The organism is Xanthomonas sp. WHRI 10204, assembly GCF_040202875.1.
In the GTDB taxonomy this organism is placed as follows: Bacteria; Pseudomonadota; Gammaproteobacteria; order Xanthomonadales; family Xanthomonadaceae; genus Xanthomonas.
In genome coordinates, this window is record NZ_JBEGDW010000001.1 from 1,334,772 (window position 1) to 1,392,283 (window position 57,512).

Genomic DNA, 57,512 nt, shown 5'->3' on the forward strand with positions numbered 1-57,512 from the left:
GCGGCCGGGCGCGGGTCGATCCTGCCGGTGATCTTCTTTGCCGCATTGCTCGGCTTTGCGATGGTCAAGCTTGGCGAACGTGTGGCCGAGGCGCGCAAGCTCACCGGGCAACTGAGCGACATCATGATCCAGGTGACGCGCTTCGTGCTGGAGATGACTCCGCTCGGCACCTTCGGCCTGATTGCCGGGCTGGTCGGCAGCTATGGCTTCGCAAAGTTGCTGCCGTTCGGCAGTTTCGTGCTCGCGCTGTACGTGGCCTGCGCCATCCATATCCTGGTGGTCTACAGCAGCCTGTTGCTGGTGCACGGGCTCAACCCGTGGAAGTTCTTTCGTGGCGCGGCGCCTGGCATGCAGGTGGCCTTCGTCAGTTCGTCGAGCTTTGCCGCGATGCCGGTGGCGATGCGTTCGATCACCCACAACCTGGGCGTCAGCAAGGACTATGCCGCGTTTGCGGTACCGCTGGGCGCCAGCATCAAGATGGATGGCTGCGGCGCGATCTACCCGGCGCTGTGTGCGGTGTTTATCGCCCAATACACCGGCGTGCCGTTGACGGCCAATCAATACTTCGTGGTGCTGATCGCCTCGGTGCTGGGCAGCTTCGGCACTGCCGGTGTGCCGGGCACCGCAGTCATCATGGCCACCGTGGTGCTCAGCGCGGCCAACCTGCCGCTGGAAGTGATCGGGTATCTGTATGCCATCGACCGCATCCTCGACATGATGCGCACGATGACCAACGTTACCGGGCAGATGCTGGTGCCGGTGCTGGTGGCCAAGGAAACCGGTTTGTTGGACAAGACGGTCTATGAGTCGGCATCCACCAACGTGGGGCTGGAAGATCCGCCCGCCGACAGCGCCAAGCCGCTGCGCTGAGCGGCACGCATGACGGTTGCATTTCCCGTGTTGCGTGAGCGCCTAGCGCAACTGCCCGCGCTGGACAGCGTGGATGGCGTGTTCGTTCAACGCACGCTTGCCGATGATCCGTTCGAGGATCGCTATCTGGAGGTGCGGCGCAAGGAAGGCCGGCTATATACCGATGCGCAGGTTCGCAGCCTGCCGCGCCCCAGCGGCAAGCTTGGTGCCAGCCTGGAATGGCAGGTGCGCGCGCTGTCCAGCAGGTTGCTGGTGCAGCATCTGCAAGCACGCGCAAGCGAAGGTGCAGGCGAGGGCGCCATTCTCGAACTGGGGTGCGGCAATGGCTGGTTATCGCAGCTACTGGCGCAATCCCTGCAGCGCGACGTGTGCGGTATCGACGTCAATCGCACCGAGCTCACGCAGGCCGCGCGCGTGTTCGGCCACGACCAACGGCTGAGTTTTGTCGCTGCCGATATCCAGACCCTGGCGCTGCCACAGGATGTCTTCGATGTCATCGTGGTGCCGGCATGCATCCAGTATTTTGCCGATCCTGCGGCCTTGGTGCGTCACCTGCTTGCGCAACTGCGCGACGGCGGCGAGTTGCACATCCTCGATAGCCCCCTGTATCCAGATCGGCAGCGTGCCGACCAAAGCGCTGCACGCAGCCTGCGTTATTTCACCGGCCTTGGCGTTCCTGCATTGGCCGAGCAATACCACCAGCACACCTATGCCGCCTTCGACGCGTTCGCAGTGCAATGGCTGTTCGATCCGCGCCATCTGCGTGCGCGTGTGCGCCGCCTGCTCAAACTGCGGCAACCGCATTTTCCGTGGTTGTGTCTTCGCAAGCAGGACAACCAGGGGCGGTAGCTCGGTGGCGTCATTGCCCTTGTAGAGCCTCCATCAACGTCGTCGCTTGCGGCGCCTTGTGCTGCGCGACCGCGCCGACCACGATAAAAAACGTCAGCACGCCGATCAGAGGCCACAGCGTGTGGCGAACGCATAACCACCACCAGCCTTGCGCCTGCACGCCGCGCATGCGTCGATACAGCCCACCTGCGAGCGCCGCGTCCACCAGAAGCTCGGCCATCAACACCGGCGCCGACCACACCACCCAAGCGGCAGCAACGATTGCGACTGCGGCGGCGGCCAGCACAGCCACTATCGCCAAGATCGGCAGTCCGGCTTCGCCATCGACGAAGTCCGGCAGTGAGCCGTCCCCCGAAACATTCGAGTTGGATCGGGATGGCGCGCTCCATGTGCCGGACCTACCCGCGCCGCTGGAGTTGCCGCCGTGGCCGGCCCATCCCGAGGTGTCCTCCGTCTCGCTGCTGGCGAGGTCGACGCAGTCGCCCGCCAGTTCATCGTCTAGGTCGTTGCGCCAGCGTAGCCATGCCCACATCAGCAGCAGAAACAGGCCATAGGCGACCAGCGTCGCCATCGGGTAGCGCACCACCATCGCATCGACGCCGGCATTGCGCAGCAGGAACGAGGCCAGCAGCCCACCTGTTGCCGTGGTCAACACGATGGCGCTCATCTGCAAGCGTGGCCAACCGTCGCGTTCCAGGTGCCGCCTTGCATGCTCGATGGTGAATCGTCTTCGGTCCGACATGACGCGCTGCCTCCTGCTGCGGGCAGCCTTGCCCGGATGCCGAGAGTAAGTGACTTTCGATCAGGCTTGCACGCGCTTTGCTGCAGATGTGCGATTTGTCCAGTGACCGGTGGTCGGTGAGGATCTGGCCGCTCCGGAGCGCAGAAGCGAGCACGCGCCAAGTCCTGGGGGGACGCGCCTACGGTGTGTGTGAGTCGCGTCATCTCGTGCGGCGGGCGTGAGAGACCTGCAAGGCAGTCGCAGGGCCGCGCTTTCCGTCAGCGCATCCGCGTGCGCGGGGCGAATCCCTTCAACGCGCGCGCATGGCACACTTTCAGCCCATCCCCTGGTGAGAGCGTGCAGTGATTGGCCAACAGCGTGATCTGACATTTCGTTTTCTGGCCGAGCCCAGCGACGTCAACTTCGGCGGCAAGGTGCATGGCGGCGTGGTGATGAAGTGGATCGACCAGGTCGGTTTTGCTGCGGCCAGTGGCTGGAGCGGGCATTACTGCGTGACGGTGGCGGTGGGCGGCATCCGCTTTGTGGCGCCGGTACGGATCGGCGATCTGGTCGCGGTGTCGGCAAAGCTGGTCTACACCGGGCGCAGCAGCATGCATTTCGCCATCGATGTGCGTGCGCGCAGCCCGATGGGCGGCGACTCGCGCTTGTGCACCCATTGCATCATCGTGTTCGTGGCGATGGATCCGGACGGCGTCACGCCGGTGGAAGTCCCCTCCTGGCGGCCGGACACGCCCGAAGATCAGCGCCTGGCCGAGTACGCCCTCAAGGTGATGGAGCTGAGCAAGGGCATCGAGGACACCATGGCGCACTACAGGGCCGATACGTCGGGCTAAGCACAGGCGCTGTCCGGACCCATTCGCGCAGTGCCTCGGACAGAGTGAGCTTTCGTGCGAGCGCTTATCAGGCCCAGTTGCCGAAGCGTTAGCAGTAGCGGCTGCCACGGGGCAGTCACATGACCGTTTCGATGACGACGCACACAAAAAAGCCGCGGGTTCGCCGCGGCTTTCTTTTAATCGTTCGAAGCACTCAGGCTTACAGCACCCGGCGCGCCTGGATGAACTTCTCGCTCCAGTAGCCACTGGCCAGCGAGTCCACGCGCACGTCCTTACCGCGGCTGGGCGCGTGCAGGAACTTGCCGTCGCCGACCACCAGGCCGACATGATCGATGCGGCCACGCTTGCCGAAGAACACCAGATCGCCGGCCTTCAACGCGTTCGGGTCCTTGATCAGTTCGGCCGATTCATCGCGGGCGATGTCGCGCGAGACGCGCGGCAGGTCGATGCCGAGTGCGGTCTTGAAGACGTAGCCGACCAAGCCGCTGCAATCGAAGCCCTCGGTGGACTCGCCACCCCAGACGTACGGGGTGCCCAGCAGGGCCATGGCACGCTGCAGGATCACCTGCACACGGCTGTCGGCAACGGCGTTCTGCGCAGCATTGGCCGCGCTCTGCGAGACATCGTAATTGGCGAGCAGGCGGCTGAGGTCTCCGGCGAACATCGCCGAGCGGTCCATCAGCGGAATGGCGTCATTGGCGGCCAGATGCGGAAGCAGGGCGGCCAGCGTAGCGGTGGCAGCGGCGTCAGCTCGGCTGCGGGTTGCGGCTTTTTCGGCGGCGACGGCGCTGTCTGGCGTAGTCGTCTGTGCAGCGGATGGGGGGGTATTGGCGGTCTGCGCCAGAGCGGGCAGTGCGGCAATCCAGAGAGCGGTAGCGCATAGCAGGCGGAGCGGTTTCCGGAGCGGAAGCGGTGCGGCGCCAGTTTTGATCTGTTCGTCGTTCGTCACGCGGGAATCACAATTCTGCTGTCGATGCGGGATGATGCCTTGGTGAACGAATCGTTACGTTCAAAAAAAGTTAAATTTCCGTTTGATTACTTGTGATGCTCGTCACATTTTAGTGCAAAACCCGCTTTGAACCTGAATAATGGTCACGCCAGTACGCGCCATCGAGGAAATCCAAGCGGACGGTACCGCCGGTGGTCGGGGCATGCACAAAGCGGCCTTCACCGACATAAATGCCGACGTGGCTCACGCTCCCGCCGGCGCCGAAGAACACCAGATCCCCGGTCGCCAGTTTCTCTGGCGCGATCCGCGGGCCCTGAATTGCGGCCAGATCGCGCGAGGTGCGCGGCAACGACAGCGCCAGCACATCCTTGTAGACATAGGTGACCAGGCCGCTGCAGTCGAAACCGGTCTCCGGCGTGTTGCCGCCGAACCGGTACGGCGTGCCGACCAGGCCCAGGGCGCGCATCAGGATGTTGTTGGCAGCAGCCGGATCTGCCGGCGGTACCTGCGGCCACACGCGTGACGACAGGGGCGACGCGGCGGCCGGACGTTTGACCGGTGCCTGCGCGCAACCGCCCAGCAGGAGCAGGCCCAGCAACAAACAGGCCGCGGCGCGATGTGCGCGGGCGGCGAAAACTGGCGTGATATGCATGGAGCCGGGATAATGGGCGGTTCGAAAGGTCGCCATGATGGCGGCGCACCCGGCGGCCGACAAGCCGTCTTCCACCGTCTGCCACCGGGCAGCCCATTCAGAGCCAGGCATGAAGATCGAAAAAGACAGCGTCGTCCGCTTCCACTACACCGTTTCGGAGATTGGCCAGGAGCCGATCGAGAGCTCCAAGGAGCGTGACCCGTTGGCGATCATGATCGGCCACGGCAACATCATTCCGGGCCTGGAAGCGGCCATGATGGACAAGGAAGCCGGCGAGAGCTTCGGCGTGGACGTCAAGGCCACCGAGGCCTACGGCGAATACCGCGAAGGCCTGAGTCAGCGCGTGCCCAAGAAGCATTTCGGCGCGACCAAGCTGATTCCGGGCACCCAGGTGGTGCTGCAGACCAACTTCGGCCCGCGTGCGGTGACCGTGCAGAAGGTCGGCATGAGCGTGGTCGACGTCGACCTCAATCACCCGATGGCCGGCAAGGATCTGCATTTCGATGTGGAAATCATCGAAGTGCGCGAAGCCTCGCAGGAAGAGCGCGACCACGGGCACGTGCACGGCGACGGCGGTCATCACCACTAAGCGCGACGATCAACACCGCTGCGTGGCCACTGGCCGGGTACGCCCAGCCGTGGCAACCAGCGCACACCGCGCGTGCACGCTGAGGGCTGCATGCCACCTACAGCGGGTTGGCGATGATGCGCAACCTGGTGTTGGCCGCAGCCAGTGATGTCTGTCTTCCTGACGGCCCGCCCCTTCGGCGGGCCGTCTGCTTTCTGCGGCGCGCCACGCCGCATCCGGTTGCCTGAGCTGCGATGACACAACGCGATCTGCTGTTTCCCACTGCCGCGAGCGAGCGCATCGTCGTGCTGGACGTCCTGCGCGGCTTCGCGTTGCTCGGCATCTTGCTGATGAACATCGAAGCCTTCGTCGGCCCGCTGGATCTGGCGCTCAGCGGCGTGGAGCCGCATTGGCACGGCGCCGATCGCGTTGCCGATGCGCTGGTCTACATCTTTGTGCAGGGCAAGTTCTACACGCTATTTTCGATGCTGTTCGGCATGGGGTTTGCGGTGATGGCCCAACGCGCCGAACGCACCGGACGCGGGTTTCTTGGCATGTATCTGCGCCGCACGGCCGGCTTGCTGGTCATCGGTCTGGCGCACGCGCTGCTGCTGTGGTCCGGCGACATTCTGGTGACGTACGCAATGCTGGCAGTGTTGCTGCTGGGCGCCCGCAATGCGCCGACGGTGACGCTGCCGTGGCTTGCCGCGTTGGTCTACCTGTGCGCACCGGCCCTGGTGCTGTTGTACGGCGCTGCCGGTGCACTGATGCAGGCCGACCCGGCCTCGGCAGTGGAGTGGAAAACGGCCATGGCCGATGTTGCGCAGCAGGCTGTGGCCAACGTGCAGGCGCAGCGCGCCGCACTTGGGCACGGCACCTATCTGCAGGCCACCACGCAGCGCTGGCATGACCTGCGCGAAGCGATGAGTGGGCTGAGCATCAATGGCCCGGCCATGCTCGGCATGTTTTTGCTGGGCAGCTGGTTCGTGCGCAGCGGCGCGATTGCCGCGCCCGAACGCTTCCCGCAGCTGTTCCGTGTGCTGCGTTACGGCGCCTTGCCGCTTGGGTTGGGCGTGATGTTGCTGAGCTATGCCATGGAACCCTGGATGGACCCTGCGCGGTTGAGCATGCGCCTGTCCGGCGCTTTTGCGCTGGCGTTGGTGGCCGGTCCGCTGATGAGCCTGGGCTACGCCGCATGGGTGGTGCGCTTTGCTGCGCGTCTGGCCTGGCTTGCGCCGGCCGGTCGCATGGCGTTGAGCAACTACCTGCTGCAGTCGTTGCTGTGTACCTGGATGTTTTATGGCTACGGGCTGGGATATTTCGAGCAGCTGCCGCGGGTGTGGCAACTGCCATTTGCGGTAGGGCTGTTCGCCTTGCAAGTGGTGATGAGCCAGCTGTGGCTGCGCTGGTTCCGCTTCGGGCCGATTGAATGGCTGTGGCGTAGCGTGACCTATCTGCGGGTGCCGCCGATGTGGCGCGGCCACACGCGCGCGCAATAGCGCACACGCTGATGCGCGTATGTTGTGCGTATGCTGCGTTCGATGAAAGGAGAAAGCCGGATGGTGGAAATTCTATTCGAGGCCGATGAGCGCACGATGGAGAACCTGATGGAGGGCCCTTGGGTCATCATCCAGGAAAAATCCTATGGGCCGTCGCGCAGGATTGCGTTGTTCAACAAGAGCGGCTTCGAAAAATACAGCCAACTCATCGATACGTATGCGTGCGACGGGTTTTCGATCGCGCCTGAGGACGTCGTGCAGGGCGAGCTGAAAGCGCATTTTTCCCCGGATTTTGGCAAGGTGAAAAAACGCGACGCGATTGTCGAGATCGGCATACAGGGCGAAGGCGCCTTTGCCGACGACTTCGATTATGACGTGTTCAAAACCTTTAAGAATGTCAAGGCGCTGACGACGCATGGGGTATCGTTTGGACCTGTGCTGCCAATGCTTTTTCCCAAGCTGGAAGCATGGGAAAACCTTGCGTGGAAAAGCAATACGCTTCATTCGCTCAACGGCAGTTGGGCCAGGCTTTCGCGTCTGTCCATCCACAGGTTGAGTGGGTCGCTTGACGTGTTCGACGACCGGCCTATTCGAAAGCTTTTCCTGATCGCGTCAACGATCAAGAATATCGCTGTGATTGCACATTACAAATCACTTGAAGTCTTGCAATTCGTCTCCTGTCGTATTGCGGGCGACGTTTCATCACTTTCGCAGCTCGCAACGCTACGTTCGGTGCGCTTCGAAGGCAAAAACAAGCTGGAAGGTTGGGACGGCCTCAAGAGCGAAACGCTGCGGAATTTCTGGGCGACGCATCTGCCGTGCGAATTCCTCGAAAAAAATTTCCCAAACATCGAGAACACTGTCGTCAACACCTACCGGAGCAAGGACCCATTCCGGAAGATTGGCGGAGATCCAGACAAGATCGAAGAGGAGTTCGGCAGCATATTCACCGAATGATCCGCTGCCTCACGCTAAGCTGATTGTGTGTCAGGACTGAAAGCAAACAACCAATGACTAACCCGATGACGCGCCGCCTGCCTGCGCGCGAGCTCCACCTTTGCCACTCGGAGCGTCTTGCATGAGTGCGCGCTACGACTACGACGTGGTGATTCTGGGTGGCGGTTCCGGCGGCCTGGCGGCCGGATTTCGCGCGGCAAAGTACGGCGCACGCGTGGCGATCATGGAACCTAATGAACTAGGCGGTACCTGCGTCAATCTTGGTTGTGTGCCGAAAAAAGCGATGTGGTTGGCGGCCGATCTGGCTGGCAAGATCGAGCTCGCCAGTGCGCTCGGTTTCGATGTGCCGCGACCGACGCTGGAGTGGCAGGAGCTGGTCACCCATCGGCAGGGCTATATCGCCAACATCCACGCCAGCTATCGGCGTCGACTCGATGAAGATGGCGTGGTGCTGATTCCGCAACGCGGCGTGTTGCAGGATCGCCATACGCTCATGGGGGAGGATGGGGTGCCGGTGACGGCCGAGCACATCGTGATCGCAACCGGTGCGCATCCGCTACGCCCGAACGTGGACGGCGCCGAACATGGCGAAGTCTCGGACGACTTTTTCAATCTCTGTCATGCACCTGCGCACGTGGCGATCATCGGCGGTGGCTATATCGCGGTGGAAATCGCTGGCCTGCTGCAGGCACTGGGTAGTCGCGTGCATCTCTATGTGCAGGGCGACCGGTTGCTGGAACGTTTCGATGCGGAACTGACGCTGCAAATGGCCGACAACCTGCGCCATTTGGGAGTGCGCCTGCATTTCGGTTTCACCACCACCGGCCTGGAACGCGATGCGCAGGGCGGGCTGCGCGTGCATGGCCATCCGGCGCACCCGCGCGAGCAGGGCAACGACGTGTTCGACAAGGTGTTCTTCGCCATTGGCCGACGCGCCAATACCGCAGGCCTGGGTCTGGATACGGTGGGTGTGGCGTTGGGCGAGAAGGGAGAAGTAGTGGTGGACGATGCTCAGACCACCAGTGTGCCGAACATCCATGCAATCGGCGATGTTGGCGGCAAGGTCGGGCTGACGCCGGTGGCGATTGCCGCCGGACGTAAATTGATGGATCGGCTGTTTGGCAATCAACCGGATGCGCGCATGGACTACGACGGCGTGCCGAGCGTGGTGTTTTCGCATCCGCCGCTCGGCCATGTCGGACTCACTGAAGAGCAGGCACGCGCACGCTACGACGGCGCGGTACGCGTGTATCGCAGCAATTTCCGGCCGATGTTGCATGCCCTGGCCGACGCGCCGCAACGCAGCCTGTTCAAGCTGATCTGCGTGGGCGAGGAAGAGCGCGTGGTCGGCGTGCACCTGCTGGGCGAAAGCGCCGACGAAATACTGCAGGGCTTTGCCGTGGCAGTGAAGATGGGCGCGACCAAGCGCGACTTCGACGAGACGGTGGCGATCCATCCCACGTCGTCGGAAGAGATCGTGTTGATGCATTGATGTGTGGGCGTGTGTTGCGCAGTGAACGACAGCGTCTGCAGTTGCGTGCGGGAAGGGATGGAAGCGGCGCAGGTAAGGCAGGCGGAGCGCGACGTGGAAGCAGAAGGCGAAGCGTGAAGCGCAACTAGGTCCCCTCCGGCGGGGAGTGGCTGGGGGCACGGTTGGTCAGTAAGTGTGCTTAGGCAACGCTGACGCTGCGCTTGGCGATACCGACCATGTGCTCATGCGACGCAGCGCCGGGTTTTGAGCGTTTTGCTGTTTGGATGTCCAAGGCTTCGCCCATACCCTCACTTCAACCGGTCTCCCCGCGGGAGATGGGCTTTTGAGTCTTTCTCTCAAGAGATGGATTGTGATGCCGCAGCTTTCAATGTTGCGCACTGCTTGATGCTTTGGTTGCTCGGCTCTGCGTGGCTTCGCCCGTACCCTCACCCCAACCCCTCTCCCAGCAGGAGAGGGGTTTTTTGAGTTTTTACGTCGTGAACGTATCGGGTGACGCGCTTGGTCGCAGAAGCCCCGTGGCGCTGCTGTCATTTAGGACGGCTCAAAGAACGTCGCGAGCCGTCGTCAGGTGGGCGCGGACGGCGCGCTTAGAACCGGAGTGTACGGAGTGGCACATGCCGCATCGAGCACCGGCCGCGCCCGCCTGGCGGTGAACACAGTCGTTTTGTTGGCTGTCCTTAGTCGCGTCAGCTGGCATTCTTGCCGGATGTCCAAACCTCGCCAGCCCGCGTTGCGTCCATTTGCATCTGCCAAGTCCGCAGCGCCTGCTTCTCAAAAGCCAGTAGCGCTCTCAGGCGAGCAGGCACGGCTGCGCATTCTTGACGTCATTCGCGCCATTTCTGCCGGTCAGGTTGCCGGCTACGGTGAGGTCGCCACGCGTGCCGGGTTGCCTGGACGTGCGCGCATGGTGGCGCGTGTGCTCAGCGGCAATGACGACCCGGATCTGCCCTGGCATCGCGTGCTTCGTAGCGATGGCCGGATTGCCTTGCCGCCGGGATCGTCCGGCTACGACGAGCAGTGCCAGCGGCTGCGTTCCGAGGGGGTGCCGGTGGTGCAGGGGCGGGTACGCCGCGCCACGGCCGCGCAGCGGCTGGATGCGGCCGTGTGGGGTCCTTCATAACGCTGCCGTTATCATCGACAGCATTCAGAAGGAATGCCGCCATGCCTCAATTGCCGCCCGTCACCAAAGCACTGTTGATCGCCAATATCGGTTTGTTCTTGCTGCAGTGGGCCTTGGGCGATCTGGGGGCGGGGGTGTTGCCATCCGACTCCACCTTGTCGTGGCTCATGCTGTGGCCGATTTCCAACGGCTTTGATGCGTTCTCGCCCGGCGCCAGCTTCATGCCGTGGCAGTTGCTGACTTATGCGTTTCTGCATGGTGGATTCAATGAGCTGTTCTTCAGTGCGCTGGTGCTTTTTATGTTTGGCGCTCCGTTGGAGCAGACTTGGGGCCAGAAGCGATTTTTGACTTACTACTTGGTCTGTGTTGCGGGCGCTGGTGTTTGCCAGCTCTTGATGGCCTGGATCGTCCAGAGCGTTTCACCTGTGCTGGGAGCGTCTGGCGCCGTGTTCGGCCTGTTGTTTGCCTACGGCTTGCTGTTTCCCAAGCAGCGCGTGATGTTGTTGTTCCCGCCGATCCCGATGAATGCACGTACCTTGGTCATTGTGGTCGGCTTGGTCGAGGTGGCGTTGGGTTTGCTCGGCCAGCGATCGGGAATCACGTATTTCGCATATCTGGGTGGCATGCTGTTCGGCTGGTTGATGATCCGCTACTGGCGCGGCCAGTCGCCGTTTGGCGGTAGTGGTGGTCGCAAGGGTGGCGGCGGAAAGGGACGCAAGCCGCCGCTGCGCGTGGTGCGCTGAGCCAAGCGACGGTTTGCCGGGTCGGCATGAGTTGTAGGAGTGACGCTAGGCCCGATTAAGGTGGCCGGTAAGGCCGCATCGCGGCCAGGGCCGCTCCTACGAGAGCACGGTGCCGGACGGCTTGTCGCGGCGGAAGTAGATAAGGCAATCGTGGATCTAGCGATCAGCGGATTAGCCGACGAGTTGGCTGACATGCAGGTCCGGGAGAGGCTTGGCTAGGCAGAAAGCGGATCTAGCGGAAGGCGAGTCGAGCTAAAAGCGGATCAGGCGAAAGGCAGATCCGGCGATAGGCAGATCAGGCGAAAAGCAGATCAGGCTAAAAGCGGATCAAGCGGATCAAGCGGAAAAACAGAGCAGGCATTTTCCGTCACGGATATCTGGGACAAAAAAAGAGCGCGGAATCCGCGCTCTTTTTTATTGCCGATCTGTATTGCCGATCGTGCGGGGACTCAGCGCCAGATCTTGATCTGCTCTGCGTCCACGCGTTGCATCGGCTGGCCTGCCTTACAGGTGAAGGCCGCACCGAATTCCGGCAGGTTGGACAGCGGGCCGTTGGTGCGCCACTGGCCCGGTGCGCGGATGTCGGCGCTTGCGCGCTGCACCGCTTCGTTCGGCGACAACTGCTGTGCCCACAGGCCGGCCCAGGCAGTGAAGAACGCCTGCTTGTCGACTTCGGTGGCTGCCGGTTGCGCCTTGCTGAAGGCCTGCCAGGCCAGTTCGACGCCGGCCAGATCGGCCAGGTTCTCTTCGGCGGTCTGCGTGCCGTTGACCTTGACGTTGGGCACGCCCGGGTACGGGTAGGCGGCGAACTGGTTGGCCACCTTGCCGGTCAGCTCGGTCCAGCTGCTCTTTTCGGCAGGTGTCCACCAGCTGCGCAGCTCGCCCTTGGCGTCGACCAGCGAGCCCTTGGCATCGATCGCGCGGGTGAGTTCGTGCGCGACCAGTGCACCGTAGGCGCCGTACTGGGCCGCCGGTGTGCCGCCGGTGGTCAGCACCGGTGCCTGCAACACCGCAGCGGTGACGATCAGGCGGTTTTGCGCGATGTCGTAGGCCACTGCCGGCTGCTGCGGCAGCACGTCCCAGCGACGGTCTGCGTTGCCCTTGCCGATGCGCTTCATTTCCTCGCGGTGACGCCAGGTCGAGGCGATCAGCATGTTGCCGCCGAAGCTGCCGCGGCCCATCGGTTGCACGGTGTAGTCCAGATCGCGTCGCGGCGCGCCGACTTCGATCTTCATCGCGGCCAGCTTGGCCTTGGCTTCGGCGACGGCTTCGCCATTGCCCCAGCCGGTACGCTCCAGCGCGGCCAGCTGTGCATCGCGCACCTGGTCGGCGATGGCCTCGGCCTGGCGGCGGGTGTCGCTGCTCAGGTAGCGCGCGACGTATTCGCGACCCAGCATCGGGCCGGCGGCCACGTTGATGGCGTCCAGCACCTGCTGCCAGCGCTGCGGCGGCATCGCATCACCGCGCAGCAGACGGCCGCGGAACTGGTACTCGGCGTCGTGGAAGCTCTTGGACAGGTACGGCGCCATCGCATCGCCCACGCGCCAGCGCAGGTAGGCCTTCCACTGCTCCGGCTTGATGCTGACGATCATGCTGTCGAGCTGCTTGAACATCGCCGGGTCGGCCATCGACACCAGGTCGTCCTTGACGCCCTGCGCTTCCAGGAAGTCGGCCAGGCGCAGGTTCTTGTACTGCTTGGTCAGCTCCTTGGTGGCGATCGGCGCGTAGTTGTTGAACGGGTTGTTGATGCCCTGCACCGACTGCGCGCTACGCGCCAAAGCGGTTTCGATCTGCAGCACGGAGGCGGCATCGGCGTCGAGCTTGTCGGCCGGGGTGCCGGTCAGCGCCAGGATCTGCTTGACGTAGGCGCGGTAGCGGCCCATCAGCGCCTGGGTGTCGGCATCGGTGCGGGTGTAGAAGGCCGGGTCCGGCAGGCCCATGCCGCCTTGCATGAAGTAGCCGATGTGGCGGTCGAGCGCCTTCAGGTCCACGTCCGGACCGAAGTTGAAGCCGACCGGGATGCCGACCTGATGCAGTGCGGCGATCGAAGCGGGCACATCCTTGGCCTTCTTGATTGCGTCGATGCGCGACAGCAAGGGAGCGATCGGATTGGAGCCGTCCTTCTCCACCGCCGCCTCATCCAGGCCGCTGGCCCAGAAGTCGCCCAGCAGCTTCTGCACGTTGCCCTGCGGCGTCTTCATCGACGCGTCCAGCAGCTCGCGCTGCTGCTGCAGGGCACGCTCGGACAGCTGGCCCAGCGCGGTCACGGCGCCGGCCTGCGGCACCGGGTTGGCCTTGAGCCAGCTGGCGTTGGCGTAGTCGTAGAAATTGGTGCAGGCCGCAGACACGGCCGGGGCCTTGGGGGCTGCCTTCTTCTTGCGAGCGGCGTCGGCGTCGGGGGCGGACAGCAGCGTGATCAGGCTGAAGCCAAGAGCGAGGGCAAGCGGGCGAATGGTGGGCATCGAGAAGAAGGGTGGCCAGAGTAAAGTCGGCGAAGTTTAGCAAGGCTGCGCCTCGCACAGGCGGGCGCCCGCAGCCGTTCGTCATCGGTACCGGCCGTTTGCATGAATGCGACAGGCCCGCGGGTGCGGGCCTGTGCGTGTAGCTATCGTGTTGGAAGCGTTTGCAGGTAGTGACTCGCGCAGTGCCTACCAGATCACCACGCGGTCTTTCTCAGCCCGCACCATTGCGTCGCCAGGTTTGCACGCAAACGCGGTGGCGAACTGCGGCATGTTCGAAGGTGCGGCGATGGCCCGCAGATTGTCGGGTGAGTGGGGGTCGCTTGCGAGGTAGACCAGCTGTTGCTGCTCGCGTGTGAGTCCACGCCAGTTACGCGCAAAGCCCAGGAAAAACCGCTGCTCGGGGCTGTACCCGTCAATAGTCGCAACGCCCTCAGGATGCTGACGCAGTGCGGTCTGTAGCGCGTCGTAGGCAATGTTGATACCGCCCAGGTCGGCGATATTTTCGCCCAGGGTGAGTCTGCCGTTGACATGCATGTTGGGGTGACTGGGCAAGGGAACATAGGCATCGAACTGCTTCACCAAGCCGTCTGCACGTTGCTCAAATGCCTTGCGATCCTGCGCAGTCCACCAATTGACGTTGTTGCCCGCGCCATCGAACTGGCTGCCTTGATCGTCGAATCCATGCGTGGCTTCGTGCCCGATGATCGCACCGATGGCGCCGTAGTTCAGGGCGTCGTCGGCGTTGGCATCGAAGAACGGCGGTTGCAGGATGCCGGCCGGGAAATTGATGGTGTTGGTACTTGGGCTGTAGTACGCATTGACCGTCTGCGGAGGCATCGACCAACGCTTGCGATCGGTGGGTTTGCCGATCTGGGCGATATCGTAGTGATAATTGAACTTGGCTGCGGCTTGAAGATTGCGGTAGTAGGCACCGGGAACGATCTCCAGCCCCGACCAGTCACGCCAGGTGTCCGGATAGCCGATCTTGGGCAGGGAGGCTTCCCACTTTGCAAGCGCCTTTGTTTTGGTTTCGTTGCTCATCCAGTCGACGTTTTCGATGCGCGTCTTGAGCGCTGCACGCACGTTGTCGACCAATTCGGTCGCGCGTTGCTTGGCTTCAGGCGTGAACACTTTGGCGACGTAGAGTTGGCCAAGGCCTTCGCCCATGGCGCCGTCGACTGCGCGCAGCACGCGTTTCCAACGTGGGCGTTGCTCTAGTTGTCCGGACAGGGCCTTGCCATAGAAGGCGAAGCTGTTGTCGACGAATGCCTTGCTGAGCTGTCTGGATGCCGCGTCGATGGTATGGAAGCGCAGGTAGGCCTGCCACTGTGCGATCGGCGCACTGGCCAATTGCTGGTCGAACGTCGCGAAGAAGCGCGGTTGCGATAGCGAGAAGCCTGCGCCGACATCCACGCCTTGCGCGGCGAAGAAGTCTTTCCATGAAAAGTGCGGGGTGAGCTTGTTCGCCTCGGCAACGCTGACGAAGTGGTATTGGTTCTTGGGTTGGCGTGCATCGGTTGGGGTAAGCGAGGCGGCAGCCAGTCGCGATTCCAGTGCCATCACGTCCCTGGCTTGCGCCTTGGCCGCGTCGGCATCGCTGCCGGTGAGTTCGAACGACTTGGCGATGTAGGCCAGATAGGCTGCACGGATGGGAGCGTATTCGGCGGAAGTGTAGTAGTCCTTGGTCGGCATGCCCAGGCCACCTTCGCTGGCAAAGGCGATTTGCTGGTCTGCCTTGTGGAAGTCCGCGCTCGCGCCGAACTCGAAGACATTGCCATCGCCCTCCGCATAGCGGCTGGTGATGTAGGTGGCGACATCCTTGGCGGATTTCAGCGCCTCAATGGCTTTCAGCTGCGGACGGATCGGCTGGTCTCCCGCCGCTTCGATGGCGGCTTCGTCCATCCCCGTGGCGTAGAGCAGACCAAGTTTGCGTGCAAGCGGGTCGGTTTGCTTGTCTGCCTGCTTCGCGGCGCTTTCAACGATCTCTCGCTGCGTGATCAGGCTCTTTTCCGTTAGTGCGTCGAACATGCCCCAACTGGAGCGGTCGTCTGGAATCGGATTGGCTTTGGCCCATTTGGCGTTGACGAACGTATCCAGGTTCTGGCAAGCGCTTGTTGCCGTGTCCAGCTCGCTGATGTCGAACGAGGGTTTCGTTGTGGCGGCGGTTGCCGATGCGCGCGTCGGCGCAGCCGGTTGCGCCGGCTTGCTGCTGTCGTCGGCTTCGCGCTTGCAGCCCGCCAAGGCCACAACCAGTGCCAGAGCGAGCGTGGAGGTCTTGATCGGTGAGATGGAAGCTCAGTCGGGTGAAAGAGCACCCAGCGTAAGTGGGCACGGCCTTGCGGGCGCATGCGGTGAGCTTTGTTGAGGCTTTGCTGGCAGCCGCGGTTCACGCAGCGGCTGCAGATGCCTGGTGGGAGGAGTGCAGGGCTGGCGGTACCTGGCGGCACTGGCCGATACCCGCAAGAAAACGGCGACCCAACGAGGAGCGAAGGTCAGCGTGCCGATGGCGGCATCGAGAACAAGAGTGGCCAACCCAAGGTGCCGGGTGATCAAGGCAGCTTGCTGCACAGACACGTACGCGCTGTCGTCTGTCATCGGTACCGGCCGTTTGCAACGAATGCGATAGGCCCGCGTGAGCGGGCCTATGCAGTGGGTCCAGCAGCGGAGCGCTTGCAGCCGCGCTTACCAGATCACCACGCGGTCCTTGTCGGGCCGCACCATCGCATCGCCCGGCTTGCAGGCGAAGGCAGTGGCGAATTGCGGCATGTTGGCGGGAGAGGCGATGGCGCGCAGCATGCTTGGCGCGTGCGGATCCGAGGCCAGGGCGACCATCTGCTGTTGCTCGCGCACGCGTTGACGCCAGCTGCGCGCAAAAGCCAGAAAGAAACGTTGCTCGGGACTGTAGCCGTCGATCGCCTTTGCCCGCTCGGGATGCTGATGCAGGGCGGTCTGCAGCGCGTCGTAGGCCACGTTGGTGCCGCCCAGGTCGGCGATGTTTTCGCCCAGGGTGAGCTTGCCGTTGACGTGCAGTGTCGGGTGTTTCGGCAGTGGGGTATAGGCATCGAACTGTTTGACCAACTGCGCGCTGCGCTGCTCGAACTTGCGTCGATCCTCGGCCGTCCACCAGTTGACGTTGTTGCCTGCACCATCGAACTGGCTGCCCTCGTCGTCGAACCCATGGCTGGCCTCGTGACCGATCACCGCGCCAATGCCGCCATAGTTCAATGCATCGTCTGCGGCGGCGTCGAAATACGGTGGCTGCAGGATTCCCGCAGGGAAATTGATCGAATTGGTGCCAGGGTCGTAGTACGCGTTGACCGTCTGCGGGGTCATCTGCCAACGTGTGCGGTCAGTCGGTTTACCGATCTGCGCGATGTCGTAGCGATAGTTGAACTTGGCCGCTGCCTGCAGATTGCGGTAATACGCGCCGGGGACGATCTCCAGCCCGGACCAGTCACGCCAGGTATCCGGGTAACCGATCTTGGGCAGGAAGGTGTTCCACTTGGCGATGGCCTTGGCTTTGGTCTCCGCGCTCATCCAGTCGACGTTTTCGATGCGCGTCTTGAGCGCGGCACGGACGTTGTCCACCAGCTCGCCGGCGCGCTGTTTGGCCTCGGGCGTAAACACCTTGGCGACGTAGAGTTGACCCATGCCTTCGCCCATTGAGCCATTGACCGCGTGCAGGACTTGCTTCCAGCGCGGCAGCTGTTCCGGCTGCCCGGACAGGGTCTTGTCATAGAAGGCAAACTGGTTGTCGACAAAGACCTTGCTGAGTCGCGGGGAGGCGCCATCGATGGCGTGGAAGCGCAGGTAGGCTTGCCACTGCGCAACGGGCGCGCTGGCCAGCTCGTGGTCGAACGCAGCAAAAAAGCGCGGCTGTGCCAGCGAGAATCCGCTGCCGGCGTCCACACCCTGGGCGGCGAAGAAATCCTTCCAGGAAAAATGCGGTGTGAGCTTGTCAGCCTCGGCGATGCTGAGCAGGTGGTACTGGTTCTTGGGTTCGCGTGCGTCCACCGGTGCCAGCGATGCGGCGGCCAGGCGCGTTTCAAGTGCCAGTACATCCTTCGCCTGCGTCTTGGCGGCATCGGCGGTGCTGCCGGTGAGCTCGAACGACTTGGCGATATAGGCAAGGTAGGCCGCGCGGATGGGCGCGTGTTCTGCGTCGGTGTAATAGTCCTTGGTCGGCAGGCCAAGACCGCCTTCCTGCGTAAAGGCGATTTGGATCGCGGCGTTGTGGAAGTCCGCACCTGCACCGAATGCGAACACCTGCGCATCGCCTTCGCCATGACGGCTGATGATGTAACCGGCGACATCCTTGCCGGACGTCAATGCGGCAATGGCGTCCAGTTGTGGCTGGATCGGCTGGGCGCCAGCTGCTTCGATGGCGGCTTCGTCCATGCCGGCGGCATAGAGCGTGCCGATTTTCTGCTCCAGCGACGTTGCATGTTTGCCCGGCTGGGCGGCGGCAGTTTCAACAATGTTGCGCTGAATGGCCTTGCTTTTTTCGGACAGGATTTCGTCCACGCCCCAGCTGGTGTGATCGGGCGGAATTGGATTGGTGCTTGCCCAGCTGCCGTTGACGAATTCGTCAAGGTTCTGACAGGCGCTGGCTGCTGGGCCGAGTTCGCTGATGTCGAACGCAGGCGTTGCCGGGGCGGCAGGGACAGCCGCAGATGTCTGGGGCGCGGTGTTTGCCGGCGTGCCGATGTCTTCGGCGTTGCGCTTGCAGCCTGCCAGGGCCACAACCAGTGCAACGGCGAGCGTGGAAGTCTTGAACAATGGCATGAACGTCGGCCGTGGAAGGAACGAGGAACGCCGAGCATAAGCGGGCGCGGCCCTGCCTGCGTACACGTTGAGCTTTGTTGAGGCTTATGCGCCGATACCGTGATGGATGCAGGTCCAACCGCGTGCAGTGTGCCGCGAGGGCGGCGGTCGGATGCTTGAAGCGATTGGTTGAGCTGTTGTCGGTCGCAATGCATGTGGCTGGCCGGCGTGATTCACCTACCAGGCAAAAGAAAAAGCGACAGAATCAAAAAAAACGGGCGACGATCTTTCGATCGCCGCCCGCCTGATTTACCACGCGTGCGCAATTACCAGATCACGACCTGCTGATCGCCCTGACGCACCATCGCATCGCCTGCCTTGCACGAGAACGCGGCGGCAAATGCCGGCATGTTCGACGGTGCACCGATGGCGCGGAAGTTGGCCGGCGCGTGCGGGTCGGTCTTCAACCGCACTACCAGTTCTTCCGGGGTGAAGTTGCGACGCCACACCGTGGCCCAGTTGAGGAAGAAGCGCTGGTCGCGGGTGATGCCGTCGGTCTTGGGGTCGTCCTTGCCGGCAGTAGCGGTCTTCATAGCGTCGTAAGCGGTGTTGAGGCCGCCCAGGTCGGCGATGTTTTCGCCCAGGGTCAGCTCGCCCTTGACCTTGTCGCCAGCCGGCGTGCGGTAGCCGTCGAACTGCGCGATGAGCTTGCTGGTACGGCCCTTGAACGCATCCAGATCCTTTTGCGTCCACCAACCCGGATCGGGGATGAAGTTGCCATCGGCACCGAAGCGGCTGCCCTGGTCGTCGTAACCGTGCGTCATTTCATGCCCGATCACCGCGCCGATACCACCGTAGTTCATTTCCTCCGGCGCATTCGGGTCGAAGAACGGCGGCTGCAGGATGGCGGCCGGGAACACGATCTCGTTCTGCAGCGGGTTGTAATAAGCGTTGACCGTCTGCGGGCTCATGCCCCATTCGGTCTTGTCCACCGGCTTGCCGACCTTGGAAAGGTTCCACTTGTAGTTGAATTCCTGCGCGGCCAGCACGTTGCCCAGGTAGCTATCGCGACTGGTGGCAAGGCCGTTCCACTCGCGCCACTTGTCCGGGAAGCCGATCTTGGGCGTGAAGCTTTCCCACTTGGCGATCGCCTTGGCCTTGGTCTCCGGACTCATCCAGTCCAGCTTCTCGATGCGCGCCTTCAATGCGGTGCGCAGGTTGGTCACCAGGGTTTCCATCTTGGCCTTGGAATCGGCCGGAAAGGCGACCTTGACGTACATCTGGCCCAGCGTTTCGCCGGCCTGGCCGTTGATGGTGGCCAGCACGCGCTTCCAGCGCGGCTTGATTTCCTTCTGACCGCGCAGGGTCTTGTTGTAGAACGCGAAGTTCTCATCGACGAACGGCTGGCTCAGGAACGGCGACGCGCTATCGACGGTGTGGAAGCGCAAGTAAGCGCGCCAGATCGCCGGGTCGGTGTCGGCGATCATCTTGCTCACTTCCTGATGGAAGGCCGGGATCGCCAGCGAGAACATCTCCGGCGTGGTCACGCCCTGCGACTTGAAGAACTCGGTCCACGACCAATTCGGCGTCAGCTTGTCGGCATCGGCCGGGGAGATCGGGTTATAGGCCAGCGAGGCGTCGCGCGACATCTGCGTGCTGGTCTTGGAGACCTTGGCCAGGCGGGTTTCGAACGCGACCACCTGCTTGGCCTGCGCGGTGGCATCGGCTGCCGCGATGCCGGACAGCTCCAGCACCTTGGCGATGTGCGCCTGGTATGCCTCCAGCTTGGCCTTGTTGCCGGCGCTGGTGTAGTACTCCGGGTCCGGCAGGCCCAGGCCGCCCTGCATGGCGTAGGCGATGTTCTGGCTGGACTTCTTGAAATCGGCTTCGGCGCCGAAGCTGAAGAGCGCGTTGTCGCCCTTGGCGGCGCTGCTGCGCAGATAGTCGACCAGCTTGGCCTGGTCGCTGATGGCGTCGATGGCGCCAAGCTGCGGTTTCAGCGGCTCGATGCCCTGGGCGTTGATCTTGGCTTCGTCCATACCGGTCGACCACAGGTCGCCGACGATCTTTTCCACACCGGTGGCGCCGGTGTCGGCTGCGGCCTGTTCGGCCAGCTGCTGCTGGATCGCATTGGAGCGCTCGTCGAGCATTTCGAACGCGCCCCAGCTGGTGCGGTCGCCCGGCACCGGATTTGCGGCCAGAAACTTGGCGTTTGCGTAGGCGTTCAGATCGGTACAGGCGTTGCCATTGGCATCCAGATCGGCCGCGGTGAATTGGTTCACCGCCGGCAGCTTGCTCTGGTCCAGGGTCAGCGTCTTGGGCGCGGCGGGCGCGGCCGCTGCAGTATCGCCAGCCGGAGCCGCAGGCGCGGCGTCGTCGGACTTCTTGCAACCGCTCAGCGCGGCCGCTACGGCCAGGGTCAGCGTCAATAGATGAGGTGTTCGAATCACAAAGGCTCCAGGAGCGACAGTCGATTGGGAAGCCCCGTCACGGGGCTGTGGCCGGCACTCTACGCCTCGCCAGCCGACAGGCATGGTGTCGAAGGTCATGGATGCGGGGTGTGTAGAAACGCGGGTTCGGGGTGCGCTTGCGTGCCGCTGCGCGCGCATGGGACTGCACCTAGCGGCAGTCCGGTGCTGGCGCGTTCCACGCGCCGCGGCTCCGGACCACACTCGTGGTCGCTTGGCCTGGTCGTCGATGTCTAGGTAGGTGAGCGGGCAGCGCATCGCGTCGGACAGCGCATCGCGATCGAGGCGGCCGCTATTGCTCGAATGGTCCGGCTGCGCAAGCGGTGATATATACGGCTGCATGCCTACCGCTTCCCAACCGTTGGACGCTTTGATCATCGGCGCCGGCCATAATGGCCTGGTATGCGCTGCGTATCTGGCCCGGGCCGGCAAACGCGTGCGGGTACTGGAAGCGCGCGATGTCGTTGGCGGCGCAGCTGTTACCGAAGAGTTCCACCCGGGGTTCCGCAACTCGGTCGCGTCCTACACCGTGTCGTTGTTGCAGCCCAAGGTCATCGCCGATCTCGCGTTGGAACGGCATGGGTTGCGCGTGGTTGCGCGCCGCATCAATAATTTTTTGCCGCAGCCCAATGGCGAGTATCTGCTGGCTGGCGCGGGGCGCACCGCTGAAGAAATCGCCAAGTTCTCCGTGCGCGATGCAGCTGCACTGCCAGCGTACGAAGCGCACCTGGAGCGATTGGCCGACGTGTTGCGCGCATTGGCATTGCAGGCGCCGCCGAATGTGACCGAGGGCGGATGGTTGCAGGCGTTGCCGCAGCTGTGGCGCGCGGGCAAAGTGGGTCTGCAGCTGCAGGACTTAACGCTTGCGTTGCGACAAGACCTGCTCGACCTGTTCACCATTTCGGCCGCCGAGTATCTGGATCGCTGGTTCGAAAGCGCACCGATCAAGACGTTATTCGGCTTCGACGGCATCGTCGGCAATTACGCCAGCCCGTACACACCAGGCACGGCGTACGTGTTGTTGCATCACGTGTTCGGGCAAAGCAATGGCGTCAAAGGCGCCTGGGGCCACGCGATCGGCGGCATGGGCGCCATCACCCAGGCGATGGCCGCCAGTGCGCGCGAATACGGCGCGCAGATTCGCACCGGCTGTGCGGTAGATCAAGTGTTGGTGGAGCAGGGGCATGCGGTGGGCGTGATGACGGTCGATGGCGAAACGCTGCGCGCGCGTGCCGTGGTTGCGAACGTCAACCCGAAGTTGCTCTACCAGCGTTTGATGCGAGCCGAGGACGTACCAGAGGCCACGCGCGAACGCATCGTCCATTACCGCTGCGGATCCGGCACGTTCCGCATGAATGTTGCACTGTCGCGTCTTCCCGATTTCACTGCGTTGCCCGGCGCCGGCGACCATCTCACTGCCGGTATCATCCTGGCGCCGAGTCTGGACTACATGGACCGCGCCTGGCAGGACGCACGCGCCTTGGGATGGTCGCGCGAACCGGTGGTCGAATTGCTGATACCCAGCACGCTGGACGACTCGCTGGCACCGCCTGGCCAGCATGTGGCCAGCCTGTTCTGTCAGCACGTTGCACCCACACTGCCAGATGGCCGCCACTGGGACGACCATCGTGACGAAGTCGCCGATCTGATGATCGCCACCGTGGAGCGCTACGCACCGGGATTTACCGCATCGATCCTGGGCCGCCAGGTGCTGAGTCCACTGGATCTAGAACGTATCTTTGGGCTGATTGACGGCGACATCTTCCACGGCGCGCTCAGCCTCAACCAACTGTTCAGCGCACGCCCGATGCTGGGGCAGGGTGCCTATCGCGGTGCGGTTCCGGGTTTATATCTCTGCGGCGCGGGAACACACCCTGGTGGCGGGGTAACAGGGGCGCCTGGACATAATGCTGCGCGGGTGATTTTGGGTAGGTAAGACCTATGGCGCAGACCAGCGGACGCAAAAAAAAGCCCTGAAAACCAGGGCTTTGGAGCAAAGCATTACATCACCGGAAGCGTCATGACGACGCTTCCGGTGCCTGCGATCAGAAATCGTAGGATGCGGACAGGCGCACATAGCGCGGAGTGTTATAGAAATACGGCTGTGTACCAATTCCATAGGTGTTGGAAACCGTAAAGCTGTCGTCTTCGTAGGTACTATCGATACGCGTCACCGAGCGATCGTTGATAACGTTGAAGACCTGCAGACCCAACGCAAGTTTGTGATCTGCAAAGGATGGGCGATAGGTCACGCCGAGATCGAGATTTTTGATCCACGGGGTGCGCCCCGCGTCACCAGGTCGAGACGGCGATCCGCCGCAATAGTGATAACCCGAACCGTATCCAATCGGGTCGCTGGCGTCGGTTCCGAAGTAACCCAGGCAGGATTTCGGGGTGCCTGACAACACCCGCAGCGTGGCCGACGCCATCCATTCGGGTGTGATCTGGTAGGCGCCGAAAGCTTTCAGCTGATGACGGCGGTCATTCGCCAGGCTGCCGCCCGCGTAGTACATCAATTCAGCCGAATCCCAGTCCTGCGTTTTTGAGACGTCGGACTGGCCGATGTCGGATTTCACCTGACCTTCGGTGTTGCCGTAGCTGTGCGACCATGTGTAATCGACACGGCCATACCACTTCTCATCGAATGGATGTTCAAGGAATAGGTCCACGGCAACATAGCTGCGTTTCGCTTTGTCTGTGAAGCCCCAGTCGGATTGGGACATGCCGACAGATGTGTAGCCCGAGCCATCGACATTAGCCAAGTTATAGGTGTTGGTCTCGCCAGGGTTGAACATCACGCAGCCTGGGATGGACACCGTATCCGAATCGATGCCAGCAGCTGTCAGCTTGGTTGCAATGCGGCCGGTATCGCAAACATCGTCGATAGCGGTCTGCAATTTACGATAGGTGACTTTTGCGCCGGTATTCCAACTGTCGCCCAGCGTCTTTTCAAAGCCAAGAATCAGCTCATCTTGATACTGTGATTTCAAATCGGTCGGCGCAAAAGCATTTGGATCAGGGGCCAGGCCGTATTCGCCATTGCTGGAAACCGGGCCAGGGCCAAGTGCAGTGCCAAGGATTGGTTCGCCGTTTGCATCAATGCCGGTATATGTGAAGTATTCGTCGGTGTAGGTGGATGCCGATGCACCGCGCACTGCCACGCTATTGGGCAGTGCAAGGTAATAGCGACCCAAGTTAGCGAAGATCTTCAACGAAGAGTCGCCGAATACGTCCCAACTAGCGCCAAGACGCGGAGCCCACTGATCGCCACTATCTACGTAGGGCACGTGGTCGCTGTTGTAGTTGGTGAATTGGTCGTTGCGGATACCAAGCGTCACCAGCCAGTTGTCGTTGACCTGCCAACGATCTTCCAGGTAATACGCTTTCTGTTCGACCGCCATGCTGGTGGTAGTTGTGAAGATGCGACGTTGTGCGTAATAGCCTTGCCCACCGGAGGGGCCAACACCCAATGCGGAGTTGATCGGCACATTCGGGTTGGATTGCTTGCCATAGATCCATTGATAGCCAGGACCGGTCGTACGTACGCCCTCGTCATAGGCATTGAAGTACATGTTGTCCACGCCTGCGGTCAGGTCATGGTTGCCGATGCGGTATTCGAGTTCCAAACGCAGGCTACGGGTCTTGTTGACCGGGTCGTCTGCTTTGGCGCGGTTGGTTGCCTGGTCGTTGCGGATCGGCGTGCCGCCATTGAGTGCAGGGTCTTGATTGGTCACGCTACCCAGGAACGGCAAGTCCGAGATGAACGGATTGAACTGCTGGTTGTGCTGCTTGCTGCGGCCCCACGTTGCATTCAGGGTCAAATCATCGGTCAAATAACCGGTGTACTTGAAGATGTCGTAGGTGTCTTTGATCTTGTTGGTGTCGGGGAAGGTGCCAGTTGCTCCGCCGCCAACCAGGCCGTCGTAGTCGAAGGCTGTGTAATACCCTGCGCGTCGATCGGTATTCTGAACTCGCGTGTATTCGAGGATATTGCTGTCGTTGATATTCCAGTCCAACTTGCCATAGAACTTTGGCGTGTTGTAGTCGTAATTGTTGCGTCCCTGGATGCTGGAAGTAACCGAGTTGGTGGACACGCCTTCTGTTTTTTCCGTCTCGCCCGCGACAAAAATAAACAATCTGTCTTCGATCAGCGGGCCGCCTGCGTAGGCGCTATAGACGGTACGGGTCTGAGTGTCGTTTTTTGAACGGCGGAACAGTGTGCCGGGTTGGTCAGCGTTGGTGTATTTGTAGTTTGCTGGCAGCGTCTTGTTCGGAAACCAAACGTCTCCAGGCGAACTGGCCAGCGAATCCGGTTCCCAGATGGCCTGCACGCCAAAGTGCCATTCGTTGGTGCCGCGCTTGCCCAGCTGATTAATTACGCCGCCGGTAGAGCGGCCGTATTTGGCGCTATAGCCACCGGTGTATGTTTCCTGCTGGTCGATTGCCCCGTATGGCAGGCTGACGCCACCGAGATTGCTCAGCGGATTGCTGACGTTGAAGCCGTTGATGTAATAGGCATTTTCCGTCACGCCCGAGCCACCAAAAGAAACGACCGAGCGCGAGCCATTGCTAAAAGCCCCACTACCGGAGACCGCACCCGGCGCCAACAACGCAATCGCTTCTGCACTGCGTCCCAGCGGCAGAGTGGCCAGCTGCTCGGAGGTGATCACCGAACGCGAACTGGTCGAACTGACATCGATCTTCGGTGCGTTGGCGGCAGTGACCGTGATCGCGCCAAGCGTGGTCGCATCGGCGTTGCCTGCGGCGCTGGCGCCTGCAAACGACACTTCGGTGCCCGAGCCGACGCGCAGCTGCACATTCTTGCGGGTATCGACGACCTGGTCGCCGCGCTTCAGGGTGACGGTGTAGGCGCCAACCGGCAGCGAGCCGAGGTTGTAGCGGCTGTTTGCGTCGATGGTGATGGTGCGGCTCAGGCCGGTGTCGCTCTGCACGACGATCGTGCTGCCGGCTTCGGAGGGAGCGCTGCCGTAGATGCTGCCGGTGGTGCTCTGCGCGTAGACCGCGCCGTTGGTTAGGCAAGCACCGAGCACGACGGCGAGAGCGGTGCGCTTGAGGACTTGGCGACGAAACTGATTGCTCATTCCTGACCTTTCAACTGGAGTACGGATAAGGTGACGGTCATCGGGAAGTCAGATGGCCTTAACCCGAACGTAATGAATGTCTGCTTTGCAGCGCAAGCAGTTGAAACGATTTATTAATGAAATAGGCGGGATCCGCATCCGAAGTGAGGAATTCGGCACACATTCAAGCCGTGCGACACATGCAAAGAAACAACCTCAACAACAAGCGGGTTTCGGTAGTTACATTCGATACAGATAAGCTAGGCGGCGCGAAGCAAGCGCGACCACATCGCGGGAATCGGTCCCTTGGGAGACACGTCGCGCTCCAGCTCGCCACGTCGCCGCCAAAAAAAAAAGCCCCGACAAGCGGGGCTTTTTCCTACATGTCACTTCCGGTCAAAACCGCACCGTCGTCCCCAGGTAGAAGAACCGGCCGACGTTGTCGTACAACGCCGAGTTGAAATCCGAGCCGAAGTAGTTGCGCGGCGGATCCTTGTCGAAGGCATTGTCGATGCCGAGGTAGACGTCGATCTTCGAGCCGGGGAATTGATAGCCGAACTGGAAGTTGTGATACGTGTACGAGCCGTTCTTGATCGGGCTGGCCGAACCCGGGTTGCTGTTATAGCTCTCCGGGGTCACACGCAGGTTGCCGTCCACATAGTTCATGTCCCACGAGGCGCGCCATTCGTTCCAGTTGTACTTGGTCTGGAACTGCGCGCGCCAGCGCGGGTCGGTCACGTAGGTCACGTACTCGTCGTATTCCTGCGGGAAATCCTGAAAGACCCATTCGCGCGACTGGATCAGCCGGGTGCCGACCAGCCGCAGCACTGTGTTGCCTTCGCCGATCTGGAAGCGGTAATCCATTTCCAGATCCACGCCGACGCGGCGCGAGCGGGCCAGGTTTTCGTTCAAGGCCTGCCAACCGATGATGCTGTGCTCGGGGTAGATGCGTCCCTGTGGGTCGGTAAAGCCGCCCAGCGGGGCGCGCTGTACGAAGCCGCAAAAGCTGTTGTTGACGCCGCCCGGGTTGTCCACGCAACGCGTGGCATTGGTCTCGGCCGTCACCGTACCGATGGCATCGCGCAGATCGATGCGCCAGTAGTCGATCGACATGCCGAAGCCTTCGAAGAACTCCGGCTGCCACACCAGTCCGTACGACAGGCTGCGCGCGCGCTCCGGCTTCAACTCCGGATTGCCGCCGCTGACACCGGGACGGGTCGAGGTAAAGGTGTCGATCCAGCCGACCGGCACGCCCAACGCGCTGCAGTTGGACTGGCGCAATCCCACATCGCCTGCGGTACCAGGGCGATTGGAATTGGTCGGCAGGTAGTTGCAGGGGTCGTTGATGGTGGCGAAGTTCTCGCTCTGCGAGTCGTACAGCTCGCCGATGCTGGGCGCACGCACCGCCTGCGCCAGCGTGCCGCGCAACCGCAGCGACGGGATGATGGTCCAGTCCAGACCGATGTTCCAGGTCTTGGTCGAGCCGATGCTGTCGTAGTCCGAATAGCGCCCGGCCACATCCAGCGCCAACCGATCTACGCCCGGCAGGCCGGCCAGTAACGGAATGGTGCTTTCGACGAAGATTTCCTTGACGGTGTACTCGCCGCCGCTGTTGGGGATGGCGTTGAGGAAGGTCACGCCCGAGGCTGCCAACGGATCGGTGATTTCCTCGCTTTGTTCCTTGCGGTATTCCACGCCGCCGGCAATGCCGATGTCGCCGGCCGGCAGCGACAGCAGGTTGCTGTTGGCCACCGACGCACTGAACACGGTCTGCTGGATCTTGGCCTGCGCGCGCGCGGTGGTGTTGAACCAGGCGGCAGCTTCCGGCGTGACCGCGCCATTGCCGAAGACGCTGAAAGGCACGCAGCCTTCGCGCGCCAGTGCCGAATACACGCGATTGGTGTTGGGGTTGATCGCGTTCGGGTCCAGCGTGGTGCGGCAGACGATATTGCCGCTGGCATCGCGCGCAGCATCGATGCCGGCCTGCCAGCGCTCGTTGATGCGGTTGTTGAGGTTGAGGCGGTCCACCGTGGTCTTGCCATAGTTGGCAGACACGTCGTAGGTCCAGTTGTCGGTGAAGTTGCCTTCGGCACCGAGCACGGCGCGGTAGGTTTTGCGCTCGATGTTTTCGCCGCGACGGCCGGCATCGACGTTGAAACGGTTCATCAGGATCTGGGTGGCGCCGCGCGAATCCATCAGCGCGCCGAGCTGCGGGCTGACATACGGGTTCTGCCGGCGCACGCGCAGCGAGCTATCGAATGCGGGCTGGCCGAAGAATTCCGAATCGGTCTCGCTGTACTTGCCTTCGAAGAACAGGCGATGGTTTTCGCTCAGTTCGAAGTTCACCATCGTGTTGACGCTCTTGCGATCGAAGCCCGGCTGCAGGTCGGCAACCGCATTGAGATCGACAAAATCGCAATCCACGCACGAGGTGTTGCTGACCACCGTGCCGTTATAGCGGTTGCGGCGGAAGCTGCCATCTTCACCGAACAGATAGCGGTTGCCGTAGGTGGCCGGATTGCGGAAATCGAACGTGCCCAGGTTGAAGGTGCCGCCGTAAGAGGTGCTGTGGTTGCCGCCCGGGCCGCTGAGCACGGTCTGCGGGTTGCTTTCGCTCGGTGGGCGGGTCGGATCGAAGCTCGGGTTCTGCACGCTGACCAGATACTCGCGGCCAATGGCGCGGTTGCCGCGACCGAAGCGATCCTGCTTGCTGTACTCGCCCGAGATCGCAATGTTGCCGCGGCCTTCGGCAAAGTCGGTGCCGGCAGAAAAGCTGGCGAACGAGCGGTTGTAGTTGCCCTCATCAGCCAGGCCGGTTTGCGCCCGGGTCTCGAAGCCAGTGAAGTTCTTCTTGAGGATGAAGTTGACCACGCCGGCCACCGCATCGGCGCCATACACCGCCGACGCGCCGCCGGTGATGACCTCCACGCGTTCGACCCATTCCACCGGAATCGTGTTGACGTCCACCGCGGTCGAGCCGGGGCTGGAGCCCACATGGCGGCGACCGTTGACCAGCACCAGCGTGCGGTCGGTGCCCATCCCGCGCAGGTCGAGCAGACCCAGGCCGGCGGTGCCGATGAAGCGGGTGGAGTTGCCCAGCGTGTAGCTCGGTGCCAGGGCTGGCATGCGCGCCATCAGGTCGCTGATGGTGGTCGCGCCGGTGGCGCGGATCTCTTCGGCGGTGATCGCGGTGACCGGCGACGGCGTGACGAAGCCGGTACGCGCAATGCGCGAGCCGGTGACGGTCACCTTGTCCAGATCGGTGGTGCCGGGAGCCACGCCATTTTCGGATTGCGCAGCGACGTGGCCGGCGGGGGCGACCAGCGCGACCAACAGGGCGGCGCTCAAACGATGACGGTGGTTACGTTGCGGGAGACGACTCGACATGAACGTGCGGATTCCTTGCTGGGATGAGTCCAACAGCCGTGCTCACTGAGCGCGGGCTGAATTGATCCCCGAACGTAACAAGTCCTTCACCATGTGTCCACAATTGTGAAATATGTCGAGGATTGGCACGCGTGCCCCTGGCGCCGTCGCGTGCTTCGGAGCGAGGGCGATATCGGGGGCAACCGGCACGAGCCGGTAAACTGAGCGCCATTCGCGGCGCGCGCTGGGCGTTGGTCCTCGCGACCGCACACGACGAAACGGGACAGGTAATGGCAATGATGTTGGATAACAATGCGCGCGCAGTGACCGGCGACGCAGCAGGCAGCCAGGCATGAGCGGCGAACGCAGGATCGCCGCGCACGCGGTGCAGGGCGCGCTTGCTCCGCATCCACGCATCCGCAATGTCATTGCGGTGGGGTCGGGCAAGGGCGGGGTGGGCAAGTCCACCACTGCAGTGAATCTGGCGTTGGCGCTGCGGCAGCAGGGCGCGCGCGTCGGCGTGCTGGACGCCGACATCTACGGGCCGAGCGTGCCGGCAATGCTGGGGTTGAGCGGCAAACCCGACAGCCCGGACAACAAGTCGATCGAGCCATTGCGCGCATTCGGGATCGAGGCGATGTCGATCGGCCTGCTGGTCGATCAGGACACGCCGATGATCTGGCGCGGGCCGATGGCCACCTCGGCGCTGACCCAGCTGTTCAACGACACGCTGTGGGACGACCTGGATTACTTGCTGATCGATCTGCCGCCCGGCACCGGCGATATCCAGCTGACCCTGTCGCAGAAGATTCCGGTGGCCGGCGCGGTGATCGTGACCACGCCGCAGGACATCGCCACGCTGGATGCGCGCAAGGCGCTGAAGATGTTCGAAAAGGTCGAGGTGCCGGTGTTGGGCATCATCGAGAACATGGCGGTGCATACCTGCAGCAACTGCGGCCATCGCGAGCATCTGTTCGGCGAAGGCGGCGGCGAGCGCATGGCCGCGCAGTACGGCGTGCCGTTGCTGGGGTCCCTGCCGTTGGCGATCGCCATCCGCGAGCAGGGCGATGCGGGCCAGCCGATCGTGATCGCCGCGCCGGACTCTGCTGCCGCGCAGGCCTACCTGGCGGCAGCCAGGCGGCTATCGGAAGAGTTGGGCAAGCGTCCGCGCGCCAGTATTCCGATTTCCGCCTCGCTGCTGTAATCCGCCGGCCGGCCTCCGGTGCCGGCCGCTGCTAGACTTTGCCGTCTTTCGCGCGGGCCGACCGGCCTGCCGCCTACCGTCTTCAAGGAACACCGCATGAGCATCAAGAGCGACCGCTGGATCAAGCGCATGGCCGAGCAGCACGCGATGATCGAGCCGTTCGAGCCCGGCCAGATCAAGCACGACGCCGCAGGCCAGCGCATCGTCAGCTTCGGCACTTCCAGCTACGGCTACGACGTGCGTTGCTCGCGCGAGTTCAAGATTTTTACCAACATCAACTCGACCATTGTCGACCCCAAGCATTTCGACCCAGGCAGCTTTGTCGATGTCGAATCGGATGTCTGCATCATCCCGCCGAACAGTTTTGCGCTGGCACGTACGGTGGAATACTTCCGCATCCCGCGCGATACGTTGGTGGTGTGCCTGGGCAAGAGCACCTACGCGCGCTGCGGCATCATCGTCAACGTCACCCCGCTGGAGCCGGAGTGGGAAGGCCACGTGACCCTGGAATTCAGCAACACCACGCCGCTGCCGGCGCGCATCTATGCCAACGAAGGCGTGGCGCAGATGCTGTTTTTCCAGTCCGACGAAGTGTGCGAAACCTCGTACAAGGACCGCGGTGGCAAGTACCAGGGCCAGACCGGCGTGACCTTGCCGCGCACGTGATGCGCTGCATGGGTGTCGACGTAAGCGCGTCGGCAGCCGGCGGCAGCAGGGCCGTGACGCGCTGATGCCATATCAAGGGTGTGCGGTGCACGGGATGCGTCGTGTGCCTGCGTGGCACATAGCGTGCGAGGTCGCTATCGCCAGCGCTCCTGGCCCGCAGCTCAGTCGGTTGCCAGCACCGGTTTGCGGCGACGCATCAGCTGGTGGACGCCGGCCCAGATAATCATCAACGGCCACCACGCCGCAATCACGTCGCCCAGGTCGATGCGGCTCAGGCCAAGATTGTTGAGCAGGAACATCCCGCCCATGACGATCAAAAACAGGCCGGAAGTCAGTCGGTAATGCATGGCGGCGTCCTCGTTGGGTGTGAGGCCATGCTGCGCGCGATGGCCCCGCCAATCAGGTGCCGGAAGTCAACAGTTGCGGGTGACAGTCGTCATGTCGCGCTGCTGCCGGGTGCGCATTGATCGTGAGTTGGCATCAGGGCGCACGCGGTACCGACGACGGACGCGATGGTCATGGTCGCTGCAACATCGGAAAATGGTGTTGGATCAGAAAATGGTGCTGGATCAGAACGCTTCATCGAATGCACTAGGCTTCGCACGTACCCTCATCCGCCCCTTCGGGGCACCTTCTCCCGAGGGGAGAAGGGGGCATTGCGGCTGAACTGCTACGCGAGCTAGCAGCGCCGAGACACCGCTGTGACGACTCCCCAATCCCGACTCCCCAATCCCAGCCCCACCTACTTGCCACGCCCGAACAACATGCCGATGCCGCAGGCCACCAGCGCGGCCGGCCACCAGGTGGCGATCAGCTTGCCCAGACTGAGATTGGTCCAGCCCAGGTTGTTGGCCAGAAACAGCAGGCCCACAAGGATCAGGATCAGCGCGGCGACGACATTGGATTTCATGCGAGAGGGCAGCTTGGCGAACGGGCGCCTATCGTAGCCGCTGCGCCCATGCCGCGACACGCTCCTGTAAGGCGTCGGCGGCAAACCGCTGTGCGTGGCCGCTGCCCCAGACCGGCCCCGGCCAGGCCGCATCGCCGGGATGACGGCCGACCAGGTGCACGTGCAGCTGCCGCACGATATTGCCCAGCGCCCCGATGTTGAGCTTGGTCACGGCAGGTTCCACTCGCAGCAACTGCGAGAGCTGGTTGATCTCGGCCAGCAACAGGCGCTGCTGGCCGCCATCCAGATCGATCCACTCGCTGACGTCGGCCACCCGCGGCACCAGCACCAGCCAGGGGAAGCGGGTGTCGTCCATCAAGCGCACCTGCGACAGCGGCCCGTCGGCGACGAACACGCTGTCGGCGGCCAGCCGCGCATCCAGCTCGAAGTCGCTTGCCGCAGGGGCGCTCGATGCCGGTGCGCTCATCCCAGATGCGCCTCGAAGAAACCCAGGGTGCGTTCGAGCGCACGCTTGGCGCTGTCGGCGTCGTAGTGGTTGGGGTCGATGCTGCGATTGAAGGCGTGGCCGGTGGGATACACGAAGGTTTCCATCTGCGGCAGTTTTTCGCGGTGCGTCTGGATCGCTTCCGGCGGGATGCTGGCGTCCTGTTCGCCGAAGTGGAACATCACCGGCGCTCTGGGCGTTTCGTCCAGCAGCTGGGTGTTGCGGCCGCCGTAATAGCTCACCGACGGCAGGCCCAGGCGGATGGCCGACAGCAGCGCCACCGAGCCGCCCCAGCAATACCCCACCGTGCCCACCTTGCCGGCGCGGGTCAGCAGGGTGGCGGCGGATTTGACCACCTCCACTGCGCGTTCCAGGCCCACCGCGTTGGCCAGGGCCAGGCCGCGTTGCACACTGGGCTGGTCGTACGGCAGTTGCACGTCCTTTTCTTCCAGATCGAAGAAGGCCGGCGCCAGCACTTCATAGCCGCGTGCGGCGTAGTCGTCGGCGACCGCGCGGATATGTTCGTTGACGCCGAAGATTTCCTGGATCACCACCAGGCCGCCGCGCGGGCTGGAGGCGGGGGTGGCGTGCCAGGCGGCAACCTGGCCGTCGGGGGTGTCGAGCGTAGTCCAGTGACCCATGGGAATTCCTGATGTGCAGCGAGGGAGGCGCGCATTATCGACCGGACCGGCATGGTGAAAAGTGAGGGTTTCGCAAAGCCGGCCGGGCTGGCGCGTCTTTGCGGTTCAGAGCGTTGCCCGCACGCCGCTATAATTGGCCTTGCCCAGGCCCCAGGCCGCTCCACTTCCCAGGCTCCTGCTTCCATGTCCCAGCTGAACCCCAAAGTCGGCTTCGTCAGCCTTGGCTGCCCGAAGGCGCTCGTCGATTCCGAACGCATCCTCACCCAGCTGCGCGTGGAGGGCTACGACATCGTGCCCAGCTACGACGCGGCCGACGTGGTGGTGGTCAATACCTGCGGCTTCATCGATTCGGCGGTGACCGAATCGCTGGATGCGATCGGCGAGGCGATGAACGCCAACGGCAAGGTGATCGTCACCGGCTGCCTGGGCAAGCGCCCCGAGCAGATCCGCGCGGCCTACCCGCAGGTGCTGGCGGTGTCCGGCCCGCAGGACTACCAGAGTGTGATGGAGGCGGTACATGCGGCCTTGCCGCCACGCCACGACCCGTTCGTGGATCTGGTGCCGGACTACGGCATCAAGCTGACCCCGCGCCATTACGCGTATTTGAAGATTTCCGAAGGCTGCAACCACCGTTGCAGCTTCTGCATCATTCCCTCGATGCGTGGCGATCTGGCCTCGCGCCCGGTGGACGAGGTGCTGCGCGAAGCCGAGCGGCTGGTGCGTGGCGGCGTCAAGGAACTACTGGTGGTGTCGCAGGACACCTCGGCCTATGGCGTGGACCTGAAGTACGCCGAGCGCCCGTGGCGCGACCGCATGTACCAGACCCGCATGAAGGCGCTGTGCGAAGGCTTGTCGGAGCTGGGCGTGTGGACGCGCCTGCATTACGTGTATCCGTATCCGCACGTGGACGATGTGATTCCGCTGATGGCCGAAGGCAAGCTGCTGCCGTATCTGGACATCCCGTTCCAGCACGCCAGCCCGCGCATCCTCAAGCTGATGAAGCGGCCCGGTGCGGTGGAAAAAACCCTCGAGCGCGTGCAGCGCTGGAAGGCGATGTGCCCGGAGATCACGGTGCGCTCGACCTTCATCGTCGGCTTCCCCGGCGAGACCGAGGCGGAGTTCGAATCGCTGCTGGAGTTTCTGGATCAGGCGCAGCTGGACCGTGTCGGTGCATTCGCCTACTCGCCGGTGGACGGCGCCAGTGCCAATGCACTGCCCGACCCGGTGCCGGAAGAAGTAAAGCAGGAGCGCCTGGCGCGCTTCATGGCCAAGCAGGCGGAGATTTCCGCCATGCGGCTGGAAGCCAAGATCGGCAGCGTGCAGCAATGCCTGGTCGATCTGGTCGAAGACGACATCGCCGTGGCACGTTCGCGCGCGGACGCGCCGGAGATCGACGGCCTGGTGCATATCCAGAACGGCGGCGAGCTTGGGCTGAAGGTCGGCGACCTGATCGATGTAGAAATCACCGACAGCGATGAACACGATTTGTTCGGCGACGCATTGCCGCCCACCGGCGCTGCCCAGCAGGGGCGCGCGTTGAACCTGCAGATGGTGTAACCGGCCGCGAGCCGGCGCACGTTGCGCAACAGCAACGTGCGACACCAAGCCGTCACAGGCCTATCGTAGGAGCGCGCCAGAGCGCGACAGGGCTGTTACCGATCAAGCCAACCGCCCACGCTGTGCGCCTATAGCGCAGCCGATCGCATCAGCTGCCTGCTTGTGGCTCCGCGCCGAGCGCATCGCCCAGCAGGGTGGCGTTCGCGTCAGCGCGCGATGCTTCTTGCCGATAACACCATCGCGCAAAGGCGCCTCTACAGCTCAGCCGCCTGCGTCACTTGCTCACTGACTGCCGTAATTCACCGACACCACCACAAAGGTGTGCTTTCCGGCCGGCAGTTGCGCTTCGAACTCATCGTCCACACGCTTTTTCAGCAGCGCGCGCGCCAGCGGCGAATCGATGCTGATCCAGCCCAGGCCGGCATCGGTTTCGTCCGGACCGACGATGCGATAGCGCAACAGCTCGCCACTATCGGCATCTTCCAGCTCCACTTGCGCGCCAAAAAACACCGCGTGCGGGTCGGTCGGCGCGGTATCCACCACGCGCAACGCTTCCAGGCGTTTACTGAGATAGCGCACACGGCGGTCGATCTCGCCCAGCTGCTTCTTGCGATAGGTGTACTCGGCATTTTCCGATCGATCGCCCTCGGCGGCAGCCGCGGCCAGTGCGCGCACCACCTCGGGACGCCGCACCCGCCACAGATCTTCCAGTTCGACCTTCAGACGGGTGTGACCCTCGGGCGTGATCAACGCGGTGCTCTTTTCGGCGGGCGGGCGCCAGCGGCTCATGTCGGGCTTGGGGTGTCGAACAGCGGGGGCGCGATGCTAGCGCGCATGGACGGCTTGCGCATCTGCCGCCGCCCGGCGAAGCTTTGCGCCATTCTCGGACACGGACGTTGTCATGTTGCTCATGCCGCTGCACAAACCCTGGTCGCGCCAGAACATTCCGTGGGTGACGCTGCTGCTGGTGCTGATCAATGTCGTTGTCTATCTGGGCTATCAGCGCAAGGACGATGCGCTGGTCGAAAACGCCGTGCATTACTACGTCGCGTCGGGGCTGGGCACACTGGAAGCGCAGGCCCACGCACGCTACCTGGCGCAGACTACCGACGCCAAGCTGCGCACCGCGCGACAGGGCAAGCTGGACAGCGTGCCGGCGCCGCAGCGCATCGCGTATCTGGCGCATTTGACACTGCACGATGTCGCCTTTGCGCAGGCGTTGCGCGGCGGCGCGTTATTCAAGGACGAAGAGCAGATGCGCGAATGGCGCGGTCTACGTGCGCCTTACGATGCCCGCCTGTCTAGGGTGTTCACGCTGCGTTATCTGCAACGCAGTTCGGAGTGGTCGCCGGCCCGGATGCTGACGGCCACGTTCCTGCATGGCGACTTCGATCATTTGCTCGGCAATATGGTGTTTCTGTTGGCGCTGGGCACCTTGCTGGAAGGGGCGATCGGCAGCGGCTGGTTTTTGCTGCTGTATCTGCTGGGCGGGTTTGGCGCCAGCGCGGCCAGCCTGTGGTGGCGCTGGGGCGAGCCCGGCGGCGGGCTGGGCGCGTCCGGTGCGATCGCCGCATTGATGGGGGCGTTCTGCGTGGTGTGGGGCCGCCGTCGGGTGCGGTTTTTCTACTGGTTTTTTGTGGTCTTCAACTACGTGCGCGGGCCGGCGATTCTGCTGCTGCCACTGTGGCTGGGCTGGGAGTTGTACAGCCTGCTGGGCAGCGATAACGGCGGTGTCGCCTTCGAAGCGCATGCCGGCGGCTTGGTCAGCGGTGCGCTGCTCGGTGCGTTGCTGGTGGCGGTGCGGCAAACCCGCCCGGCCTTCATGGACGAGGATGCCGCCGCACAGGTGGACGACCGCTGGGAGCGTGCGCAGCGCCATCTGGGTCGCATGGAGAACCTTGAAGCCGAGCGGCTGCTCGCCGAGCTTGCCAGCGAGACGCCACACAGCCCGGACGTTGCGCTGGCCCGTTACCGCGTGGCCCGCAACGCCGGCCGCACGCAGGACGCCGTGCGCCATGCACAGACGCTGTTGCACCTGCCCAGCCATAACGCACAGCAGACGCGCGTCCAGCTAGGCGTGGCAGCAGAACTGAGCAAGGACACGATTGCCGTTGCGCTACCGGCACGCATGGCCCTGGTCGGCGCGTGCCTGCGTACCGGGTTGCTGGCCGATGCCGAGCGTTTGTTGAAGGAGTGCGACATCGATGCGCCACGCGCCGAACTGGCCCAGCAGTGGTTTGTGCTGGCGCTGCGGCACGGCGAACTGCAGGCTGGCGAACAGCGCACACGGGTATTGCAGCTGGTGCGCGATCAATTTCCGGAGCAGGGGCAGGCGGTCAAGGCGCGGTTTCTGCTTGAGAATGGTTGACGCGGCTGCGTGTTCGAGTGGATTTCGGCGGTATCGGTGGCAGGCGTTTTAAAGCCGTATCAGCAGCGGCTAGCCGAGCCCAGCGAGCGGTCGTCGGTACGATTGAATGGTGCGCTCAGTACTCACTACATGCCGTTTTGAGAGCCGAGCGCGCGCACTTGCGGCTATGCAGGCGCTTTATGAGGTGCGTCAAACCGGTTTTGAGGGCGGGCCGCCACTGTCCGGCTGCGGCGATGTGTGTTGGACTGCCAAGAGCGGCTAACAGAACGTAGCCAGTAGTCGTCAGGTGGGTGTGGATGGCGCGGCCGAACCGGGGTGTACGAGTGGTCCATGGAGCACCGTGCACCGGCCGGCGGTGAGCGCAGTCGTTTTGTTAGATGCGCTACGCCGGTTGGATCGCAACCGCCCGTAACGCCGCGTCCAGCTTTGCGCGTTGTGCGGCATCGTCGCAATGCTCCAAGGCGCTTTGCAGGATGACGCGTGCCTGCTCATCGCGGCCGAAACGCTCGGCCAGCATCAGGCCGGCATCCAGCGACCAGCTCGGCAACATCGGATCGCGTGGCCAGCCTGCGATGGCGGCCAGTAGCCCATCGGTCGCAAGCTGAAACTGCCCGGCCATCTTGGCGCGCTCGGCCAGCAACGTGGCCTGTTCCGGGAGCAGCGGGGTAAACGCGGGATCGCTGTCCAGTGCTTCGCGCTGCAGCGCGAGCGCACGACGCTCCTGCTTTTCCTGCAGCAGGCGGTTGATGTACTGCCGGGTGTGCTCGCGCAACTCGTCGTTGCGATGGTGCTGGCGCAGCAGACGTTGATACAGCTCGTGCACTGCCAGGCTCACTGCGCGCGAGCGTACCGCGCCACGCAATGCCTGGAACGCCTCGTCGGAATGCCCGTCGCGCACATACTGCTCGGCCTCATCGAGCAGGCGCTGATCCGGGTCGGCGCGTTCGTGCACATCCCCGCCGCTGGGGACATAGCCCAGCGCTTCGTGGTACTGGTACACCAGATACCCGAGCAGATGAAAACTGGCGAACAGGGTCCAGATCGAGGTCATCATCACCGTCGCCTCGCGCACCAGCGGCGGCAGATATTTCAGTGCGACGAAGACTGCTGCGGTACCGCTGCCCTGGATCACGTAAAGCAGGCCGTAGGCGGCCAGATACGGCCAGCCGATCCGCAGCGCCATGTCGATCGACACCGCCGGGTTGAGCGCGCGGCGCAGGCTGCCATCGATGGCGAGCGAGATCAGCATGCCGGGCAGCAACAGCATGGTGCCCAGATAAGCGATGGTCAGCCCGAATTTACCTGCAAGCGCGGCGGCGACGCCGATCACGATGCCCAGTGCAAAGGCCAGCAGGATCAAACGCAGCACCGCACTGTCGAAGCTGTTGTAGCCGAGCTTCGGCGCATCTGGCTGGCCATCGGCGGTATGGCGCAGGATATCGAAGGCATAGGTGTAGGTCGCCATGCCCAGCACGCCCATGACCACCAGTTTGAGGATGCCCGGCAGGACCAGCAGCGCGCTGCACAGCGTCAGTGCGATCAGCGCATACAGCGCCGAGCCGCGCAGCGGATAAGTGGCGATCGCCGGGATGCGGGTCCAGAACGGTGCAGGTGCAGCCTGCGCGGCAACCCTGTGCGCGCGAAAACGGTCTTCCATGACGCTCCCCAAGCGTGTGATGTACCGGGATTGTGCGGCGATGCGCGGCTGGGTGCAATTGGGATAGCGCGGCTGCCCGGTGACGTCGAGCTGGGTGGGATTCGATGTCTGCCGCACGCAATCCTGCGGCTGCAGCCTGGCGCCGTGGATATCGTGGCGTTGACAGGCGGCGTAGGCGGGACCTGTGTGGTCAGCCGCACGGAGACGCCGATGGTGCCGCCGGCACGTAGCTGGCTCACAACGATTGAACGCAGTGCGACGGGCGAGCCATCGAACATCAGGAACCATCGGCCGCGCAATGGACTTCTGCGTGGAACCTATGGTTCGCTACCGGTCGGCTGCCGGCCATGTGGCGACGTTGCTGCAGGCGGCACGCGCTGACGTGTAATCGCGGTGGCGCAGTCATTCCCCTATCGCAAGGAGTTCTGCTTGAATCCATCTGTCGCCGACACCCCGCAGGTTCGCATTCGCAGCATCGATGTGCTGTCCGACAACTGGTATGTGCTGCGCAAGGTCACCTTCGATTTTCAGCGCAAGGACGGCCGCTGGCAGACGGTGTCGCGCGAGGCGTATGACCGCGGTAACGGCGCCACCATCCTGCTCTACAGTCGTGCCAAGCAGACGGTGATGCTGACCCGGCAGTTCCGCCTGCCGACGCTGCTCAATGGCAACCCGGATGGCATGCTGATCGAAACCTGCGCCGGCTTGCTCGACCACGACGATGCGCTGACCTGCATCCGCAAAGAAACCGAAGAAGAAACCGGCTACCGCATCGACAACGTGCGCAAGGTATTCGAGGCCTTCATGAGCCCGGGCTCGGTCACCGAACGCCTGTACTTCTTCGTCGGCGAATACTTCGATGGCGACAAGGTGAGCGACGGTGGCGGCGTGGAAGAAGACGGCGAAGAGATCGAGGTGTTGGAACTGTCGCTCGACGCTGCGCTGTCGATGATCGCGTCCGGCGAGATCGCCGACGCCAAGACCATCATGCTGCTGCAGTACGCCAAATTGCATGGCGTGCTGAATTAACCTGAAAATAAGCTTCCTCAGATTACTGGCGTGGCTAGACGGCGAAGGTGTCGCGTCATCGTCTTACGACGACCGCGAAATTGCGAGTCTTGCGCAGCAGTGCTCGTAGTCCGTAGAAGTAGAGCTGTTGTAGAGAGTCAACCCATTAAAATTACTGGCCTTTACTCGCCACAGTCCTTCGCGCAAAAAGGCGTGCCGTTGTCAGCGCACCCTTCTAAGCACCTTGTCGTCGTATTCCGGAGATCTGCCGCTGTGGCAGTTATGGCCGTCTTGAGCGAGGATGTAAATGGGGTGCTTGTGGTCCGAGGGGAGAGGATCCTCTTCGACGGCAAACCCGTAGATGTTCGGTCCTACCATCGGATCGTCGACGTCTATGAAGTTGAGCACCAGACAGCTACCGCTTGCCTCGTCCATGTCCCAGGCGCCGGTAATCGTCCGGGTAGGGCCGTTCAGTTGGTTGCCAGCGATGCAGGTGGTTTTTAACGTGTAGCGCTGCATGTTTCTGCTGGGAGTCGGCATCGAAAGAAAAAGCTCTGCGCGGACAGTCTGGCAGTCTTGCGTATAGGAGGCGAGTTGCCCCGTGTAGGTGCCGGTCAATACCTGCTGCCGCTTTAGAGGCCAAAGATCACTCCGACCTTTCTGTGCAGCTGAGGCCGTGCTGACGACGAAAAGTACGAGGGCAATCGTGCAGGTCAGCAGGGTCTTCTTGGCATCCTTGCTCATGGTGCTTCCTCATTTGTTTGGGTTCAACGCTTCCCACCAAAAATACTGCCGAAAATCCCGCGCACGATCTGCTGCCCGATCTTGCTGCCGATGGTGCGCGATGTCTGTTTGGCCATCGTTTCCAACATGCCCTGGCGGCGACCGGTGCCGAACACCGCGTCCTTGACCGCTTTTCCGAAACCGCTGTCCTGGGTTTCTTCTTCCTCGCGGGTGCGTGCGGGCGGGGCGGCGGTCTGCGCGGCGACCTGTTCGACGCGGCGTGCCAACAGCTCGGCTGCCGATTCGCGGTTGATCGCGGTGTCGTAGCGCGTGCCCACCGGGCTAGCCGCGCGTACCTGCGCGCGTTCGGGTGCGCTGATGGCGCCCATGCGGCAGCGCGGCGGGGCGATCAGGGTTTGCTGCACCGGCGCGGGCACGCCCTTGCCTTGCAATGGCGACACCAGCGCCTCGCCGGTGCCCAGGCTGGAGATGGCGGCGGCCACATCGAGCTTGGGATTTGCCACGAAGGTCTGCGCCGCGGTCTTGACCGCTTTCTGGTCGCGCGGCGTGTAGGCACGCAGCGCATGCTGCACGCGGTTGCCGAGCTGACCAAGAATGTTGTCGGGAATGTCATCGGGAAACTGCGAGCAGAAATAGATGCCCACGCCCTTGGAGCGGATCAATCGCACCACCTGCTCGATGCGTTGCACCAGCGCCGCAGGCGCGTCTTCGAACAGCAAATGCGCCTCGTCGAAGACGAACACCAGCTTGGGCTGGTCCAGATCGCCCACTTCCGGCAGGCCTTCGAACAGTTCCGACAGCAGCCACAGCAGAAAGGTCGAATATAGCCGCGGCTTGAGCACCAACTGGTTGGCCGCCAGGATGCCGATTACTCCGCGTCCGTCTGGCGCGACGCGCATCAGCTCGGCCAGTTCCAGCGCCGGTTCGCCGAAGAACTGCTCGCCGCCGTCCTGCGACAGCCGCAGCAGCGCGCGCTGGATCGCGGCCACCGATTGCGCCGAGACCAACCCGTAACTGGTGGACAGCTCCTTGCGTTCTTCCACCACCAGCGCGAGCAGGGCACGCAGATCGTCCAGATCCAGCAGCAACAGGCCGCGGTCGTCGGCTAGCTTGAACACGATGTCCAGCACGCCGGATTGGGTGTCGTTGAGTTCCAGGATGCGGGCGAGCAGGGTCGGGCCCATTTCGCTCACCGTGGTGCGCACCGGGTGGCCGAGCTGCCCGTACAGGTCCCAGAACACCACCGGGCTGGCGGCCGGTGCGTAATCGGCGATGCCTACATCCGTGGCGCGCTGCAGCACGCCGGGCGCGCCGTCGCCGGCCACGGCCAGGCCGGCCACGTCGCCTTTCACATCGGCCAGGAACACTGGTACCCCCAAGCGCGAGAAGCCTTCGGCCAGGGTCATCAGGGTCACGGTCTTGCCGGTCCCGGTGGCACCGGCCACCAGACCATGGCGGTTGCCGAAGCGGCCTTCGAGCACGACCGGGATATCGTCGGTGACGCCTTTGCCGAGCAGGAACGAGGCCATTGGGCAGATCCGGTGAGGAAAGACCGGATTCTAGCGGGCAACGTTGCCGCACAAATCGGCGGGCGACGTATGAGTTCTGACAGTCAGGCTGTGCGGCGAGCCGGCGCCTGTCTCCAGCAAGGTCGACACCGTGCTCGCGGGTGCAAGACAACCGGCTCCGCCCGTTTTCAATGGATCGGGCAGGCGCGCCAAGCTAACGCGCCACTGACCTGCCGGCGGCGTCGCCTTGCCCCGGTGTCGTCCCGGCGGCTACCCTGCCTGCCTTTCCGCTGCACTGTCTCCGATGCCGCTCGCTCATTTTGGTTTGCGCCCATGGCCTGTCCTGGCTGTGGTGGCGCTGATGTCTGTCGTCCCCGCCGCCCACGCCATCTCCAAGCGCGACACGGAGAAGGCTGCCGTGCTCGATACACGCATGGCCGCGGCCGAAAAGCGCTACCGCGATGCGCTGGTGCTGGTGAACAACTCCGACCCGAAAGGCACCGCCGAAGGCGACGCCGCACTGGAGGACATGGAGGATGTCATCGACGCCTGCATCAAGCAGCGTGGCTGTCTGGTTGCCAATCAGCTGGCCACCTACAAGCGCCTGCTCAAGGCGCGTGCCGATGCCGAAGCGCCGGCTGCCGAAGACCCGGAAGACGACGACACCTTGCTGCAGGCCGACCCGGATCATCTCGGCCCGGCCGCCAATGGCGTGCCCGAGGCGGCACGTGCGGCCACCCTGCTCAACGACCAGCGCCACGAGTTCGACAAGATGGTGCAGTACAACCCGGCCGTGCAGGCCGGCATCCGTCGCTGGCTGACCGATATGCGCCCGGCGTTGATGACCAGCTACGACAACTACAGCAACCTGCGCGGCGTGATGTGGCCGGAATGGCAGAAACGCGGCCTGCCCGAGGCGTTGCTGTTCGGCATCATGGCCAAGGAATCCAACGGCAAGGTGCACGCCAATTCGCGCGCCGGTGCGGCCGGGCTGATGCAGTTCATGCCGGCCACCGGGCGGCGTTTCGGGCTGGGCCCGGACGGCAGCGGCTTCGACACGCGCTTTGATGCGCGCAGCGCCGCCGAAGCCAGCGCCGCCTATCTCAACGAGCGCATGGCCGGCCTCAACCGCAGCATCGAGCTGGCGTTGGCTGCCTATAACGGCGGCGAAGGGCGTGCCGCACGGGTGTTTTCGCAGACCGGCGGGCGTGGATTCTGGGAGCAGGACGTCTACAACCAGTTCCCGGCCGAAACCAAGGACTACGTGCCGATGGTGATCGCGGCGGCGTGGATCTTCCTGCACCCGCGCCAGTACGGCGTCGATTTCCCCAAGCTCGACGCGCAGCCGGCCACGCTCAAGCTCGCCAAGTCCACCACGATCTATGAGCTGACCATCTGCCTGGGCGGCATGGGCGTCCGCGAGGGCTACATGCGCGCGCTGCGCAACCTCAACCCGCGCTATGAACCCGATGGCTGGATTCCGGCCGGCACCGTCATCAACGCCACCAACCGCATCGCCAGCCTGTACACGCGTTACTGCGTGAATGGTCCACGTGCGGACCTGGCGCGCACCTTGATCACTGCCGATCTCAACAGCGCCATCGTGCGCAGCAGCGCAACCGAGTACACGCCGACCGTGGCGGTGGGCGATGTCAGCCCGATGGCTGGCGTGCCGACCACCGTGGCCACCGGCCAGCCGGCGGTCACCAAACCGAAGGCAAAGCAGGCGCGCAGCTACACCATCGCCAAAGGCGACACGCTCGGCCGCGTGGCGCAGAAGTACCAGTGCGAGATCAAGGAACTGGCCAAGGCCAATGGCCTGAAGGCACCGAGCTACGCACTCAAGCCAGGGCAGAGCATCAAGCTGGCAGGCTGCGACCGCTGAGTGTGAGGTGCTGCGATCGCAGATTGCAGCACATCACTTTGAGCGGCTGAAAAAACGTAGCGAGCAGTCGTCAGTTGGGTGTCGACGGGGCGCTCAGGAACAACGTGTACGCGTGGTGCATGCCGCACCGAGCATCGGCTGCGCCCGCCTGGCGGTGAGCGCAGTCGTTTTGTCAGCGGCGTTTAAGCAGGCGGCGCAGATGGCGCCATACCTGTCTGCGAGGAGGGCGGCGAGCCGCTGTCCTCGCTCCAGCGTGCCTTGAGGCCGTCCCACCATTGCGTCCACCGCGCACGCCAGCTCTGGCGCAACGCCTCGGGACCAAAGCGCTGCGCCTGCTGCTCTGCAAACTGCATCGCCTGCTGCATCACCGGCGAGCCGTTCTGCTTGATCGCCTGCCACATGAAACGGCTGAGGATGCGGGCGATGACCAGATTGGAATCCAGGTCGCCGCTCTCGGCTTCCACATGCAGGATCAAGGTCTGCAGTTCGGCGCGCACCTCCGGCGGCACGCCAGGATTTTCGCTGAGCCGTTTCAGACGGCGTAAGCCAGCCAGATAACGGTGCTCGGCCAGGTCCAGCCCGGCGCGTGCAAGTTCGCCCAGCCACGGTGCACGCACCGCCAGCGCAATCGCATCGACATGCAGCACCACGTTTTCCCAGCGTTTGTCCTGCATCGCGGCATAGGCCATCACCACGTGCAGCATCACCAAGGTGGCGAAGTCGCCCTCCGGATCGGCGCTGTTTTTCCACAGGCTGTCGCTGGACTGCTGCGCCAGTTGCGGCCATTGCTTACGTTCGTAGGCCACCGAGCGCAATGCGGTGGCGATGATGCGCCCCTGCGGAGCGCAATCGCGCTCCAGCAGGTCGGCCTCGGCGATCGCCGGCAGCAGTTTGTTCGCCGATAGCGCCGTGTAGGACAGCATGGCGTGCAGCATGCAGATGTCGTCGGCGGTCAACGGGGCGGGCGGGGTCTCCAGCAGGGCACCGCCGCGTTGATACGCCGCAAATGCGATCGGTAAGCCCTGCTCACTGAAGTGCCGGTAGCCACGGTATTGCAGGCCACCGCGCAGGTCGTCCAACTGTTGTTGCTCGCTCTTGTGGCCGCAGCCGGTCGCTGCCGTGAGCAGCGCGATCGCCAGCGGCCAGCGCAACATCCGTGTTGTCATCGAAGATCCTGAAGGTCGCCGATATCCGGCGGCTGGAAGTGCAGGTGAAAGAGCGAGTGCAGCGTGCGCTGGCTGTTTCTAGCGATGCAACGTGCTTTGAAAGAATGCGGTGACGACAACCAACAACCAACAACCAACAACAACGCGACCGGCCGCGTCGCTGCGCCCCAGCCCACTAGCGCCTGCCTCCAGCCGCAGCGACGTTTCTACAGCCAATCCACCGGTAAGCATGGCCACACCAAGTGGCAGCAACACGATCAGCGTCGAGCCGCGCCTCAATCAAATGCAGCATCCGAATGCTGTCCGCTTTGCCTCGCGTCAACCCACCTGGCGACGTGCCAGTGCCTGCCCAAGACGCACTGACGTTTCAGCAGCAAGTGCGCCATCGAGCTTGGCCACACCCGGTGGCAGCAGCACGATCACCGTCGAGCCGTAATTGAAGCGCGCCATCTCTGCAAAGCGCTCCAAGACGATTCCCTTGCCACGGTAATCCTTGCGCGTGATGCGGTCGCCATAGCGTGGAATCTCCACACCGCTCCACACCGTTTCCACGCCGGACACCAGCAGCGCACCCACCATCACCGAGGCCATCGGGCCGAACTCGGTGTCGAAGTGGCACACCAGGCGCTCGTTGCGGGCAAACAACCGCGGCACGTTGCGCACCGCATCCGGGCCCACGCTGAACAGGCGGCCGGGCACATGCACGGTTTCGCGCAGGGTGCCGGTCCACGGCATGTGGACGCGGTGGTAGTCCTTGGGCGACAGATACACCGTTGCGAACAGGCCGTCGTTGAACGGCGCGGCCGCTGCCGCGTCGCCGAGCAATTCGGCTGCGGTGAACGACTGGCCCTTGGCCTGGAAGATACGCCCGTTCTCGATCGGGCCGAGCTGGCTGATACGGCCATCGGCCGGCATCAACACGGTTGCCGGGTCGGCATCGGGCACACGTGCGCCCGGCTTCAAGGCGCGGGTAAAGAACGCATTGAAGGTGGGGTACGCGCGCGGGTCCGGTTCCTTCGCTTCGCTCAGGTCTACCCCGAACTTGCGCGTCACCGTGTCGATCAACCATTGCTTGGTCGAAGGCGTGTCCGAGTACGCCAGCGCGCGCGCCATGGAGGACAGCAACCGATGCGGCAGCACGTAGGTCAGGGAAGTGACGAAACTCACGGAGCGGTTACCTTGGTCAGCTGTTGGAGGTCGGCGGCAATCGCCTTGGGGTCGAGCGGCGGACGGATCAGGCCGGTCAGGCGGCCTTGCGGGTCGAGCACTGCGATGCCGGCCGAGTGATCCATGCTGTAGTCGTTGAGGTTCTGATCGAAGTTCTTGCCCGGCACCTTCTGGAATACCAAGCCCAGCGCGGTGGCAAAGCGTTCCAGCGCCGGCACGTCTGCGGTGGCCGCCAGCGTGTCCTTGTGGAAGGCGTGGGCGTACTCGCCCAGCCGCGCAGGCGGGTCGCGCTGCGGGTCCACCGACACGAACAACACGCGCGGGCGCAGCCCGTCGGGGATGCTTTCCCACTGCTGCTGCGCCACCGCCAGATCGGTCAGCGTGGTCGGGCAGACATCCGGGCAGAAGGTGAACCCCAAAAACACCAGCGACCAATGCCCTTTCAGTTCGCCAGACACCAGCTGGGTGCCATCGGACTGGCGCAGGCTGAACTGCGGCAAGGGGCGCGGCTGCGGGTAAAAAGTGATGGTCTGGGTGGGCGGCCAGGGCGAGCGGGGCGTCCCGCCGAAGAACTTCTGGCCCAGCAACAACCCAAGACCGGCGGCCAGCGCCACCAGTAGCACGATGCCGGTATTGCGATTGAACATGGCGGTTTCCAGTGCAACGGACGCTCATGATACCGATCCGACCTCTATAATCGTGGGCCGATTCCTTTTTAGTTGTTGCCATGACTGCCGCCGCGGCCGACGAACTGCACACCATCATCGACCTGATCCGCTACGGCACCAGCCGTTTCAACGAAGCCGGTCTCACCTTCGGTCACAGCTACGACAACGCGCTGGACGAAGCCACCCAGCTGGTGCTGCATAGCCTGCATCTGCCGCACGACCTGGGCCCGGCGTATGGCCAGGCACGTCTGCTGCGCGACGAAAAAGAACGCGTGCTGGGCCTGTTAGAGCGCCGCATCACCGAGCGCGTGCCGGCGGCCTATCTGACCGGCGAAGCCTGGTTTGCCGGCCTGAGTTTCAAGAGCGACGCGCGCGCCCTGGTGCCACGCTCGCCGATCGCCGAATTGATCGAAGCCGGCTTCGAGCCCTGGCTGGGCGGTCGCGAAGTCACCCGCGCGCTGGACCTGTGCACCGGCTCGGGCTGCATCGCCATCGCCATGGGCCACTACAACCCGCATTGGGAGGTGGATGGCGTGGACATCAGCGACGACGCGCTGGCGCTGGCTGCTGAAAATAAGGCACGCCTGCATGCCGACAACGTCAGCTTGCTCACGTCCGACCTGTTCACCGGGCTGGCTGGCCGTCAGTACGATCTGATCGTCACCAATCCGCCGTACGTCACCAACGACGAAACCGACGCACTGCCGCAGGAGTACTCCTACGAGCCGGAGCTGGGCTTGCGTGCCGGCGACGATGGCCTGGACCTGGTGCTGAAGATCCTGCGCGATGCGCCGCAGCACCTGAGCGAAGACGGCCTGTTGATCTGCGAAGTGGGCGAGTCCGAGCAGCACCTGATCAAGCTGCTGCCGGAAGTGGACCTGGCCTGGGTCGAGTTCAAGGTTGGGCAGATGGGCATCTTTGCGGTGGAATGCCGCGAGTTGATTGCGCACAGCGCGCGCATCACCGAGTTGGCCGGTGCGCGCTAAGGCGCCCGTATCCCGTCCACAGCTGATCGATATCGTGCTGCTGGCGCCGGTGTCCGTCTTCGGGGCGGCCATTCCGTTCGCTTTGGTCGACGTGGTATTGCAGTTGTTCGACCCGATGTACGGCGGTCCGACCGCGCAGGGCTGGTGGAGCGTCGCAGCGCAGATCGGCTTCGGGTCGATCGCGTTCTTCGGCTTGGTATCGGCCTGGATCGTGGCGGCCAGCTCGGATGCGGCATTGCGTGCGCATCGGCGCCGCAGCGTGGGCGTGGCGCTTGGTTTGCTGGGTGGGGTCGGCACGGCGCTGTATCTGCTCGCCGAGTGGCTGCTCAGTGGGCGGTTCGCGCTGGACCTGTTTCTGGTGGTGGTCGGCAGTGTGTTGGCCGTGGCACCGATGCTGGTAGCGGCACGGCATCTGCCGCGCATCGTGCGCGCGCTGCCACCTGCTGCAATGTTGAGAGGATGCCGTTATGGGCAGTAACAGTTTCGGCCGCCTGTTGACGGTCACCACCTTCGGCGAATCGCACGGGCCGGCGATCGGCTGCGTTGTCGATGGCTGCCCTCCGGGCCTGGAACTGGCGCCGGAAGAGTTCACCCTGGACCTGCAACGCCGTGCCAGCGGCAAGAGCCGGCATACCTCGGCACGCCGCGAAGCCGACGAGATCGAGATCCTGTCCGGCGTGTACGAAGGCCGCACCACCGGCACGCCGATCGGGCTGCTGATCCGCAACACCGATCAGCGCAGCAAGGACTACAGCAACATCGCCCAGCAGTTCCGTCCCGGCCACGCGGACTACAGCTACTGGCAGAAATACGGCATCCGCGACCCACGCGGCGGCGGGCGCTCGTCCGCGCGCGAAACCACCATGCGCGTGGCTGCGGGCGTCATCGCCAAGAAGTGGCTCAAGCAGCGCTACGGCGTGTTGGTACGCGGATATCTGTCGCAGCTGGGCGAGATCCGTCCGACCGGTTTCGACTGGAATGCGGTCGAAGACAACCCGTTCTTCTGGCCGCACGCCGAGCAGGTGCCGGAGCTGGAAACCTATATGGATGCGCTGCGCAAGTCCGGCGATTCGGTCGGTGCGCGTGTGGACGTGGTGGCCGGCGGCGTGCCGCCAGGCTGGGGCGAGCCGATCTACGGCAAGCTCGATGCCGAGCTGGCTGCCGCGATGATGAGCATCAACGCAGTCAAGGGCGTGGAGATCGGCGACGGGTTTGCCAGTGCCGCGCAAAAGGGCACCGAACACCGCGACCTGATCACCCCGGAAGGCTTCCTCAGCAATCATGCCGGCGGCATTCTGGGCGGCATTTCCACCGGCCAGGCGGTGACCGCGTCGATGGTGCTCAAGCCGACGTCCAGCCTGCGCCTGCCCGGTGCAACCGTGGACGCAGACGGCACGGTCGTGGATGTGATCACCACCGGTCGGCACGACCCATGCGTGGGCATCCGCGCCACTCCGATCGCCGAAGCGATGATGGCCTTGGTGCTGATGGATCAGGCGCTGCGTCATCGCGCGCAATGCGGTGATGTCGGCGAGATCTCGCCGCGCATCCCCGGTCAGATCGATGTCTGAAACGATGCGCCCCAGGGTGTGGGTCAGCCAGCCGTTGTTCGACGACGTTGTCGAACAGCTGAGCGCGCATTTTGCGCTGACCACCACTACGGGCGTCACCGCGTATTCGTCGCAGCAGCTGGCCGCGCATCTGGCCGGCGTCGATGGCGCACTGATCACGCTCAACGAGCGCGTGGGTGCGTCCGAAATCGCATCGGCCCCGCAGCTGCGCGCCATCGCCAATGTCGGTGTGGGCTACAACAATCTGGAGATCGACGCGCTGAGCGCGGCCGGCATCCTGGCCAGCAACACGCCCGACGTGTTGACCGAAACCACCGCCGACCTGGGCTTTGCGTTGTTGATGGCCGCCGCGCGCCGTATCACCGAGGCCGAGCGCTGGTTGCGCGACGGGCAATGGGGGCAGTGGTCGTTCAAGACCATGCTCGGTGCCGATATCCACGGCAGCACGCTCGGTATCCTGGGCATGGGCCGGATCGGGCAGGGCATTGCACGCCGCGGCGCGCACGGCTTCGGCATGCGCGTGCTGTATCACAACCGTAGTCAGTTGCCGGCGCACACCGAGCAGGACCTCAACGCACACTACGTCGACCTCGACAGCTTGCTGGCGCAGTCCGATCACCTAGTGCTGGTGCTGCCCTACGGCAGGCAGTCGCATCACATCATCGACGCTGCCGCGCTGGCCAAGATGCGGCCCACCGCCACGCTGGTGAACATCGCGCGCGGCGGTATCGTCGATGAGCTCGCGCTGGCCGATGCGTTGGCCAATGGGCGTCTTGCCGGTGCCGGCCTGGATGTCTACGAAGGCGAGCCCGCGGTGCGCCCGGAACTGCTGGCGCTGCACAACGTGGTGCTCACCCCGCATATCGGCAGTGCCAGCCTGGCCACACGCCGTGCCATGGTGCAGCTGGCGGTGGACAACCTGATTGCCGCGCTTGGCCATGGCCCCAACGCCGGGCATCCGCCGAGCGCGCTCAATGCTGATGCGATCGCAGCCGCCAAACGCGGCGGTACGATCGTGGACGCCAGCAAAACCGGCGCGACCAAACGATAGGGAACCTCCACAGCCAGCGTTGGAGGTTCCCCGAATCCACGCGCAGCGCGTTCCCCTCTTCACTCTTTCGATAAAGACATTCTCATGAGCAACGAAAACCGTCGTTTCAATGTCGCGGTCGTGGGCGCCACCGGCGCTGTCGGCGAAACCATGCTGAGCATCCTGGCCGAGCGCAACTTTCCGGTCGCCAACTTGTACGCGCTGGCCTCGGCGCGCTCGGCCGGTGGGCAGGTCGAGTTCAATGGCGGCAAGGTCGACGTGCTGGATCTGGCCGACTTCGACCCGACCGGCGTGGACATCGCGCTGTTCTCCGCAGGCGGCAGCGTGTCCAAGGAATACGGCCCCAAGTTCGCCGCTGCCGGCGCGGTGGTGATCGATAATTCCTCCGCGTTCCGCTACGACGACGACGTGCCGCTGGTGGTGTCGGAAGTCAATCCCGAAGCGCTCAAGCTGCGCCCGCGCGGCATCATCGCCAATCCCAATTGCTCGACCATGCAGATGCTGGTGGCGCTGGGCCCGATTCACCGCAAGTACGGCATCGAGCGCATCAACGTGGCGACCTACCAGTCGGTGTCCGGCGGCGGCCGCTCGGCGATGGAAGAACTGGGCAAGCAGACCAGCGAGCTGTTGAGCTTCCAGCAAATCGACCCGCAGCGCTTCCCGGTGCAGATCGCTTTCAATCTGATCCCGCACATCGACGACTTCCAGGACAACGGTTACACCAAGGAAGAGATGAAGCTGGTCTGGGAGACCCGCAAGATCCTGGGTGACGAGAACATCCAGGTGAATCCCACCGCGGTGCGCGTGCCGGTGTTTTTCGGCCACTCCGAAGCTGTCGCCATCGAGACCCGCGAGAAGATCACCGTCGAAGCCGCGCGCGCGCTGCTGGAAGCCTCGCCGGGCGTGGAAGTGGTGGACGAGCACAAGGCAGGTGGCTACCCGACGCCGGTGACGCATGCCTCGGGCAAGGATGCGGTGTTCGTCGGCCGTATTCGCGAGGACTTATCGCACCCGCGTGGTCTCAATCTGTGGATCGTCTCCGACAATATCCGCAAGGGCGCCGCACTCAACGCCGTGCAGCTGGCCGAACTGGTCGCACAGGAAGATTGATCCATTGTCATGTAGGAGCGCACCTGGGCGCGAGGGCTGTCCCGGTGACGGCGCATCGCGCCCAGGTGCGCTCCTACACGAGCTGGTGGGTTTTGGCCGTCACCGATCTATCGCGGCGGTAACGAAGTGTCCTGCGTAGAGGGACACTTGTACGGGGCATGCATTCCCTGCAGCTACCTTCGAAGCAACGCACTTGACCGGTCTGGTCACACAGGAAAACCGATCCACCTGCCGTGTAGGAGCGCGCCTGAGCGCGAGGGCTGTCCCCGTGACGGTTCATCGCGCCCAGGTGCGCTCCTACACGAGCTGGTGGGTTGAAGCTTTTGACGACCTGGTGCGGGGGTAAGAAAGTGCCTGTCGTAAGAAGGCGCTCGCATGTGACATGCATTGGCGGCGAAGACTGATCGCACTTCACTTCACTGCACAGCACTGCGCCTTCGAATGAAGCCCGAGGTTGGCCCAACTCGTGAAGGTCCGGCCGCGATCGATCTCTGCACAAGCCGATATCGATCAAGGCAGCAGTCGAAGCTGCTGCTCTCTGCGCGCACCCCGCAGCAGCCGCAGCAGGTCTTCTTCCTTCTTATGTGATGGGCTGATCGGTCTACCGATTCACCGCCCGCAGCTGCGCATCTGCACCGATGTCGCATTGCGGCATCGCAAGTGCGGCGCATGCGCGAGGCACGAACGACTTTTTCGCTCATTCAGCGGCTATATTGATGCCCATGAAACATAGGGGCAGGGGCGCGATGCGTCCGATACAAGGGATAGGTGCGTTGCTGCTGATGGCGTGCAGCGGCGCCGGCATGGCGTTGGGCTTGGGCGATATCCGGGTGCTGTCCAAACCCGGGCAACCGTTGGTGGCCGAGATTCCGGTCATTTCCAACGAGCCGGGCGAGCTCGACAACGCACGTGTGGCGCTGGCATCGGCAACCACCTTTGCGCGCGTCGGTCTGGAGCGGCCGCAGGGTCTGGTCAGCAGCCTGCAGTTCCAGTTCGCGCAGGACGCGCGCGGGCGTGCGGTGATCCGCGTGACCAGCAGTCAGCCGGTGGACCAGCCTGCGATCAATTTTTTGATCGAAGTGGAGTGGAGCCAGGGCCGTCTGGTGCGCGAATATGCTGCGTTGGTCGATGCGCCCAACACCGCTGCCGCGATTGCCGAACCGGCCATCGACGCGCCGCGTGCCGGCGCCAGCAACACGATTGCACGCGAGCCGGCGGCGGCTCCGGCGGTGGAGCGCACTGACCGGGACGCTGGCGCTGCAGCTGCGCCAACGCGTGCCGCCGCAACCGCGCCCGCTGCCACGCAGGCCGGTGATGCATTGCCGGCTGTGCGCTCGGGCCAGACCTTGTCGGAAATTGCAGCGGGCCTGGCACGCTCCAGCGGACATTCGCTGGATCAGACCATGCTGGCGTTGCTGCGGACCAATCCGGACGCTTTCGTCAACGGCAACATCAATCGCTTGAAACAGGGCGCCGTGTTGCGCACGCCGCAAGAAGACGCGTTGGCGCAGGTCGGTGCGGCCGAAGCGGCGGTGATGGTGCGCGAGCAGGCCGCCCAGTGGCGGCAGGCGCGCTCGGCCATTCCGCAGCCGGCCGATGCCGGTGCCGCTGCAGCGACGCCTGCCCCGGCCGCACCAGCGGCATCCACCGCGGCCGGTGCCGGCGCGCGGCTCGAAATCGCCCCGGCAGTGGCGAGTCAGACCAACACCGCCGGCGCTACGTCCGGCACCAGTGCCGAAGGCGAGGGCGAGATGGCGGCCAACCAACAGTTGCAACAGGCCAAGGAAGACATCGCCACCCGCGATGCGGAATTGCAGGACCTGCGCTCGCGCGTGGCCGATCTGGAAAAGCTCAAGCAGCAACAGCAAGCCTTGATCGCCATGAAGGACACCGACCTGGCGGCCGCGCAGAAGCGTCTGGCCGATGCGCCGCAGGCCACCCCGCAGGGCGGCGGCTTTCCGCTGTGGTTGATCGGAGGTCTGGTGTTGATCGTGGCGGCCGTGATCGCGTGGCTGGCGGCGCGTCGCCGCAAACCCTCGCCGCTGCCGCCGTTGCCGCGCCGCCAGTTCGACTTCGCACCGCCCCTGGCTCCAGTGGAGACCGCCGAGCAGCAGGACGACCCGCAGGCCACCGAGCCCAGCGAGCACGATGTGCTGCACGAAACCGAATTCGAACAGGCCAACCTGCGCGAGGACGAGCGCGCCCAGGACACGCAAACGCCGCTGTCGGACGTGTTGCGTCGCGAACCGCTGCTATCCGAACCGGTGGCTGTGGCTCCAGTGATCAACAGCGATGAATGGCGTGCGCTGCGCGCATCCCCGCCGGCGCCGGCGCCGGTGGCGGAGCCCGAGCCCGAAGCGACCTATCAGGAACCTGAGGTTGCTCAGGACTCTGATGTATCCTCGCCACAGATCGAGCCGGAGTACGCCCTTGGTGAGCGCCCACCGGCGCCAGCGGCTGCCTCTGTCCAGGACGGCTTCGACTTCAATCACATGCTGCAACATCCCGACGACGTCGAGCAGGCCCCGGTCGTCCCGGTGGGGGTGCCTAACGCGGTGAGTCATAGGGAATTCGCCTCGGCCGGGCGCGATCGCCTGGAATTGGCGGTGGCCTACATGGACCTGGGCGACAAGGACACCGCACGCGGTCTGTTGCTCGAAGTCGCTGCCACCGGCGACGACGCCACCCGCGCCGAAGCGGCCCAGTTGCTGGAGCGGCTGACGTGAGTCCGGCCATGGATAGCGTCACGGTGCGCGAGCGGCGGATCGATTACGTGGAGTTCGCCTCCATCGATCCCGACGCCAGCCGGGCCTTCTTCGAGACCGTGTTCGGCTGGCAGTTTCAGGCCTATGGCCCGGACTACCTGGCCTTCAACGACGGCCGTCTGGACGGGGGCTTTTATCGCACCACGGTGCCCGCCCCGGCAGAAGGTGGCCCGTTGGTGGTGCTGTATGCCGACGACCTGGCACCGATGCTGGAGCGCGTGCGCGCGGCAGGCGGCGAGATCGTCAAGCCGGTGTTCGGCTTTCCCGGTGGCAGCCGATTTCATTTCCGCGAGCCCGGCGGCAGCACGCTGGCGGTCTGGTCCGAGCGCGCCGCGGCTTGACGCCAGTCGACGACGACGGCGTGTCACCGGCAAACGCTGTTGGCGAGTGGCCGGCTGTACCATGCACCGGCAGCATCCGTCGCGCGCTGTCGGCGTCATTGCTCGACTGCTCGCTTGGCGGTTCGCAACATGTGATGCAGACGCCTCACCGATTCAATCAATAGGCAGGTACCGATGCGTTACGCGCTGGGCGTGGAGTACGACGGCAGCGAGTTTCAGGGCTGGCAGCAGTTGGGCGAGCACGGTGGGCCGAGTGTGCAGGCCAGCGTGCAGGCGGCGTTGTCGTCGGTTGCCGACGCGCCGATCCAGGTGGTGTGCGCGGGGCGCACCGATGCCGGCGTCCATGGCGAATGCCAGGTGGTGCATTTCGACAGCGACGCGCGGCGCGAACTGCGTGGCTGGATGCTGGGCACCACCGCGCGGCTGCCGCCGTCGATCGCGGTGCGCTGGTGCGTGCCGGCCGCCGATGACTTCCATGCGCGTTTTTCCGCGCGTGCGCGCCGCTATCGCTACCGCCTGCTGAATCGTCAGATCCGTCCGGCGCTGTATCGACAGACGCTGAGCTGGGAGCGTCGGCCGCTCGATGCCGATGCCATGCATGCCGCCGCGCAGGCGCTGTTGGGCGAAAACGACTTCAGCGCCTTCCGTAGCGTGCAGTGCCAGGCCCTGCATGCGCGCCGCAACCTGCAGGCCATCACCGTGCAGCGCATCGGTGAGGTGGTGGAGGTGCAGGTACAGGCCAATGCATTCCTTCATCACATGGTGCGGAATATTGTTGGCTCGCTGATTTTGATCGGAACCGGCGAGCAACCGACCGACTGGATCGCGACGTTGCTCGCTGGGCGCGACCGCACGGTTGCCGGGCCAACAGCGCCGCCACAAGGCCTGGTGTTTATCGGGCCTCTGTATCCTGCAGAGTGGCATCTGCCTGCCGAGGTGACCCAATGAATCGATCGCTGTACCGCACCCGTATCAAGTTCTGTGGCATGACCCGCGCCGGAGACATCCGACTGGCCGGGGAGCTGGGTGTGGACGCGGTGGGTTTCATCTTCGCGCACGGCAGCCCGCGCCGCGTGGCGCCGGCCGAAGCGCGCGCGATGCGCCAGGCCACCGCGCCGATGGTCGATGTGGTGGCCCTGTTCCGCAACAACTCCAAGGAAGAAGTCCGCGAGGTGGTGCGCACCGTGCGGCCGACCCTGCTGCAGTTCCACGGCGAGGAAGACGACGCGTTCTGCCGCAGCTTCAATCTGCCCTACCTCAAGGCCGTGCCGATGGGCAGCGCCGGGGTGAACGGCGAAGACGCCAACGCGCGTACCTTGCAGTTGGCCTTTCCCAATTCGGCCGGTTTCCTGTTCGACAGCCATGCGCCTGGCGCAGGCGGCGGTACCGGCAAGACCTTCGACTGGTCGCGCCTACCCACCGGGCTGCATCGCCCGTTTCTGCTCGCCGGCGGCATCACGGCCGATAATGTGTTCGATGCGATCGTGGCGACGTTGCCGTGGGGCGTAGATGTGTCCAGTGGCGTGGAGCTGGCGCCCGGCATCAAGGACGGCCACAAGATGCGCAAGTTCGTGGAAGAAGTGCGGCGGGCCGATTGCCACGAGATGTCGTAGGTTGGGATTGGTGAGTTGGGATTGGGGATTGGTAAGAGCGGGTTTGCTGCGGTGGTGTGATTGGTTGTGGACGGCTGCTTGTGGCTCGTGGTTGCTAATGGCGAGCGGTCGCGCGCAGTCGTTCGGTCATTCGTCACCTGGCCGTCTGCTCAGACTCTTTGAACCCTGCAAATCCCTTGAGCAGGCGCGCTCGTCTTGTAACGCGCGCAGCCGGCTTCAGTGCAGCTGATAAAGCTGCTGCGCTCACCGTGGGGCGGGCGCGTTCGCTGCTCGTTGTGGCATCGAGTACGCGTGCCCTCCGGTTCCAAGCGTGCCGTCCACACCCATTCCCACGACTCCTCGTTACGGTTTGTTAGCCGCGCTTGAGCGCTGCTTGGCTAGGCGAATTCGCGATGGAAGCTCAGGCTCCACCCGTACTCGGCGTCGTTGGCGTGAACTGATCCTTGGCCAATGCCTCGCCTAACCAGGCGGCAAGGCGTTCGATGCGTGGGTCCGGGTTGCGCCTGGCGGCGCACAGCACCCAGCGCCCGCGTGTGGCGGTGAATCCCCACGGTGCCAACAGCCGGCCAGCCGCCAGATCTGCGGCAACCAGCGGGTGCGGGGCGATGGCGATGCCCAGGCCGGCGGCGGCAGCTTCCAGCAGGTACACCAGATGCTCGAACTCGGTGCCGAAGTGCAGCGCGTCGGGCGCCACGCCATGCGCCTGTGCCCACTCCGGCCAGGCTTGCGGTCGCGAACGTGTTTGCAGCAGGCGGTGATCGCGCAGGGCGGCCGGAGGTTCTCCGTCGATCTGCAACGCGCTTGCCAGCTGCGGACTCAGCACCGGGCCGATCCATTCCACGCCCAGCTCGTGCACCTGCCATTCGCCGGGCCACGGCGGGGTGTCCAACAGCAAGGCGGCGTCCAGGCCGTCCAGATCCGGGCCGGGAGGTTGTTCGTTGGCCGACAGGTGCAGGCGCAGGTCGGGCAGGTCGCGCTGCAGCAGGCCGAGCCGCGGAATTACCCAGCGCGCCAGCAGGCTGCCGGA

The 57,512-nt window shown here is 63.7% G+C and carries 46 protein-coding genes and 3 other RNA genes (2 of these 49 cut by a window edge); 25 read left to right on the plus strand and 24 right to left on the minus strand.

The genetic code is table 11. The features are described 5' to 3' along the window. Both ABQZ00_RS05795 and ABQZ00_RS05800 read left to right on the plus strand, forming a co-directional pair. A protein-coding gene (locus tag ABQZ00_RS05795) for a dicarboxylate/amino acid:cation symporter (protein ID WP_115513372.1) crosses the window boundary here: on the plus strand, positions 1-870 show its 3' portion. 471 nt of this gene lie to the left of the window's left edge; 870 of the gene's 1,341 nt are visible here — the last part of the coding sequence; its start codon lies off the left edge, out of view; its stop codon occupies positions 868-870. A gap of 9 nt (positions 871-879) precedes the next feature. Then, positions 880-1,719, plus strand: coding sequence for a class I SAM-dependent methyltransferase (locus ABQZ00_RS05800; RefSeq protein WP_323537375.1), 840 nt, complete (start codon positions 880-882; stop codon positions 1,717-1,719). 10 nt (positions 1,720-1,729) lie between these two features. On the opposite strand, the gene ABQZ00_RS05805 is transcribed toward ABQZ00_RS05800, so the two are convergent. Further along, complete coding sequence (locus tag ABQZ00_RS05805; RefSeq protein WP_323537374.1) at positions 1,730-2,386, minus strand: hypothetical protein; 657 nt, start codon at positions 2,384-2,386, stop codon at positions 1,730-1,732. A 416-nt stretch (positions 2,387-2,802) separates the two neighbouring features. Between ABQZ00_RS05805 and ABQZ00_RS05810 the strand changes: the two genes are divergently transcribed. Beyond that, positions 2,803-3,294: an acyl-CoA thioesterase gene (locus tag ABQZ00_RS05810; protein WP_055849978.1), complete on the plus strand. Its 492-nt coding sequence runs from the start codon at positions 2,803-2,805 to the stop codon at positions 3,292-3,294. Between the two features lie 199 nt (positions 3,295-3,493). Here the strand turns inward: ABQZ00_RS05810 and ABQZ00_RS05815 are convergent, their stop codons facing one another. Together ABQZ00_RS05815 and ABQZ00_RS05820 are read right to left on the minus strand one after the other, a co-directional pair. Then, the gene (locus ABQZ00_RS05815) at positions 3,494-4,243 is read right to left on the minus strand and encodes a C40 family peptidase (RefSeq protein WP_055849980.1); all 750 of its coding nucleotides are present in this window, start codon (positions 4,241-4,243) and stop codon (positions 3,494-3,496) included. Positions 4,244-4,352: 109 nt separating this feature from the next. Continuing rightward, positions 4,353-5,006 (minus strand): C40 family peptidase, encoded by a 654-nt coding sequence (locus tag ABQZ00_RS05820; RefSeq protein ID WP_323537373.1) that lies wholly within the window; start codon positions 5,004-5,006, stop codon positions 4,353-4,355. Here ABQZ00_RS05820 and ABQZ00_RS05825 point away from each other — a divergent pair. From ABQZ00_RS05825 to gorA, 4 genes are all read left to right on the plus strand, one after another. Beyond that, positions 5,005-5,484 (plus strand): FKBP-type peptidyl-prolyl cis-trans isomerase, encoded by a 480-nt coding sequence (locus ABQZ00_RS05825; RefSeq protein ID WP_055849982.1) that lies wholly within the window; start codon positions 5,005-5,007, stop codon positions 5,482-5,484. The genes ABQZ00_RS05820 and ABQZ00_RS05825 overlap by 2 nt on opposite strands. A 233-nt stretch (positions 5,485-5,717) precedes the next feature. Beyond that, entirely contained in the window at positions 5,718-6,962 is a 1,245-nt protein-coding gene (locus ABQZ00_RS05830) for a DUF418 domain-containing protein (protein ID WP_323537372.1), read from the plus strand. Between the two features lie 42 nt (positions 6,963-7,004). After that, positions 7,005-7,919 carry a hypothetical protein gene (locus ABQZ00_RS05835; protein WP_323537371.1) on the plus strand — a complete coding sequence of 305 codons (915 nt, stop codon included), beginning with the start codon at positions 7,005-7,007 and terminating at the stop codon, positions 7,917-7,919. A gap of 121 nt (positions 7,920-8,040) precedes the next feature. Next, positions 8,041-9,411: a glutathione-disulfide reductase gene (gorA, locus tag ABQZ00_RS05840; RefSeq protein WP_323537370.1), complete on the plus strand. Its 1,371-nt coding sequence runs from the start codon at positions 8,041-8,043 to the stop codon at positions 9,409-9,411. Between the two features lie 538 nt (positions 9,412-9,949). On the opposite strand, the gene ABQZ00_RS05845 is transcribed toward gorA, so the two are convergent. Continuing rightward, positions 9,950-10,027: non-coding RNA, sX9 sRNA (locus ABQZ00_RS05845), on the minus strand. A 90-nt stretch (positions 10,028-10,117) separates the two neighbouring features. On the opposite strand from ABQZ00_RS05845, the gene ABQZ00_RS05850 reads away from it, so the two are divergent. Continuing rightward, a complete protein-coding gene (locus tag ABQZ00_RS05850) occupies positions 10,118-10,531 on the plus strand; it encodes an MGMT family protein (protein ID WP_323537369.1) in 414 nt (137 codons plus the stop codon). Positions 10,532-10,572: 41 nt separating this feature from the next. Next, on the plus strand, positions 10,573-11,274 hold the full coding sequence (locus ABQZ00_RS05855; RefSeq protein WP_323537368.1) for a rhomboid family intramembrane serine protease: 702 nt from the start codon (positions 10,573-10,575) through the stop codon (positions 11,272-11,274). A 449-nt stretch (positions 11,275-11,723) separates the two neighbouring features. On the opposite strand, the gene ABQZ00_RS05860 is transcribed toward ABQZ00_RS05855, so the two are convergent. The 4 genes from ABQZ00_RS05860 to ABQZ00_RS05875 form a co-directional block, all read right to left on the minus strand. Beyond that, on the minus strand, positions 11,724-13,736 hold the full coding sequence (locus tag ABQZ00_RS05860; protein ID WP_323537367.1) for a M13 family metallopeptidase: 2,013 nt from the start codon (positions 13,734-13,736) through the stop codon (positions 11,724-11,726). A 186-nt stretch (positions 13,737-13,922) separates the two neighbouring features. Then, entirely contained in the window at positions 13,923-16,025 is a 2,103-nt protein-coding gene (locus tag ABQZ00_RS05865) for a M13 family metallopeptidase (protein ID WP_323537448.1), read from the minus strand. A gap of 393 nt (positions 16,026-16,418) precedes the next feature. After that, positions 16,419-18,521, minus strand: a complete 2,103-nt coding sequence (locus ABQZ00_RS05870) for a M13 family metallopeptidase (protein ID WP_323537366.1) — start codon at positions 18,519-18,521, stop codon at positions 16,419-16,421. 305 nt (positions 18,522-18,826) lie between these two features. Continuing rightward, positions 18,827-20,929 (minus strand): M13 family metallopeptidase, encoded by a 2,103-nt coding sequence (locus ABQZ00_RS05875; protein WP_323537447.1) that lies wholly within the window; start codon positions 20,927-20,929, stop codon positions 18,827-18,829. Between the two features lie 379 nt (positions 20,930-21,308). Here ABQZ00_RS05875 and ABQZ00_RS05880 point away from each other — a divergent pair, with 379 nt between their 5' ends. Next, a complete protein-coding gene (locus ABQZ00_RS05880; RefSeq protein WP_323537365.1) occupies positions 21,309-22,904 on the plus strand; it encodes a phytoene desaturase family protein in 1,596 nt (531 codons plus the stop codon). Between the two features lie 109 nt (positions 22,905-23,013). On the opposite strand, the gene ABQZ00_RS05885 is transcribed toward ABQZ00_RS05880, so the two are convergent. Together ABQZ00_RS05885 and ABQZ00_RS05890 are read right to left on the minus strand one after the other, a co-directional pair. Next, entirely contained in the window at positions 23,014-26,070 is a 3,057-nt protein-coding gene (locus ABQZ00_RS05885; RefSeq protein WP_323537364.1) for a TonB-dependent receptor, read from the minus strand. 375 nt (positions 26,071-26,445) lie between these two features. Further along, on the minus strand, positions 26,446-29,436 hold the full coding sequence (locus ABQZ00_RS05890; protein WP_323537363.1) for a TonB-dependent receptor plug domain-containing protein: 2,991 nt from the start codon (positions 29,434-29,436) through the stop codon (positions 26,446-26,448). Positions 29,437-29,767: 331 nt separating this feature from the next. On the opposite strand from ABQZ00_RS05890, the gene apbC reads away from it, so the two are divergent. Together apbC and dcd are read left to right on the plus strand one after the other, a co-directional pair. Further along, positions 29,768-30,619 (plus strand): iron-sulfur cluster carrier protein ApbC, encoded by an 852-nt coding sequence (gene apbC / locus ABQZ00_RS05895; protein WP_055850004.1) that lies wholly within the window; start codon positions 29,768-29,770, stop codon positions 30,617-30,619. A 96-nt stretch (positions 30,620-30,715) separates the two neighbouring features. Beyond that, entirely contained in the window at positions 30,716-31,285 is a 570-nt protein-coding gene (gene dcd / locus ABQZ00_RS05900) for a dCTP deaminase (RefSeq protein ID WP_055850006.1), read from the plus strand. A gap of 161 nt (positions 31,286-31,446) precedes the next feature. Here the strand turns inward: dcd and ABQZ00_RS05905 are convergent, their stop codons facing one another. From ABQZ00_RS05905 to ABQZ00_RS05920, 4 genes are all read right to left on the minus strand, one after another. Next, positions 31,447-31,632 (minus strand): LiaF transmembrane domain-containing protein, encoded by a 186-nt coding sequence (locus ABQZ00_RS05905; RefSeq protein ID WP_055850008.1) that lies wholly within the window; start codon positions 31,630-31,632, stop codon positions 31,447-31,449. A 395-nt stretch (positions 31,633-32,027) separates the two neighbouring features. Further along, complete coding sequence (locus ABQZ00_RS05910) at positions 32,028-32,195, minus strand: LiaI-LiaF-like domain-containing protein (RefSeq protein WP_005994260.1); 168 nt, start codon at positions 32,193-32,195, stop codon at positions 32,028-32,030. Between the two features lie 28 nt (positions 32,196-32,223). Next, positions 32,224-32,661: an HIT domain-containing protein gene (locus ABQZ00_RS05915; protein ID WP_323537362.1), complete on the minus strand. Its 438-nt coding sequence runs from the start codon at positions 32,659-32,661 to the stop codon at positions 32,224-32,226. Next, positions 32,658-33,320, minus strand: coding sequence for a dienelactone hydrolase family protein (locus ABQZ00_RS05920; protein WP_323537361.1), 663 nt, complete (start codon positions 33,318-33,320; stop codon positions 32,658-32,660). Before ABQZ00_RS05920 ends, ABQZ00_RS05915 begins: the two co-directional genes overlap by 4 nt. Positions 33,321-33,503: 183 nt before the next feature. Here ABQZ00_RS05920 and rimO point away from each other — a divergent pair, with 183 nt between their 5' ends. Continuing rightward, positions 33,504-34,877: a 30S ribosomal protein S12 methylthiotransferase RimO gene (gene rimO, locus ABQZ00_RS05925; RefSeq protein ID WP_323537360.1), complete on the plus strand. Its 1,374-nt coding sequence runs from the start codon at positions 33,504-33,506 to the stop codon at positions 34,875-34,877. A gap of 282 nt (positions 34,878-35,159) precedes the next feature. Here the strand turns inward: rimO and greB are convergent, their stop codons facing one another. Continuing rightward, positions 35,160-35,666 carry a transcription elongation factor GreB gene (greB, locus tag ABQZ00_RS05930; RefSeq protein WP_323537359.1) on the minus strand — a complete coding sequence of 169 codons (507 nt, stop codon included), beginning with the start codon at positions 35,664-35,666 and terminating at the stop codon, positions 35,160-35,162. A 112-nt stretch (positions 35,667-35,778) separates the two neighbouring features. On the opposite strand from greB, the gene ABQZ00_RS05935 reads away from it, so the two are divergent. Continuing rightward, entirely contained in the window at positions 35,779-37,245 is a 1,467-nt protein-coding gene (locus tag ABQZ00_RS05935; protein WP_323537358.1) for a rhomboid family intramembrane serine protease, read from the plus strand. 256 nt (positions 37,246-37,501) lie between these two features. Here ABQZ00_RS05935 and ABQZ00_RS05940 read toward each other — a convergent pair. Then, a non-coding RNA gene (locus tag ABQZ00_RS05940) (sX9 sRNA) lies at positions 37,502-37,577 on the minus strand. Between the two features lie 50 nt (positions 37,578-37,627). Further along, entirely contained in the window at positions 37,628-38,902 is a 1,275-nt protein-coding gene (locus ABQZ00_RS05945) for a hypothetical protein (protein ID WP_323537357.1), read from the minus strand. A gap of 429 nt (positions 38,903-39,331) precedes the next feature. On the opposite strand from ABQZ00_RS05945, the gene nudK reads away from it, so the two are divergent. After that, on the plus strand, positions 39,332-39,931 hold the full coding sequence (gene nudK / locus ABQZ00_RS05950; protein ID WP_323537356.1) for a GDP-mannose pyrophosphatase NudK: 600 nt from the start codon (positions 39,332-39,334) through the stop codon (positions 39,929-39,931). A 201-nt stretch (positions 39,932-40,132) separates the two neighbouring features. On the opposite strand, the gene ABQZ00_RS05955 is transcribed toward nudK, so the two are convergent. Both ABQZ00_RS05955 and ABQZ00_RS05960 read right to left on the minus strand, forming a co-directional pair. Continuing rightward, positions 40,133-40,654: a hypothetical protein gene (locus tag ABQZ00_RS05955; protein WP_323537355.1), complete on the minus strand. Its 522-nt coding sequence runs from the start codon at positions 40,652-40,654 to the stop codon at positions 40,133-40,135. A gap of 23 nt (positions 40,655-40,677) precedes the next feature. Continuing rightward, positions 40,678-42,183 (minus strand): helicase HerA-like domain-containing protein, encoded by a 1,506-nt coding sequence (locus ABQZ00_RS05960; RefSeq protein ID WP_323537354.1) that lies wholly within the window; start codon positions 42,181-42,183, stop codon positions 40,678-40,680. 283 nt (positions 42,184-42,466) lie between these two features. On the opposite strand from ABQZ00_RS05960, the gene ABQZ00_RS05965 reads away from it, so the two are divergent. Then, complete coding sequence (locus tag ABQZ00_RS05965; protein WP_323537353.1) at positions 42,467-44,047, plus strand: transglycosylase SLT domain-containing protein; 1,581 nt, start codon at positions 42,467-42,469, stop codon at positions 44,045-44,047. Positions 44,048-44,091: 44 nt separating this feature from the next. Here ABQZ00_RS05965 and ABQZ00_RS05970 read toward each other — a convergent pair. From ABQZ00_RS05970 to ABQZ00_RS05985, 4 genes are all read right to left on the minus strand, one after another. After that, positions 44,092-44,168, minus strand: a non-coding RNA gene (locus tag ABQZ00_RS05970) — sX9 sRNA. 61 nt (positions 44,169-44,229) lie between these two features. After that, complete coding sequence (locus tag ABQZ00_RS05975) at positions 44,230-45,213, minus strand: hypothetical protein (protein ID WP_323537352.1); 984 nt, start codon at positions 45,211-45,213, stop codon at positions 44,230-44,232. Positions 45,214-45,531: 318 nt separating this feature from the next. Beyond that, complete coding sequence (gene asd / locus ABQZ00_RS05980) at positions 45,532-46,380, minus strand: archaetidylserine decarboxylase (RefSeq protein ID WP_323537351.1); 849 nt, start codon at positions 46,378-46,380, stop codon at positions 45,532-45,534. Next, a complete protein-coding gene (locus ABQZ00_RS05985; protein ID WP_323537350.1) occupies positions 46,377-47,027 on the minus strand; it encodes an SCO family protein in 651 nt (216 codons plus the stop codon). The genes asd and ABQZ00_RS05985 overlap by 4 nt, the downstream gene beginning before the upstream one ends. Before the next feature lie 80 nt (positions 47,028-47,107). Between ABQZ00_RS05985 and prmB the strand changes: the two genes are divergently transcribed. From prmB to ABQZ00_RS06030, 9 genes are all read left to right on the plus strand, one after another. Further along, positions 47,108-48,034 carry a 50S ribosomal protein L3 N(5)-glutamine methyltransferase gene (gene prmB, locus ABQZ00_RS05990; protein ID WP_323537349.1) on the plus strand — a complete coding sequence of 309 codons (927 nt, stop codon included), beginning with the start codon at positions 47,108-47,110 and terminating at the stop codon, positions 48,032-48,034. Further along, the gene (locus ABQZ00_RS05995) at positions 48,024-48,512 is read left to right on the plus strand and encodes a hypothetical protein (protein WP_323537348.1); all 489 of its coding nucleotides are present in this window, start codon (positions 48,024-48,026) and stop codon (positions 48,510-48,512) included. Before prmB ends, ABQZ00_RS05995 begins: the two co-directional genes overlap by 11 nt. After that, the gene (aroC, locus tag ABQZ00_RS06000; RefSeq protein ID WP_055850032.1) at positions 48,502-49,605 is read left to right on the plus strand and encodes a chorismate synthase; all 1,104 of its coding nucleotides are present in this window, start codon (positions 48,502-48,504) and stop codon (positions 49,603-49,605) included. Before ABQZ00_RS05995 ends, aroC begins: the two co-directional genes overlap by 11 nt. Next, positions 49,598-50,656, plus strand: coding sequence for a 2-hydroxyacid dehydrogenase (locus ABQZ00_RS06005; protein WP_323537347.1), 1,059 nt, complete (start codon positions 49,598-49,600; stop codon positions 50,654-50,656). Before aroC ends, ABQZ00_RS06005 begins: the two co-directional genes overlap by 8 nt. Before the next feature lie 84 nt (positions 50,657-50,740). After that, entirely contained in the window at positions 50,741-51,766 is a 1,026-nt protein-coding gene (locus ABQZ00_RS06010; RefSeq protein WP_323537346.1) for an aspartate-semialdehyde dehydrogenase, read from the plus strand. Positions 51,767-52,512: 746 nt separating this feature from the next. Then, positions 52,513-54,492 carry a motility hub landmark protein FimV gene (locus ABQZ00_RS06015; RefSeq protein ID WP_323537345.1) on the plus strand — a complete coding sequence of 660 codons (1,980 nt, stop codon included), beginning with the start codon at positions 52,513-52,515 and terminating at the stop codon, positions 54,490-54,492. Between the two features lie 8 nt (positions 54,493-54,500). Then, the gene (locus tag ABQZ00_RS06020) at positions 54,501-54,872 is read left to right on the plus strand and encodes a VOC family protein (protein WP_193552494.1); all 372 of its coding nucleotides are present in this window, start codon (positions 54,501-54,503) and stop codon (positions 54,870-54,872) included. A 174-nt stretch (positions 54,873-55,046) separates the two neighbouring features. After that, positions 55,047-55,820 (plus strand): tRNA pseudouridine(38-40) synthase TruA, encoded by a 774-nt coding sequence (truA, locus tag ABQZ00_RS06025; protein ID WP_055850044.1) that lies wholly within the window; start codon positions 55,047-55,049, stop codon positions 55,818-55,820. After that, entirely contained in the window at positions 55,817-56,485 is a 669-nt protein-coding gene (locus ABQZ00_RS06030; RefSeq protein WP_055850047.1) for a phosphoribosylanthranilate isomerase, read from the plus strand. The genes truA and ABQZ00_RS06030 overlap by 4 nt, the downstream gene beginning before the upstream one ends. Before the next feature lie 400 nt (positions 56,486-56,885). Here the strand turns inward: ABQZ00_RS06030 and ABQZ00_RS06035 are convergent, their stop codons facing one another. Next, positions 56,886-57,512, minus strand: partial view of a LysR family transcriptional regulator gene (locus tag ABQZ00_RS06035; RefSeq protein WP_323537344.1) — the 3' portion only. 300 nt of this gene lie beyond the right edge of the window; only the last 627 of its 927 coding nucleotides appear in the window; the start codon falls outside the window, past its right edge — the gene reads right to left on this strand; the stop codon is at positions 56,886-56,888.

Excerpts from the sequence above, each read along its gene's own strand:
- ABQZ00_RS05955 (WP_323537355.1), bottom strand. The coding sequence starts at position 40,654 with ATGAGCAAGGATGCCAAGAAGACCCTGCTGACCTGCACGATTGCCCTC.
- ABQZ00_RS05830 (WP_323537372.1), top strand. The coding sequence starts at position 5,718 with ATGACACAACGCGATCTGCTGTTTCCCACTGCCGCGAGCGAGCGCATC.
- ABQZ00_RS05850 (WP_323537369.1), top strand. The coding sequence starts at position 10,118 with ATGTCCAAACCTCGCCAGCCCGCGTTGCGTCCATTTGCATCTGCCAAG.
- ABQZ00_RS05985 (WP_323537350.1), bottom strand. The coding sequence starts at position 47,027 with ATGTTCAATCGCAATACCGGCATCGTGCTACTGGTGGCGCTGGCCGCC.
- ABQZ00_RS05910 (WP_005994260.1), bottom strand. The coding sequence starts at position 32,195 with ATGAAATCCAATGTCGTCGCCGCGCTGATCCTGATCCTTGTGGGCCTG.
- ABQZ00_RS05885 (WP_323537364.1), bottom strand. The coding sequence starts at position 26,070 with ATGAGCAATCAGTTTCGTCGCCAAGTCCTCAAGCGCACCGCTCTCGCC.
- ABQZ00_RS05800 (WP_323537375.1), top strand. The coding sequence starts at position 880 with ATGACGGTTGCATTTCCCGTGTTGCGTGAGCGCCTAGCGCAACTGCCC.
- prmB (WP_323537349.1), top strand. The coding sequence starts at position 47,108 with ATGACTGCCGCCGCGGCCGACGAACTGCACACCATCATCGACCTGATC.
- gorA (WP_323537370.1), top strand. The coding sequence starts at position 8,041 with ATGAGTGCGCGCTACGACTACGACGTGGTGATTCTGGGTGGCGGTTCC.
- ABQZ00_RS05835 (WP_323537371.1), top strand. The coding sequence starts at position 7,005 with ATGAAAGGAGAAAGCCGGATGGTGGAAATTCTATTCGAGGCCGATGAG.
- apbC (WP_055850004.1), top strand. The coding sequence starts at position 29,768 with ATGAGCGGCGAACGCAGGATCGCCGCGCACGCGGTGCAGGGCGCGCTT.
- ABQZ00_RS05805 (WP_323537374.1), bottom strand. The coding sequence starts at position 2,386 with ATGAGCGCCATCGTGTTGACCACGGCAACAGGTGGGCTGCTGGCCTCG.
- ABQZ00_RS05915 (WP_323537362.1), bottom strand. The coding sequence starts at position 32,661 with ATGAGCGCACCGGCATCGAGCGCCCCTGCGGCAAGCGACTTCGAGCTG.
- ABQZ00_RS05880 (WP_323537365.1), top strand. The coding sequence starts at position 21,309 with ATGCCTACCGCTTCCCAACCGTTGGACGCTTTGATCATCGGCGCCGGC.
- aroC (WP_055850032.1), top strand. The coding sequence starts at position 48,502 with ATGGGCAGTAACAGTTTCGGCCGCCTGTTGACGGTCACCACCTTCGGC.
- ABQZ00_RS05855 (WP_323537368.1), top strand. The coding sequence starts at position 10,573 with ATGCCTCAATTGCCGCCCGTCACCAAAGCACTGTTGATCGCCAATATC.
- truA (WP_055850044.1), top strand. The coding sequence starts at position 55,047 with ATGCGTTACGCGCTGGGCGTGGAGTACGACGGCAGCGAGTTTCAGGGC.
- ABQZ00_RS06005 (WP_323537347.1), top strand. The coding sequence starts at position 49,598 with ATGTCTGAAACGATGCGCCCCAGGGTGTGGGTCAGCCAGCCGTTGTTC.
- ABQZ00_RS05860 (WP_323537367.1), bottom strand. The coding sequence starts at position 13,736 with ATGCCCACCATTCGCCCGCTTGCCCTCGCTCTTGGCTTCAGCCTGATC.
- ABQZ00_RS05945 (WP_323537357.1), bottom strand. The coding sequence starts at position 38,902 with ATGGAAGACCGTTTTCGCGCGCACAGGGTTGCCGCGCAGGCTGCACCT.
- ABQZ00_RS06015 (WP_323537345.1), top strand. The coding sequence starts at position 52,513 with ATGCGTCCGATACAAGGGATAGGTGCGTTGCTGCTGATGGCGTGCAGC.
- ABQZ00_RS05825 (WP_055849982.1), top strand. The coding sequence starts at position 5,005 with ATGAAGATCGAAAAAGACAGCGTCGTCCGCTTCCACTACACCGTTTCG.
- ABQZ00_RS05890 (WP_323537363.1), bottom strand. The coding sequence starts at position 29,436 with ATGTCGAGTCGTCTCCCGCAACGTAACCACCGTCATCGTTTGAGCGCC.
- greB (WP_323537359.1), bottom strand. The coding sequence starts at position 35,666 with ATGAGCCGCTGGCGCCCGCCCGCCGAAAAGAGCACCGCGTTGATCACG.
- ABQZ00_RS05935 (WP_323537358.1), top strand. The coding sequence starts at position 35,779 with ATGTTGCTCATGCCGCTGCACAAACCCTGGTCGCGCCAGAACATTCCG.
- dcd (WP_055850006.1), top strand. The coding sequence starts at position 30,716 with ATGAGCATCAAGAGCGACCGCTGGATCAAGCGCATGGCCGAGCAGCAC.
- ABQZ00_RS05820 (WP_323537373.1), bottom strand. The coding sequence starts at position 5,006 with ATGCCTGGCTCTGAATGGGCTGCCCGGTGGCAGACGGTGGAAGACGGC.
- ABQZ00_RS05960 (WP_323537354.1), bottom strand. The coding sequence starts at position 42,183 with ATGGCCTCGTTCCTGCTCGGCAAAGGCGTCACCGACGATATCCCGGTC.
- rimO (WP_323537360.1), top strand. The coding sequence starts at position 33,504 with ATGTCCCAGCTGAACCCCAAAGTCGGCTTCGTCAGCCTTGGCTGCCCG.
- ABQZ00_RS05975 (WP_323537352.1), bottom strand. The coding sequence starts at position 45,213 with ATGACAACACGGATGTTGCGCTGGCCGCTGGCGATCGCGCTGCTCACG.
- ABQZ00_RS06010 (WP_323537346.1), top strand. The coding sequence starts at position 50,741 with ATGAGCAACGAAAACCGTCGTTTCAATGTCGCGGTCGTGGGCGCCACC.
- ABQZ00_RS06020 (WP_193552494.1), top strand. The coding sequence starts at position 54,501 with ATGGATAGCGTCACGGTGCGCGAGCGGCGGATCGATTACGTGGAGTTC.
- ABQZ00_RS05905 (WP_055850008.1), bottom strand. The coding sequence starts at position 31,632 with ATGCATTACCGACTGACTTCCGGCCTGTTTTTGATCGTCATGGGCGGG.
- ABQZ00_RS05870 (WP_323537366.1), bottom strand. The coding sequence starts at position 18,521 with ATGCCATTGTTCAAGACTTCCACGCTCGCCGTTGCACTGGTTGTGGCC.
- ABQZ00_RS06030 (WP_055850047.1), top strand. The coding sequence starts at position 55,817 with ATGAATCGATCGCTGTACCGCACCCGTATCAAGTTCTGTGGCATGACC.
- ABQZ00_RS05920 (WP_323537361.1), bottom strand. The coding sequence starts at position 33,320 with ATGGGTCACTGGACTACGCTCGACACCCCCGACGGCCAGGTTGCCGCC.
- ABQZ00_RS05965 (WP_323537353.1), top strand. The coding sequence starts at position 42,467 with ATGCCGCTCGCTCATTTTGGTTTGCGCCCATGGCCTGTCCTGGCTGTG.